This is a genomic window from Aneurinibacillus thermoaerophilus, from assembly GCF_900099925.1.
GTDB classification, from domain to species: Bacteria; Bacillota; Bacilli; order Aneurinibacillales; family Aneurinibacillaceae; genus Aneurinibacillus; species Aneurinibacillus thermoaerophilus.
In genome coordinates this window covers 1-56,636 of the sequence record NZ_FNDE01000002.1, presented here as the reverse complement: position 1 = coordinate 56,636, position 56,636 = coordinate 1, and the positions used below count along the sequence as shown (strand labels likewise).

Below are 56,636 nucleotides of genomic sequence, written 5' to 3'. Positions count from 1 at the left end.
AATAACGTATCCGTAATTCCCATTTTCTTTCGATCCGCTTCCGGAATACTGGCATGCGACATCCGAGCCGGATACGTCAAAATACTTTCGACAGCGCCGAGACTTACGGCAAGAGCCGGAAGAGTGACATTCCGCAAAAATCGCTCTACCTGTTCTACATTATGCAACATAAAAGAGAGCACGCCGCCAAAGCCCGCTGCCTGTTTAGCGGCCAGCTCATGCCCCGGATGTTCGGGAAGACCGGGATAATATACCCGCTTTACCGCGGGATGGTTTTGCAGCCAAACCGCTATTTTATGCGCGCTTTTCTGATGTTGGTCAAGCCGCACTTTCAACGTCTTCAATCCCCGTAGCAACAACCAGGAATCTTGCGGGCCAAGAATGGCACCGAACGCGTTCTGAATAAATCCGATTTCTTCAGCGATTTCTTTTTTGCCCGCTACCACCACCCCCCTACAACATCGCTATGTCCTCCGATATATTTGGTGGCGCTATGAATCACAATGTCGGCTCCCAGCCGCAAAGGCCGCTGTAAATAAGGCGTCATAAACGTATTATCGACAATGGTTAGCAACCCGTATTGTTTGGCCAGCCGGCATACGGCTTCAATATCTGTAATATTCATCTGCGGATTGGACGGACTCTCCAAAAATATCGCACGTGTCGCCGGCGTAATCGCGCTTTCAATCGCACCGATATCCGTTGTATTTACGAACTTTGACTGTATGCCGAAACGAGGGAACAGTTTTGTAATCGCCCGGTACGTGCCGCCGTAAATGTCATCAGAAAGCAAAATCTCATCCCCGCTCTTTAACAAACAAAAAACAGAGGAAATGGCGGCCATCCCGGAAGCAAAAGCGAAGCCCTTCGCTCCTTTTTCCAACACGGCTATCGCTTCTTCCAGCGCTGTCCGGGTTGGATTGGCTGTGCGGGAATAATCATATCCGGTACTGACACCCAGCTCTGGATGCTGGAAAGTCGCGCTCTGGTAAATCGGTGTACTGATTGCACCAGTCGCGCGGTCTCTTTCTAACCCAGAACGAACAAGAAGTGTTTCAATGTTCATGTTCTTCCTCCGTTTCATTTCGTTTCATAAACATCAAAGATAAAAAATAAAACACTCTTCGATGGAGAGTGTTTATATACAGCAAACTTTCCCCTCTCATCGTTTAGAACAGTCGTTCCACAGGCATTAGCACCGTTCAAACATTGCGTTTGATGGTTGCCGGGTTTCATCGGGCCAGTCCCTCCACCTCTCTTGATAAGAGCGATATATTCAGTTTGTGTGCATCGTACGAACCAAATTGCAGGGCAAAATAAAAACCCCTTTATCCTGAGTAAGGTATAAAGGAGCTGATTGCTCATCCTTTTCCTTATCTCTCAGGATATGTGTATCCTGCTGGAATTGGCACCTTCCTTCCCTCGAATAGGGTCATTGGGGTTGCCGGGCTTCACTGGGCCAGTCCCTCCGCCTCTCTTGATAAGAAAATCAATATATAAATTATTTATTCTATAATAATTACGTTTATGAAAACTGTCAATAAATTTAAAAAATCTCTAAACAAAAACCGTGCAACCACTTCCTGAATAGGCTAAAACATAGGAAAAAATCGAAAGGGATTGGTATGCTATGGATTCATATAACTTCCCCGTTTATATACAAACAATGTCCATTCTTGCCCCAAATGTCACCATTTATTATCCTCGGGTAGAAGGACTGAAAAATAAGGCTGTACAAGAAAAAATAAACGTTATCATTTTGCATCAAGTTTATGCCTTAATCCAAGAACAAGGGTATTATCAAAATCCAACAACGATCGAAATGCTCGGCCATTATGAGATCAAATCCAATGAAAGAGATATCCTTAGCCTAACCCTAGAGAATTATGCCTATATCTTGCACCACGCACATGGACTCACCATTTTAAAATCATTAACTATAAATATTCAAACAGGTAAACTCTATCAATTGAAGGATTTATTTCAACAAGGAAGTGATTACATAAAAAGACTGTCCAATATTATTCAATTCCAGATTAAAAAACGAAACATCCCATTGTTAGGCGAATTTAAAGGGATTCGGCCAGATCAAGATTTTTATATAGCAGATAAAGCATTGGTTATTTATTTTCAACTGTATGAAATTACCCCTTACTATGTCGGCTTTCCCATGTTTCCCATATCTGTATACGACTTGGAAGATATCATCAATGAAAATGGGCCTTTAGGAAAAATGGCTCAAGCATAACATTACATCTGTTGCCGTATAAAACGCAAGATTATATCCGAAAACGTCATAAAACTGGATACATGCTGTTCAAACACCGCTTTGAAATATGAAAGACCCTTCAATTATCGAAAGGTCTTTCATATTTCAAATGCGTGACGCGAATATTCAAATACTTTGCCAATCGTTGTATACTGAATACCTACCAATCGGCTGCTCGTCTGCAGAGGAAGGATGCTTCCAATTAGCAATTTGTAGTTAAATGACTATAAATTGCGACACCCTTACACTGATTATTCAAACTTCCAACAACATAGACTCAAGCTTCCATGCTGATATTCCCGATGCAGCAAATCCGCTTTTCTTCCGTCATCCGCCGCCCCCATGGCGAGCAACAGCGGAATAAAGTGCTCGTTGCGTGGCACAGCTTCCCTGCCATACGGCGCTTCCGTCTCATACCTAAACAGCGAATCCGTATCCCACATCTCTATTTTTGCTTGCAGCCAATCGTCAAACGTGGCCGCCCACTTTTCTTTTTCTAAACTGTTCCAATTCAACCTATGCAAATTATGTACCGTTCCGCCGCTTCCAATAATCATCACACCTTCTTTCCGCAACGGTGCCAGCGCCCGCCCTATGTAATATTGCTCCGCAGGGGAAAGCGCAGGATTCACCGATAGCACAACAACCGGGACACGAGCATCCGGGTACATCAACCGAAGTACCACCCAAGCTCCGTGATCAATCCCCCTCTCCGCGTCCACTTTGGAATCGGTTCCACTTTCCTCCAACAACTTTACGATCTTCTGTGCAAGATCCTTGTTTCCTTTGGCCGGATATACAATTTTATACATTTCTTCCGGAAAACCGTAAAAATCATATATCATCTCATATTCTTCTACAGCACTCACCATCTGTACAGGCGCTTCCCAATGCGCCGAAAACAACACAATAGCACGAGGTTCCGGCAGACGATCAGCCAATCCTTTTAGCATCTTCGTATATTGATTTTCTTCTAATACCAATGTCGGCGCGCCGTGTGCAACAAACAAAGCAGGTACCATCACTGCATCCCTCCGTTTTCTGTTCCCTATAATAATCGTTTATCTTTATGAAGCAGAAAACTTCCTTTCCATCAGTATATCCCCTTTTTGGTTTATAATCACGACTCGACTCTGTTCATACATATCCGGCAAGCGGCTTTTCACAAACCCTTGTACCGCGTTTAACATATATACTAAATCCCCGCTCGTTTCAAGCAAATGAGTCTGAACTTGAATCATAACACCTTCGTTTTCAAAAAAATATCGTAATCTTTAATATATTGAATCCATGAAACTTTTAACGACTGGTAGCCAAAGTTGGATGTCATGTATTTCTTTAGTTCTTCTACAAGCCTTTCCTTTGTTATATTCTTCGCTTGCACAACATCCGTGGAGGCAATTGCTTGCAGCGCATTTTCCGTCGGTTTTGGCTGTACCCATAAATAATTATCCTGCATTTTCAATCCAAGCACAAAGCCAATAAATACGGAAATCAAAATTCCGCCCGTGTCGATTCGCGCCATCGCCAAATCCCCCTTTTTCTTCCTTTTCTCCTTTGGTTAAATAGTTAGTTAGACAAAAAAGAAAAAATTTCTTTACCTTGTATGAATAATATGGGAAAGAAAAAGACCGCTTTTCCTGTAGCGGTCTTCGGTAATTAAAGAAATCTCCGGTGACACTTCTTACCGTCATAAGTAAACAGCACGCGACGTTCCTCGATTTTTGTCTCCAAGTGCACCGTTCTGCCCCAAAGCTTATAGATATATGGCAACGTTCTTTCCAGGTGCTTTATATCCAATTCCATTCCCTCATACTGGTGAAACAAATACAGCTCGCCATTGCGCAAGTAATCGCCATCCTGTACTAAAATGTATGGAAATCCGCCATTGACGCGACTCGTCACCAGTTGATCGCGCACTATCTCCCACGATTTGTCTGTAATCGTCCAATCGTTGCCTTGACGTGCGAATACGTACATATCCATTTTTTCAACAAGTTCTTTTGTTAAATAGTTACGGATAAAAGAAATATCACTGTCCAGTTCGCGTACTTCAAAGATCTTCTCACGCCCCATGCCTGGCTTTCGACCAAAACGTTCCTGTTCTTCTTTAGTCGGGTTATTCCAGCGCTCTTCAATATCTTCGAACATTTTCAGGCCTAAATAATACGGGTTAATGCTTATGGTAGACGGCTGCACAACACCAGCATTCAGCTTCGCGTATTCAATGGTCTCCTCTTCAGTTAAATCCATTTCCCGCAGAATACGCTGGTGCCAGTAAGACGCCCAGCCTTCATTCATAATTTTCGTCTCAATTTGCGGCCAGAAATACAGCATTTCTTCCCGCATAATCGTAAGTACGTCGCGTTGCCAATTCTCCAAGCGCGGACTAAACTCTTCAATGAACAAAAGCAAGTCTTTTTCCGGATCTGGAGGGAAGCGATCCCACCTCTTCTTCACTTCTTCTTCCGCAATTTTCCGTCGTTTCTGCTCCTCTTCGTCTAAAAACCATATATCCCCATAAGGGTTGTTTTTTTTTAGTTCGACGGTGTTCCGTTTTTTTTCTATCTCTTCCGCCCAGCTAAAATGGCGGCGGTTCAAACTTGGATCGACATGCTCCTGAATCGCAAGCACCGCGTCAAGAAACTCTTCTACGGTTTGCTTGCCATATTCAATCTCATACTGGCGCAGCCGCTCTGCTGTCGCCGCCATGCTCTCGACCATATTTCGGTTTGTCTTGCTGAAACGAACGTTATTTTTGAAGAAATCGCAATGTGCCAGCACGTGGGCTACAATCAGTTTATTTTGAATTAACGAATTGCCCTCCAGAAGAAACGCATAGCACGGATTCGAATTGATGACTAGTTCGTAGATTTTGCTTAAACCTAAATCGTACTGCAGTTTCATTTTATAGAAAGCTTTACCAAAACTCCAATGAGAAAAGCGTGTTGGCATACCATATGCGCCAAACGTATAAATAATGTCCGCCGGACAAATTTCATAGCGCATCGGATAAAAATCAAGCCCGAACCCTTTGGCAATTTCAGTAATCTCATCAACCGCCCGCTCTAATTGTCTAACCTCATCCGATGTCACTCTTTCTCCTCCTTCCCAAAGAAAGTGGTTAACGCTTTATAAACCTCACCTTTTTCACGAACGATACAGTATTTGAATTTTGGATCTTTAATATGTTTATAGGCAGACATTAATGTTGAATGTCTATTATATTGGTTAACCTCACCATATCCGAACATATTGCACCTTGCCATTAGCTCTTTTACCAGCTTCACGCAACGATCATTGTCTGATGTCAAATTATCGCCGTCTGAAAAATGAAATGGATAAATATTATACAGAGATGGTGGGTAACGGCTATCGATAATCTCAAGCGCTTTACGATAGGCGGACGAGCAAATCGTGCCCCCGCTCTCACCTTTGGAAAAGAACGCTTCTTCCGTTACTTCTTTCGCTTCGGTATGGTGTGCAATAAATACAATTTCCACCTTCTCATACTTCGTGCGCAAAAATCGGGTCATCCAGAAAAAAAAGCTACGCGCTACGTACTTTTCCAACGCCCCCATCGAACCTGAAGTGTCCATCATTGCGATGATAACCGCGTTGGAGTGTGGTCTGACGATTTCTTCCCATGTTTTGAAACGCAAATCTTCATCAATAATGTTTTTAATTCCTTTGTATCCTTCTCGCGCATTGCGACGCAGCGCCTCCAAAATCGTACGCTTTTTGTCAATATTTCCTATCAGTCCTTTTTTCCTTACATCATTAAAGCGAATATCGGTAACGATCACTTGATCCTCTTGTTTTTGTTGAAGATTCGGCAATTCCATTTCGGCGAATAGCATCTCTTCCAGCTCTTCTACTGAAATCTCCGCCTCATAGTAATCTATGCCAGGCTGATCGCCTGCGCCCGGCCCCTGACCCGCTCCGCTTTCTCGTGCAATCACGTCGCCAACTTTAGAATCGCCATCACCTTGGCCGACATGTTTACTTTTGTTGTAATTATATCTAATACGATATTCATCAAGAGAACGGATCGGGATTTTTACAACATCCCGTCCGTTCGACATAACAATGCTTTCTTCATTTATTAAATCAGGAAGATTTTGTTTGATTGCTTCCTTCACCTTTTCCTGGTGGCGTTGCTGATCCTGATGACCTTTACGGTGCAGCGACCAATCTTCACGTGAAATGATAAACGGTGGTTCTTGTTTCATAAAATTTCCCCCTTTTTCACCGCTTATCGATTCAAAAGACTGCCCACATAACGCAAGAGTTCGTTTGCACAAATCGGGCAGTATCCATGCTCGTCAATCAAGCGCGCGGTTACTTCATTTACTTTCTTCAACTGCACTTCGTCCGGCGTTTTGGTTGAGGTCGTGATTTTGACAACATCTTTCAAATCAGCAAATAACTTCTTCTCGATCGCTTCGCGCAGTCGTTCATGACTGTTATAGTCGAATCGCTTGCCTTTACGCGCATAAGCAGAAATCCGGATGAGTATCTCTTCACGGAATGCTTTTTTCGCATTCTCCGAGATGCCAATCTGTTCCTCAATCGACCGCATAAGTTTTTCATCCGCGTCCATTTCTTCACCGGTAATAGGGTCACATACCTTCGTTTTGTTGCAATAGGACTCTACGTTATCAAGATAGTTATCCAAAAGGGTTTTCGCAGATTCTTCATACGAGTAAACAAACGCTTTTTGTACTTCTTTTTTGGCTAACTCGTCATACTCCTTGCGCGCAATGTTAATGAATGTAAGGTAGCGTTCTTTATCTTCCTTTGTAATGGTAGGTGACTGATCCAAGCCATCCTTGAGCGCCCGCAAAATATCAAGGGCATTGATGCATTCGGTATCGCGGCGAATAAGAGCACTAGAAATACGATTAATAACATAACGCGGGTCAATGCCAGACATGCCCTCATCCGGAAATTCGCTTTGCAGTTCCTTAATGTCTGAGTCTTTGAATCCTTCCACAGCGTCCCCGTTATACAACCGCATTTTCTTCAACAAATCAACGCCCTGCTTCTTCGATTCCTTCAAGCGTGTCAAAGTGGAGAAAATCGCTGCAGCACGCAGGGAATGCGGCGCGATATGGACGTGTCCAAGGTCGCTTTGTCTAATTAGCTTCCCATAAATTTTCTCCTCATCCGATACGCGCAAGTTATACGGAATGCGCATCACGATCATCCGGGATTGGAGGGCTTCATTTTTCTTATTACTGATAAATGCTTTGTACTCTGATTCGTTTGTATGGGCAACGATAAGCTCATCGGTGATGGTATGATATCTACTAAAATATAAAATTATGTATCTATTTCCCTAATAAATGGAAAAAAGACTAACCGTTGTTGGCTAGTCTTTTTTGTTTCATTAGCAGAACCCTTGCGATTAAAGAATGAATATCCTCGTCCGTTTTTGAAACTTCCCTTTGAGATTTAAATACTTTGATTGTTCCATACTTCCCCTCGATCTCTGTGATTTTGTGGGAAGGATGAGAAGGTTGAGTGACTGTTTCCATCCCCTTCACCCCTGCACGATGATGCCGTTTGTACATCATATGCAGGTGAAGGGATTGATTTTCGTGTAATATTCTTTCTTTAACTAACATATACATACCCCCTACTGTGCTAGCAGGAGTGGTATGTATTTTAAGCGGTGTTTTAAAGTTGTAGTTTTAACTGTGTTTTTTACATTATTATTAATATATGTAGTTTAAACTATGTTTTAAGTAGTTCTTCAAATAATTATTTTTAGTTGTGTTGCAATGGCAACCACTTGCTTGCTATTTTGATGTTATAATTAAATATGGAATAATTATACTATATAGTGATTTTTTTGAGAAGGACCAAAAATAAAAAAGCAGGGATTTTTTATTTTACCCTGCGTACGTTGCCTCTATAATACGATATTTATATATCAATTAATTGTAAAAATTCCTAGATAAATAAAATACTAGTTCTCTTATTGTATACTTTTTTGAAGTTTTTAATTTTTGACTAGCAAAAATAACTTCTATATTGTTCTTCTCCGCTTGATTAATAAATTCCTCGAAAGTATTAATATCCTGTAAATCATGGATATCGTTCAGAATTAATGCTTCTGCCCCAATGTTCTTCATTTCCATCTTTATTTCTTCCAGATTTGGATAATTGAAATATTCGTTAGGTCTATAAGTTTGTTCTTTTACTATTTCCGCATTGTTATCTTTTACATACTGTTTAATAAAATAATTATTATCATTTAACACAAGTGAGTATAATTTCATATTTGGCTTTACTCCTTATTTAAATAATTTTTTCATATGTTAATATACTACCATTTTTAAATTATGTTGTGGATTGATTAATAGTATAAAATTAATTATTTTAAATTATTTTACACCAGACTATGGAACCATTTTGAAGAATCTTGTATTCTAATAAATGGAATCTAATAGTTGGGGGTAAAATAATGGATTTGAACACTTTTTTAACAAAAATGGAACAAATAAAGAAAATGGGTTGGGTAAAGACTCATCGTGGAGCGGATACTGGAGTAGGTAAAACACTAGAAGATTTACTAGGTATTACAGAAAATAACATTGATTTACCCGATCTTGGTGAAACAGGCGAACTAAAAGCAGTTCGTAGAAATTCTTCTTCTCTATTAACACTTTTTACACTTGAGCCAGTTCGTGATATGAGTTGGGAAGAAATGCTAACTAAATATGGTTATGTTGATAAAAAGGGCAGATATGCTTTAAAATCAACTTTTTCGTCAAGTGTTTATAATGCACAAAATATCCGAGCAGTTGTTAAAAACGATAGAATAAATATTGTTAAACGGTTAGATGACGGTAATGAGGTTATTTTAGGGTATTATGACAAAGAGTTACTTGCTCAAAAATTTCTTGAAAAAATAAGTAAAAGTCTTATATATGTTCCAGCACATCATAGAGGTAGAGGTGCAAACGAAGAATTCTTATACGATGAAGTTTATTTGTGTAAAAACTTTACTGGCGACAAATTCCTAGAGGTTATGGAAAATGGCGATATATACATAGATTTTCGTGTTCATTTGAAGCCAAGTGGAGCGGGACGTTCAAGAGGAACTGCTTTTCGTATTCGTAAAAATAAAATCGATGAATTTTATGAAACAAAAGAACGTATTTTATAAAAATATAGACGGAGAAGATCTTCTCCGTCTATTGCTTACGAATAATTACTATATGTTCGTTTGTCATAGTGGCTACTTTTTGTCCGGTCTTATTTGTTGGACTGTTTAGTAAAGGCATTACTTTATTTGAAATATTTCTTACAAGTGTAGTTACATAAGCATTTCCATGATGTTCAGCAAGTTCAATTAAAATTTGATGAGTTGGTAACTGAATCTCCTTTACTGTTCTATTCCCAACGACCCAGCACTGATACCCATTCTTTTTCATTTTACTTGTGATTGCTCTTATGGACTCGTTCAAATCTCTGTAAAAAGCATAAACTTCCAATGCACGTTTTTCGTCTTTTTGTTTTATTTGTTCGTATGCTTCTCTTAAAGTTGGTGAAGGAAGATTAAACTCCATATTTTTATCTATTTTTCCACCAAGTAAGTTGCTATCAATTGCTCTTATTTTTCTTTCGTCTAGTTCTTCTTCTGTAGAATCTGTTTCGTGCATATCCAACCACTCTAAAGCAGTTCGTGAAAATTGTCCGTACGCAACAGTTGTGCGAGAATCACCATAAGGTGGAGAAGTGATAACAATATCAATCTCTTCGTCTGGAATATTTTCTAGTGTCATAGCATTATTATTGTATATATGAACTTGTGTGTTTTTTTGTTTTTGTGAATATGCATCATAAAACTCTAACATCTTCTGTTCGTTCTTTTGTACCGTATTCATGAATATTTCTAAAACGTTCGGATTGAATGTTTTTAATTTTTCTTTATCCATACGGTACATTTTAAATTCACCGTTACGACGATTACTTGTTAAACGAACTACTTCACTAAAACAAACCCATAAGAAATTGCGAACATCTTTGTTTTCTATTAATTTTATACAGTTTTTTATAATTTGTAATTCTAGAACAACTCTTGGTAAAAACCAATAGCCGAGATTACTGATCTCAGGCAAATAAAGGTCAATATTATGCATTGCTAGATACTCTTTTGTAATCTCTACTGCATTAGAACCCCAACCATCTTTTGCAGTAACATCTAATTTCTTTTCTTTTCTTACATAATCATCAAATTTATCAATAATTTTTCTTAATTCTGTAAAATTGTAATCTAGATTATAAAACAAATGGCTTATCTGTTCGTTAAGAATGTCTGGTTCTATTGCTTTTGTTTTTACCCTACTTATTAATCTTGCTAATGGATTTAAGTCTGTTCCATAAACAGAATCCAAATCAGCCAAAATCCCTTCAACTAGGCAAGTTCCTGACCCCATGTATGGGTCAAGTAATGTTTTTATAGGTTGATATTTTTTGAAAATAGATAATAGTTTGCGACTTATTGGATATACCATAACAGCAGGATAGTTATGGATCCCATGTGTTCCAAAACGAACATCTTCGTCCTTAAAATCCCAAATGTCTATCGGAAGTGACTGAAATTCACTTATTAATTCTTTGTCAACATTTTTTAACATTTCTTTGATCACCGTTGCCATATGTTTTCCCTCCACGAATAATTAATTATATCAAATTAAAGAACATTTTAAAATACACTATTTAAGACAATGATTTTTCCATGAAACAGCAGCCTTTTGCGAGTATTCAAATTTTCTTTCGTCTGTAACCTCCCTTTCTTTTAACTAATTTAATTTCTATTTGTATACTTGTTTCTTGAAAGATAAATCCCTTGTTTTTTAAACGAATAATTTAAATAAAAAAAGAGAAGAGATTATTTTACTCTTCTCACGTTTCTATAATTTTGTTGACATTCTTTGCACAAGATTTTGTTTTTATAAGTATGTGCATATTTTTTACTAAATTGCACTTCGGCCTCGCTTATTATTAAGCCACAATCCATACAAGCATTTGGTTGAGCATTGTTAGTTTGAGATGTAGGCATTTGTGGATAATTATGTGTATTTTGTTTGTTATCTTGTATTTTTGTATGGAACACACATGGAATTCCGAACAGACTAGCGGCTTTTGTAAGAGCAAGGGCAGAAGCCGTTTTAAAACTGTCCCCTACGCTTTTCTTATCATCAATTGGGGCTGAACCGTAGGCTTCTTTAGTGTTCCCCATGATTGTTAAACTTCCCAACACAACAACTTCTTCGTTTATTTGTTTACTTTCCTTTATTGTGAAGTGCCAATTAAATGTTCCGATCTCATTTAAGCGTTCAACTACATGCTGGGAAGGAACATAATAATAAGACATATTTTTTCTTCCTTGTCTTATTTTTATTTGGTCTTTACCGAACGGTCTGGTTAGTTGCTTATAGTCCATACTTTTTCCTCCTAATTGCGCTTTAATATTTTATCAACACCTTTTTAGAAAAAACTTATAAAATAGTAGACTGTAATAATGTATGTTATTGTAATAGCAATACTATCTGTTATTGCATAACAATATTCTTTGTATCTTTCAGGCACACTTTTATTAATATTATCGTATGCGATGTAAGTCAGAAATCCCATCGATAGCCATGCAAACATAACTTTCAACGTAACATAAAACATTTTGTCAACCCAAGCCAGTATTTCTTTTTGCTGCATTAATTTCTGTCCTAAGAACTGTAAAAATTCTATCATGAGAATACCTCCTTTTTATCTTTAAGTTTTGATATTTCTACTGTCATCTTATTTTTTGAATAAATAAATCCTGCTTTTTTATCTACGGATTCTAAAATATTTTTATATGTAGATAAAAATAGCGATCCGAAAATTAGGAATAATCACTGTTTCTTATTTTTCTAAGAAATTCTGCAAAAATAAGAAGAATAAAATAAAATAAATAAATGTCGTTAAAAACCTCATTTATTCGTTTTTAATCATTTTTTACAAAGTCATGACTGACAAGGAATGACTTTGTATGAGTATTTATTTTATTTTTTTCGTGTATTTATTTCAGTTTTTTCGTTAGTAAAAATTTACAATAAAAATAGAAAAATAGCCTCCCAAAGCGGGAGGCAATGTATTACTTTAATATTTCTTTTCCTTTTTTATAACCTTTTTCAATGCTTTTTATATTGTCTTTGTTTATTTTGTCATTAGATTTCTTTACTAAAACAGTAATTATCTTGTCTTTATTGTCTTTTATGTATTGAATAACTGCTATAAATACTGTTTTAAGTATATTAGCAGTATTTTTACCTAGTTTTTTCACAAGAAAAGAATAGAATTTATTTAAATATCCCCTTACCATAGGGGTAAAAAGTGTTACAAGAACAGCAAGTGCAAAACCAATTAGTAAATATAAATCATTCTCAAACATTATTAATCAACTCCTTTCATTATAAATGTTTATAAATAAAAATAATCATTATAATAGTTATAATGATTATTAAATATTCCTAAAGATTAATTACTTCAACATATTTAGGGTTAGCGGTAATGTAGAGACCACTCTTGAGTCGGTACATATATCCTCCTCCAACTTTAATTTTGTCAGAGATGATGGTAAATACTTCTCCTTTATGTACTATTACTGCTTTATCATCCCAATTTGCAGAGTTATAAGTCCAAAGAGAAGAGCAAATTACCTTTACTCCTTTCTTACTTTCTTTTTTAGTAGCAGGAGCAGAAGCAGGTTTTGAAATTGTTTTAGCACCTTTAAATTCTGCAATCTGCTTCTCTACTAAAGGATAGAAATACTTCTGTGCGTCTGACTTTGTATTTCCCCCAAAGAAATTAGTTCCGGGACAAGTTTTATTTGCAAACCAAGCATGATAAACACAAGTATTAGTATTTACAGGTAGGTTAAATTTAAAATGTAAAGCAGCGGTAACAAAAATAATGGTTTTCTTATGCTCTTCTGTCATTACATCTTGCCCTTTATCAAAGAAACCTAGATTTTCTATGCAAATACCGCCAGCATTGTGTCCTTTAATACCAGCGGGATCATCGTCAAAACTTCTTTCGCCGATAACTATTTTTCCATCTGGAAAGGTTGTAATATGTTGGCCAATGCAACTCCAACCCAATTTTTTGTGGTATTTAGATATATTTTCAACTAACTCAAGATTGGAGTGCTTTTTACAATCACCATAATTTGGTCTATATGTATGATGCTCTTGTATATGTGTAATTTTTCTACTTACTTTTAAATCCATTAGCCATTTAAAAAATTCTTCTCTGCTCATTTCAATAAATTTTCCTTGTTTTTTCATATTGATCCTCTCCTTTCATAAAAAAATAGAGCCTAAAAAATAGGCTCTATAATCCGAGTTATAAAGTTCCTTGTATGTTTATATGTGTTATTTCTTATATCTTGTGAAGATCGTAGAGAATTGCTCAACAATCTCAATTAATTTAGCCATACCGGGAATACCAAGTTTCTTTCCAAAAGTAAGTATTTGCACTAAATAAGCACTTACAATTAATCCCGTATATGACCAAGTGATGAAATATAGGAATGTTGAGGTGTAATTATCTATCCCAATTGACAGGATAGCCCCTATACTAAAGAATAGAAAAATTGCCAATGTACAAAATGATTTTATTACTGGCAATGCTAAATCTTTAATTCCTAACTTTCTTTCAGTTAGAAGGGTAGTGTATTCAATCGTTAAAACAGCAATTGTAAATAAACTGAGAAGAAGAAACATACTAGCAAACTTATCTACTGTTCCATTGCTTACTGCAATACCGAATAGACCTGCAACTAGAGCAACAAATAAATTGTATAAATCTCTAAAGAAATCCATTTATCCCAACCCCTTTCTTTATCTTTACACCTCCCTTTTAAAATAAAAATAGCAGGGAGATTATCCCTGCACTTGAACGGTTCTTAAAGCGAAAATTCCTTTATGTGTAATAATTCTAAACGGACTTTCTGAACCGTCCAACTCGTCAATTTTTATTATATCTAAGCAACCTATTTGTCCGTCTGATGTAATTATTCTAAAAAAGTTGTATTTTAAATTAGGATCGTTCGGTGAAGCAATACAAATTTCCCATATTCCATTTTTATCAATTAGTTTTAATATATTAATTGGAGAAGGACCAGTAGGAGTAGTTCCTCCACCTCCGTCTCCACCTCCACCTCCATCTCCATTATTTGGTTCTTCTAAAATGTTATCTGTTCTTAACGCAACCAGATCAGGATAAGAATCAGATTTGAGGTTCCATATATTTACAAAATCCCAGTTCTGATAAGTACTTTGTTGTTTCATTTCTGCTGTTGTTTTACCAATCGCCGGTAAATTTAAAATTCCTCCTGATAAATCTTTGTCATAATAGCATTGTACTATATAAACATTACTATAAATTGTATGAACAAAAGGGGATACAGAACCAATACTAGCGGAATAACAATTTTGGATAGTTGTTCCCTGTAGGTCACATATGAATCCACCTTTTTTTGCAGAAGTACTTTGTTGCATATTTATTTTTGCATAACAGTTCTTAATTGATGAATTATATGCTCCACCTACTAATCCCCCAACATTTCCATTGGTCGAATTTATTACCCCTTCAACAGCACAATTTTCAATCTGGCCACGATATAGAAAACCTACAAGTCCTCCTGCACGGTTGATGGTTTTTGTTACATTTATTGTTATGTTTTTTATAAATACGTTTTTTATAACTCCACCAGCAATTCCAAATACAGCAGGTTCTTTATATGTAACATTGTTATCATTTATTGTTATATTCTTTAATGAATATCCATTTCCATCGTAAGTCCCAGAAAATCTTCTATCTACAATAGAAGCACCTGCAATTTGAGTAAAATTAATGCCACTAAAATCAATATCGTTAGTTTGTATATAACTTGCACTTAAATTATTGTTAATATTAAAAAAATCTTGTGGTGTAGAAACTGGATATGGAGAGGATTGTGTTCCACCTGCACCAGAAAAGCCTTCCATAACAATGTAAGTTTTCCCGTCCTTCTTATAATAATAAGGTGGCCAATCTCCCTCCTGCCCTTCTGCTATTATAATTAGTTCGGGATTTTCCTTTGTTCCTTTAACTACATAAACGGTATCATAATCGTCGTACGGTAGAACAATTACACCGTTGGCTTCCTCTGCACCGTCAATCCACACGAACTCACGTTCATATTTTAACCCCATTTCTATTTCTTTTTCTTTTATTGCTTGGTTTCTATATGATGCTGTAACATTCGCATTAGGATCGTAAATTTCAACCTGTCCCTCAAATTTTGGAATGGTAAAATTTTTAATCAAATCCGAATATTCAAGTGCTTTAGGATTATCGGATATATCAGCACCACTTAAAACCAAATCTTTTACATCGGCATAATATTCATCTATATTTATTAGCCCGTCCCTTCCTTCAATAAACCTTGGAAGAGGGGATAGTTCAATTATTTGTTTATCTTCTAGTTTTATAACTTCGTAATTATACACGAATTCCATATTTGCTATCCCCTCCTCTCTTATAAGTCAGTGCGTAAATAAATCATCCCGATATTATCTGGGTTGTTTGGATCTGGATCGTCTGTTCTTAATTGGACTCTTAAAGGTTGTAGTTCTGCTGTTCGTGTAAAATAACTAGCATTACCATAACTATAATTTATGTTTCCATTTTTATCTGTTGGGTTTCCTATTTGTCGCCAAATCACTGGATGTCTTGTATCGTCTACTTCTAATGTATCCCAAGCGGTTGCCAACACATGAAGCCAATGTGTGCGTTCAATAAGTAAATCAAACATACCTTCTAAATTATTCAAACGTTGAGGTGTAATTGCTGTCTGCTCATCCCAATTTGTTTTATTGTATTGAATAGATTTATAATCACCTAAGACAATTCCATCTTCAATTTGACCGGTTTCCTCTGGATAAGGATTTAATGGATTTGTTTCTTCATAAGGATACTCTTTCACTCTAACCATTTATTACCACCCCTTCCTATCGATCTTCTCAATCTGGAAAACTTCTAGTCTCGTTTTATTTAAGGTTACATTTTGTATATCTAAGTAAATACCTGTACCTACCTGTTCGCTAGCAGTTGCTCCACCCACCCATGCGAGTTTAGTTATTAATCCTTCAATATCCAAACCTAATAGACAAAGAGAATAGACTATATCCCCTTCTTCTGTTTGTTTAATAATTGGAACCCTTCCTGTTTCAATGTCGTTAATAAAATAAGCCAGAAATTTGACTTTCTGACCTGTTTTGAGTGCAGGATATAGAGAAGGACCGGGAAAAGTATTTTTACCCGGATAGACGGCAGAAGAGAATAGATTAGGAAACTCTGTTTGTTGCCAAGTCTTCTCAAAGGAATAGACAGGTTGTATTAATTCACTTCCCTCGATTAAATTAAAATCATTGTCCTTTTCTTTTTTAGAGAAGAAAGCAACCCAATCCTCGTCAAATGGACCATTTACAACACGAACAGAATATCTTAACTCCTGATCTACATCACGGATACGAACATGAGTAATTAATCCTTCTGTGTCTACTAAATTATGTTCTGGCAGATGAATAGGTTGGAGCATTCCCGGTTCAAGGCCGTCTTTATCGGTTTCATACTCGATAATAAAACCTTCTTGTGTGCCATATTTGTTTAGTATTAGTAGGTTTTCCTGTATTGCATTGTCTAAGCCAATTATATCTTTGTTAATAACTTGTCCCACAATTCCTGTTCCTTTGTCTAATTGTTTTCGTTTTTCGATTTCGTATGGTAGTTTATTTACGATTACTACATCGTATAGACCTTTATATTCGAATTTAACAATATCATTATCTGTTAAAACAGGAGCATCCTTATCCTGAACAATTACATTGTCATTCATAGAAAAATAAAAGAAATAACCGGTATTAGTTATTTCTTTAAAACCTACTAACTTCTCTTCAAATGGCCCGCCATTTATGCTTACATATGCTTTTGGTCGTTCTGCTAATGGAAAGCCAAGAGTAAAAGTCTTATTTTTACCGTCACCTTTGAATTCAGCGATTAGGGTATCTGTTTTTGCTTTACTTCCCACTAAATATTGTGTATTTCTATAAGCGGGATTTCCTTTTTCTACTCTTACAGAATTGGAAATAACATTGTTCCAGTTCAAAGCGAATGGAGCAATATTGCTTTTTTTACTTCTAAAATGGATTTTTTTATTTTCATCAATACGAAGATAAAAATTATTCTTTTCTGCTAGCCGTTTAAGAGCAGTCCATGCACTAACATAGCCAAATTTAATGTCGTTAAGTCTTATCCCTCTTTCAGAGTAAGCAATTGTTATACCTTCTTGATAAAGAAAATCATTGACAATGTAAGCAACTATATCGCCACTCCATTCAAACTGATAAGCCTTAGCAATTGGGATCTTATCAGCAAGATATTCATAGCCTTTCACTTGAATTTGATGGAGTAAATAATTATGTAATGCCCCTACTTCACGAACCTTATGTATATATCCTCCGAAACGTTTAACTCCCTGAAAAAACAATTCAACCTCAAGGCCTTCTTTAAACCATTTCTTGTTTTCAAATGTAATTACATTGAAAGTAAGAGTGTCGTAGTCTGTGATATTTTTCTGAATATTTAGAGAGCCACCTTGAATTAGAACAGACTCACCATTGATTTTAATGTCAATCATAGACTACCACCCTCCTCTCAATATAATTTCATCTTGTGTATGTTTTCCTACAACTTCAGCCAGTACTCTTCCGTCCAGTTCAATTCGAATAATTTGAGGACGTTCATTATTAGATTGATTATTGATTTCTTTTCTTGAAACCATAGGATCTAAGACCATTTCACCATCTTTTAATAAAGCAAGTCCTTCACGTTGACCAATTGGAGCATTAAAAATACCTCCTGTATGGAGGCGAGGAATATTAGGAATATTGAAGCCAAATTGTTTTCCACCTAAGCCCGGAACCCAGTCAGGTACTTTAATCTGGATATTATTTACTGCTCCTATCATTTTATTCACTGTATCGATAAAGAAATTGAACGGTGCTTTTAACCCTGCAATAATGCCGTCCCACAAGCCTTTAAAGAAATTACCTATTCCACTCCATATATTTTTAACAGATTGAAAGGCAATAGAAGCACCTTCTTTGATTTTATCCCATGCTTGAGGGAAAACATCCATAATAAATTTAATCCCTTCTTTGAAGCCATTGTATAGCAATATCCATTGCCAAAATATTACTTTAAATGCTATTTCTGCCCCTTGTTTTAATAACTCCCATGCTGTTTGAGCGGCTGAAACAATACCTTCCCAAACCATAATTCCAAATTCTTTTACACTTTCCCAATTTTTTATTAGCAGATAGCCAACTCCAATTAATGCAGTAATAGCAAGGATGACTAAACCTACAGGACCGGTTAAGAAGGTAATAGCAGTACCGAAAGCAGTTGTAGCACCTGTTGCAGCAGTAGTAATAGTTGTATAAATTGCTTGTGCATTACTTGCTAAAAGAATAACAGGTGTTAAACCACTCATGATTGTTCCAAATGTCCCCATTGTTTGGATTGCACCCTGATGTTGTGCATTGAAATCTGCAACTTTTGCCATGATTTTATCGAATAAAGTAGCATTTTTATCCTGAATATTAGCCAACTCTTCCATTACATGAGAGGAGCCTGCTACTTGACTAGCATATCGATTTAATTCTTCCGTTGTTGCTCCAATCATTTCCATAAATGCTTCCATCGTAAATCCTGCTTGTCCAGTTTGCTCTTCTACAAGTGCAGCGGCCTCTCCCACCTTTGTTTGAAAGACTGAAATCGCTTCTGGACCAGTAACACCGTATTTTTCTTCTACAAGTTTTAAAGCAGCAGCCATTTCATTTAATCTAATTTCTGCATCCCCAATGTCTATCATTGCTCCAGCAATCGCATCCATAAATTCAGGAATGCTGGAAGTTGTATTTTGCATTACCCAACCGAATGCATCCATTGCATCAGTGTTTTCAGCAAAACCTGCATTTGCACGTTCAAGAATTGGGCTAAACTCAAGTAATTCGTCTAATCCTAAACCAGTTGCTTTTTGTACAGTCTTCCAACTTTCTGCATATTTACGTAATTGTTCTTCACTCTTTAAACCTTCTTTTCTTCCTCTTTCTAGAACTTCTAATGTTTCTTCTAATCCAAAGTTAGCATCAGAAATAGATTGCACTAATTCAGATACGGCACTATCTTGCATTCCAGTAAGATAAGCCAACTTATCCATTCTTGCATTAACATCTTTTTGGACTTGGGCGAAAGTAGTTAAAGCGGCACTTGCTATTCCAATTTGTTCTGTTACACTTTGTAATGCTTCTTTCTGTTCTTCAGCGGCTTCTTTCATATCTTTTGTTGCTTCTTCTGCTGTTTCTGCTAACTTTTCAATAGAATCTTCTGCCTCTTGTGCAGCACGTTCAACTTCTTCCATAGCATCATCTACACGATCACCCATCTGTCTTGCCTCTTCGCTAACTTCGCTTAAACTGTCGGTGAGACGTTCCCCCGCCTCAACTCCAGTGTTTCTTAATCGTTCAAATACTTCACTAGCATAATCTTGCGCACGAATAATAATTTCAATAGCATTTGCCACTATAACTCACCCCTTTCTTTCCATCTTTCTTTAACTTTTTGTTTTAAATAATGTTGAACAGAAGAATTTCTTTTACTTAAACTACTGCTATTACTAGTTGATTGATTGATTTGTTCTAATTGAACTTTTGTTCTGTAATTCATCCCATAAATTAAAAACAGACTCTGCAAAGGAGTTAAGTCCTTTTGAGAGTCTGCTAATTTATAACCTAAATCGTGTAGTATTATCATATTTTGCCCTTCAATCGATTCAGCAAATTCTTTTAATTCTGCTTCCATTAATTCTTTTTTTTATCATCCTTTGAATCAATAATTCCTGAAATCTCCAATATTTTTGTAGCCACTTTATCCACCAGACCGGCAGGAAGTTTATTAACCTCTTCTTCTGTCCAAACTTCGTCTGCAACCCCTTTAATAAAAATTTCAACATTAGCCTTAAATCCACGTTCGGTCATATCTGCTAAATCTATGTACTGAGTTTTAGCAATCTTAGTATCTAAATACTTTTTCTGACCTTTATTTATTTTTACTTGAATATTTTTGTATTCCGCGTTAGATAGTGGTTTCAAAACAAATGTAATTATTTTATTATCAAATTCAATATCAACTTCCTTACGGAAACTAGTTCCATTTAATAATTGTGCTTTTAAACTCATATTAATATTCCCCCTCTCTGTTATTGAGTTTTACATAGATATTTGTTTCTACTGTTTCACCGTCATCTAAAGTAACAGTACCTACAAGTGTTTTAACAGTAGCGGATTGTGTAATCATATCCCTTCCACTTACTGTTGTAGGAACACTATCATAGTAAGCACGTGGTAGATGGATATTCATATTGCTACCGTCTACTTGGTTAAAATCAATATCTAATGTAAATTCTTCGTCATTCTCATAGCGAGCAAGTTCTGTTTCGTCCTCAAAATAAAGCGTATAAGAAATATCCACAGTTCGTTCTCCAGTTATAATTCGTGCAGGATGAAGTTGTCCAATAACTTTACCTGCATCAGCGCTTGCATTGTTAGAAATTGAGATGGTTAAATTTTGAACTTTAGTAGAAATATTTTCAGTTCCATTGATACGAGCCGTTACTTCGTGCATTGCAAGCGGGTAAGCATCAGGAATATTTAACTGGCTTTCTAATTTAATTGTTCTTCGCTGTGCCTTTGCACCTACAATGTTAACAGTTGCAGTAACAACACTGTCAGAAACATTTATTTCCATGCTTTCAACTACACAACCAGTGAACAGGTGCTCAAATCTATCTTTTCCAACAGTTGTTATAAATGATCTAGGAATTGCATTTTTATCACCATAGAATTCATGCTGATTTAAAGTACCACTAGTAAATTTATAGCCTCCCAAAGTCATTTTTAAAAAGAAACCAATTGTATTTAAATCAACTGCATATTCAACAGCACCAGTTGGATAGTTATATGTATTTACTTTTCTTTTTGCACCTTTTCCTAGTCCACCGGGAACCGTAACGTTTTTGCTTGCTGGTATATCTAAACTGGCACTAGCAATATCCACATGAAATCTTTCGGCAGGAATAGTAGAACCATTAAACTCGGTTTCTTCTGCAAATCCTGCATATCGCAAAATATCTGCCATATATAATTCCTCCTTTCGTTAAATAGTAAAAAATTTTACTTTAATAAAAGCCACTGCTCCATATTCAATCCCATTGCTGTTGGAATTGTTGGAGGGGCTAAACGATAAATCAGTCACATCTTGTACATAGGAAAGTCCAAGTCGCTTAGACTGTATTAATATATCCCTCGCTTCTCCTGCCAATAATGTAGCCTGTTTTGCTCCTTCGACAGGATCATTACTTTTTACTAAACTTGCAATACTAAATATTTGTTCCCAGTATCGTTTATTCGCTAATGCTACAGTTGTTGGAGTGGGGTCTTGTGGAATTATCCAAATGGCGGGGTGAGAAGGTTTTCCTTTATGATAAACCCAACTAATGATGTCCTTTACTCCTTCTAGCCTTCCACCTTCTCTATTTTCATTCTTTAAAATCTCCTCAACTTTTTCTTGTATTTGTACAACAGCCTTACCTAACCCAATCATAAAGCCCCTCCTTTCTTTGAACCGATTTAGAAAAAAACATGAACCGACTTTGAACCAAGTCATGAACCGAAAAAACATTGATATGATAGGCTCTGAGCCGAGTGAACCGAGTTTCTGTAAAACTTTTTCCCTAAACAATATAAAGACATTGGTATGCTATTTTAAAACTAGTATTGCTGTTTGAAAACTTTTAGAAAAAGTCGGTTCATTTGGTTCATTCGTTGGGGCTGTAGGACAAAATTGGTTCATAAGTCGGTTCAAAGTCGGTTCATAAAAATAAAAATCGGTTCATGACCCCATAACCCGGTCTATTGCAGTTTGGACAAATTCAGGAATACGTGCCTCTGTTTCTTGTTTGCTTTTATCAATAAAATCATGTGGCTTAATACCTTTTGGCCAAGAAAGAACAGGTTCCATTCCTTCTTCTTTTGCCCATTTTATAAAACTAGCCTTTTGCCATTTTTCCGTTAAATCTCCTTTGAAGATGAAAGTTTTTCCTTTCCAAAGGAATTTTAATGCACCTGCTGTTTTTGGCATAATCGGTCTTCCAGTTGGTCCATACTCTCCCGTTCCTTCGATTAGATACTTTATGTATGAAGCAGTGTTATAAATCATATGTTCTAATGGGTTTACAACTTGCATTTGCCAACTGTTCGCAGCACGTCCATGATCAACAGGAGTTTTTATTCGTAAATTCCTCCACATTTCCAATTTCGTCATTTCTACTGCTTGTTCAATAGCCTGTCTAACATTTGCAGGTAAATTTTCTAATACCTGATCATTTACTTGTGTATTCATGATAATTCACTTCCGTTTCGCACTCTGCGAATAAAAAAACTAAAATCGTTACTTTCTATCTTTTTGTTTTTATATTGTTCTAATTCTTCTCGGATATCTTGGGTAATAATGGAGGATTGAAGTAATTGTGGAAGGTTACTGTCTTTTTCTATTGTGCTTGTTTGTTTTCTTATCTGTGCTTGGAGAACCATATTGGCTGTAATACGGAGAGCAATATTGTGAAGACCAGCATCTATTTCGTTAATTTTCCCATCTTCTAGTTCTTTGTGAAAATCTCTTTCTGTTATTCTGTCCATTAGGGATTTAACCTGTATAAGCCAAGTTTCAATTGTTGAATGTAATTCTTCTTCTGTATCAAGTTTTAAATCAACAGGTTCTATGCCTGTATAGACGATTACATCTTCAATGGTTGAATAGTATTTACCCATTAGGCATCACCTTGCTTCTTCTCTGGATGTTTTTCTTCAATATGTTTATCTAAGCCTTCTTCTGTCTTGTAATCTTTATCGCAGTAAGGACATTGTAATCGACCGTTACCATTAATTCTGTATTTACTTGTTTCATTTTTTCTTTCCCCATGTTGTTTATCGCTTGAAGAAACTTCTTTTACCTTTAAATCCTTATGAGCCGAAAATTCTTTTATTTTATATTCACTAACTCTGACTTTTACAGTAGTTCTAGGGGGAAAGATATATCCCCCTTTTGCTACTGTATCAGTGCTAGTGTTTTTAACCTCATATAGTTTCACAACACTAATCACTGTAATTCCTCCTTTCTAAAAAGAAGAGAAGACAAAACTTTAAGCACTAGGCTTTGCTTTGTCTAAGTAAGCAACTACTGCTGCTTCCTCGTTATCGTAATTTGCATCTCCTTCAAAAGTTAATACAAAATCTGTTTTACGTTCCTTCGGAACTCGGTCTGCTTCAATCGTTACACGATGGAATACACCATAAACTAAGTTCTTAGGATTTGTGAAAAGAACAGCACGACCAGTATCATCAGGATATGCATCCATTGCAGGATCATACACAACCGGGAAGCCTTTATATGTAAGTGTTCCGTTTGTAGTAAGTGCGAGGTCTCCTAAATCAGTACCACGATTCGCATATGCATCACGAAGAGCATCTTCAATTTCAAACCCTACATGAAAAACAACTTCTGAACGATTACGAATAGCACGTTTAGGCATAGCCTGAATCATTGAATTAAAAATACTGAAAATATCCGTAGGATTGAAGTCTGCTTCAGTTCCTTGTCCATATAATTTGTTAGCAGCAAGTTCAATCCAACCGTTTGTTTTCTTTAAGAATGGATCAGATGAAGCAGTATTAGCCCACAAACAGTATTCTGCTAAATCGAAGGCAACTTGCTTACTGAAAAGAGTAATTAGGTAGTTCTCTAAATTTTTCTTCATTATATTGCGACGAGCGGCATCATCATAAAGACCAGTTACTGCTACTAATTCGTGAGCAACTAATTCATTAGTTTTGAATGTTGGTTTAGCAGCACCCGGAATATTTTGAGTGCCGTCTGCATTTTTACCTTGTTCTAAGACACGGCCATCAAATTGCATACGGTCAATTTTTGCTACTTGACTATACATTTCTTGTAGACGAGCCATACTTAAAATTTTACTTTCGTCTTGCAATCCATCCACAAACTTTTGGAACTGCTCTGGACTTAAAACACTATCATTTAAATCTTGCACCGTAATACTTTTTAGTGCTTTTTCAATTCCTCCTTTAATATCAATGTTATACATATTTTCATCTCCCCTTTCTTTTATAGTCCTAAATTAATTCGATTACCGAACGCATCACGTTCGTACTTGGACTTATATACTTCTTTCTTTTCTTCATTAGTAGTTTGGAAATCGGAACCTCTCAATTTACGGCTTTTAGCAACAGTATTAGAACCTTTACCTTTAAGTTCCTCAATCTGTTTTTGTAAATCTGCAATTATCGCCTTTAAATCTTCTTCGCTTGAAACCTCATCTGCTTGTTCCTGAGAAGAAGTTTCAGTTTCTTCTCCCTTTTCAGCACTATCTTGAACTTCTTCCTGATTTACTTCTTGAGAATCTTCTGGTTCTCCATTTATTTGTTCTTCTAGTGCTGCTACTTTTTGTTGCAAAGCCTGAATAGTCTCCAAAAGAGCCTTTAATTCTTCCTCTGTCATACCTGTCACCTCCTTTCGAGCAGTGCCACTGTCATCCAAGAGTGCTTTATTTACTTTTTCTTTTAATTTATCTATTAAACTCTGCTTCTTGGATTTAATAGTGAAAAACTTCGCATCTGGAACAGCGGGTTCATCTACGATGGAAACAAATATAACCTCTAGATCATCACCTAGATCCTTCAAGGTAGTTTTACTTTTCACGGCAACCAAGTCGCTTTCAGAAAGGCTAAATTCTCTTGATTTAGCAACTATTTCATTAAGCACGGTTTTCTTGACTGCCATAATACTAAAACCTGTCAGTTCTCCATTTTTAATTCTGTTCCAAGTGTCTTCGTGAATAACCTTAACAGCCATTATCCAAGTTCCAACAGGCAATACTTTTTCACCTTCAGGTGTTTCCACTTTATAAGGTTGTTTAGCAATGTAGGATTCTACTGGAACACCAATGTTGTTCATTGTATGTTGTAAATCGATATTTCGATATGAAGCCATAAAACGGTGAGCAAATTCTTGAATCTGTTCGGCTGTAACTATATCCCCATCATGATCAGGTTTATCAGGCACTAGCACTGGAGCATATACAATTCTCTTTTCCATCTACTCACCTCCTTTCAAAAGAAAAGAGACTACATAATGTAGCCTCTTCAATAACCTCTGTATCGTTTTCTATCTTCAAGATAGTCTTCATACCTATAATGTGTAAAAACGACTTTAAATCTATTTTTTTCTTGACTCTTGTAGAATTCCTCATATTTTAAAAAATTTTCGAACCTCTTTTGTTCTTTACTTTTAAAAAATCCAAACACATTACCACCTCCTAATGACTTATCTTTATTAAATCTTTTTCATAAAACCAGTCTCTACCCGGTGGTGGGGCATATCCCTTTGGAATAAAATACGGTACTTCTCTGCAACGGCAATTAATCCATTCTTCTGTCGGACCTCTACGGTCTCCGGGATGCTCTAAACCATTACTATATTTACCATTTCTTTTTGTTATTTGTCCATTTAGTTCCTTATGACTTCTTCTAGTTCTGCTGTCATCTGCTGAAATCCATTGTGTGTATTCGATATTAAGTTCATTCATTGTTTCGTGTGCGCCCTTTTGTAAATTTCCATTAATTTCTGTACGGGCTATTCGTTTTAGTTGATGTTCTTTCATATTTTCAAAAACTTCTTCTAATCGTTTAGCCGCATCATCTATACCTAATCCTTGACGATAACTATCTGCAATATTATCCATTACGTCGCCTTTAATATTTGCTAATGTGTTTTTACTTGCTTCAAAGGTTTGTTCTTTAATTAACTCTAATACACGGTCAGTAATAGGTGCATGAGTTAAAGAGAAGCCCATAACCTGCAAATGATGAATTATTCTATTCTGTCCTAGTTGAGCGGCTTCTACATTGAACTCTGTCATGATTTCAGCAAACTCTTCTTCGTAATGAGCCATTACTAAATCTAAAGCAACTGAAAACATATCAGGAGAATAGTAAGTTCCTCTATCGCTTTTTAAAAGTTCAATACTTTCCTTACCTACTTTCTTTATTACTTCCGCAAGTTTATCGACCATTTGCCCCATGATAGCAATTGATTTTTTATCTGTTGACTTTTCTACTGCCATATGCTGTTGTATTCTACGAGCCTTCATATAAAGTTCTAATTCTTTACTCATTCTTTATCACGGACTTGAACATGACAGATTTGATTTTATTCAACAAACTTTCTGCTTGTTCTAAATCCATTTCTTGGTCCTTCTCTTTTTCCATTTTTTCGATTATGTATTCTAAATCAATAGGAGTTCCATTTATGTAGTGGCTATTTAAATATGGATTGTCAGGGTCAGGTTCAATCCCAAATTTCTTACCAAAGTTACGAATTAACTCGTTAGGTGTGATAGCACCTTTTTGGAAAAGTGCATCTGCAAACTCTAAATCCTTTGCCATATCTTCTAAATCTATATCGTTAAAGCGAAATTCCCAATCGGTTATTCCAAAACCTTCTCTGATAATTCGGTTAATCATTGCTTCTACAAGTTGTTGTAAAGGTTCTATAATACTTCTCTTGTATATTTCTGTACTTTCTTCTGCTGTGCTACCCCCTAAACTTCCTGTTTCGGCTATACCGAGCCGATAAGGAGGAACACCGTGAGCGGCTAATATTTCATCACGATTGTCTTTACGATACATTTGGAAAGAAGAATCTTTTTGTTCAGTGCCAATAGGTGTTACTTCTACTTTAACCTCTCCACCACCTGCGCTTGGTATTGTTAATAACATAGTGCTGTGAGGGTTTTCTTGGAATTGTCTAAATTGATCTTCTAGATAATCCACTATGGTATGACCTTCTAAGTCAATCGGTTGTGCAGGATTGAAATTTCCAGCAACTGAAACGATAGCAGCAGGCATTCCATAATTTTTAAAGAACGAAAGGTTATATTCGTTTCTTGCAATATCCCCATACATTGTTCGAATCACGGAAATATATTGTGGAATTCCATAAAAATCGTCAGAAGGATGGTATTCTTTTAAGGATAAATATTCTGTTGCACGTTCCTCGTTCGTTTTTGGTTCCGTGTTATGTACAGATAAATCAAAAGGAGCATTAAATAATTTAAACCATATTTTTTGGTCTCCACGTATCTGACATATCTTTTCACCGCTAACATGTTCCCTTACAGTGTGGGAAGGAATATGGTCAAGGCCAACGGGCTTACCGTTAAGTGCATATCCCTCACGAATTATTTCTAAATATCCGTTCCCTGTTGTTTTATAATCAACCAACATTCTGCGAACAATCTCATTTACACTAGGCTTTATCTTATCAAAAAATGCTATTAACTCTTTTTTATTTTCTTCGTTTGGTTCATCAACTGTTGGTTTGAGAACATATCCTGTTCCTGCGACATCTCCTGCTACGGTGACAACAGCCCTGAAATGGTAAGGATTAAACGACAATGTATTTGCCAGTTCCAAAAGATTGTATGGAGGGACAACAAGACCATCTGTATACTTCCCTGCAAAGGGGTCTTTTATCTGCTTACTTTTTTCGTCTATTTTTCTTTCTTTTAATAGGTATTTATTCATAATCTCGTTATCTACAAACTTCCCTCTACTCGTCAAAATTCCAATTTGTTTCAAATCTATCACCTCCTATCTACGGCTGAATACTTTACCGCCTAATTGAATGTTGTTTTCTTCAAAAATCGTCTCCGCTAAACCTGTAGCGGCATCCACTGCATCGTCGTGCTTGTTCTTACCAAGTTTCACGTAACTAGTAAGTTCGTTCATAAATTTATCGTAATCACTACCAATCTCATAATCTTCTCTAAATACGAAATGCTGTTTAATCTGCCCCGATTTCATCAAAATTCTTGTTTCTTTGTTTTGTGTATTCTGTTTCGTATTGATAAAAGTAAATGTCTTACCGCTGACTAATCTCTGCACATTAAGAGCAAAACTACGACCACCATTGTTACTTTCGATCGTGTGAGTGTTAGGTTTATGTGTAATTATCTGTTGTGCGACCAGCGGTTCTGTTACTTCAACCGGGTCTTGTGTAAATATCACATCTGCTATATACACTTTATCCTCAAACTTATAGCCGATAAGAGAGCAAAGACTATCTGCCCCCGTATCGGCTACGTCTGTGTAACCAACAATTACATCTGGTTTTTTATTTCTAAGTAATTTATTTAATTCTTGCATTGTAAAGTAATTAAGTTCGTTTTTCTTAAAGAGAACCCCGTCAACGTTTGCAGGTTTCTGCATATACAATGCATCCCAAATAAAACTATCCATAGATTTTTTTAATTTTAAAAAGTCCTCTGTTGATTTAATCTCCTCACAGTAACTTTTACCGTTCTCGTCTAATGCAGGAATAATGATTTTTTTCCATTCATTTTCATTTTTATCTAATTCCATTATTTTTCCCGTTGGATCTTCCGTGTGCCAGCGGGTAGCAATAACAATTTCTATACAGTTGCCTTCCAAGCGGGTCTTGTGCGTGGAAGTATACCATTCCCAAGTTTTCTTTCTGATGACAGGGGACATAGCATCTTCCATATTCTTAATCGGATCATCAAGGACGGCTAAGATAGTTGCACCCTTGCCAGTAATACTTCCTCCGACACCCGCGCAGAAATATGTTGTTCGTGGCGCACCTTCGATAGACCAACCATCGATTTTTGATTTATCTTGTTTTAGTTTTATATGTGGAAATATTTTTAAATACTTCTCTGTCTGAATTAACTCTCTAATGTAGTATGAAAAATCCTCTGCAAGAGAAGCGGAGTATGTATTCCTCATAATAGACTCTTTAGGTTCTTTACCAATAAGCCAAGCGCAAAATAAAGAAATAATAAAACTCTTCCCTGCACGTGGAGGAAGAGCAATAATAATTTTAGGCTGTAAGCCTCTCTTGTAGTCTTCATATGATTGTTGTAGTGTTTCGGCAATTTTTTTAGCATGAGGCTTATTCGGAGTAAAGAACTCTGGATACATATAAACACAAAAATCATGAAAGTTTCTTCTTGCCAATTCTGTTTGAGCCAATTCTCTTAATACCTGAATTTCCTTATGACTTAATACTGTCATTCTCCATCACCTTCCTTCTCCTGAAGACCAAGCAGGAGAAGACGAAGTTCTTCATCTGAAAGATTTTGAACAGGATTATTAATTCCTTTATATTCCACTTCATGTTTCTGTGTAGGTTCTTCTATAACATTAAGCAATCCCAGTATTTTATAATTCTTTTCTAATGCCTCAGATAAGAATTTTAAATCACGTATATCAATGACCTTAACGTTTGGATTCAATGATGCCTCTAGGAACTTCTGAAGAAGGTTAGAAATGATTTGCATAATTATCTTTGTATGTTCAGTCTCTGCTGTAACTTTTATTTTATCTTTTATTTTTTCTTTTATTTCTTCTCTGGTCTTCGCCCATTCGTCCTTTGCTGCCCAATCTTTAGCCGTTCCTTCTGGTATATCTAAAAGTTCAGCAACCTCTTGAACAGACATATCAAAATTTTGTAAATATAAAGCCATAGCGGGAAAACGTCTTTGTCTTCGTGGCAAAGCCAGTATCTGCTCCACAGTCTTATTTAGATGATTTTTATAACTATCTTTTTTTCTTGCCATTTCTAACCCTCCTTTCTTTCATGGATTTATCATGTATTTTTAATGAAATATGGCCTCCATAATGCTTCTATTTTCGTTTTTAAGTAAGTTCAAAGGGGTAAATATGCCGAACTAATTAAAAACAAAAATAGAGGCATTATAGCCTCTTTACGAACTTATTTTTATATTTAGGCAAGATATACATTCTAATAAAGATTGCCAAGAGAATAAGAATAATGAATTGTGAAATCTCATATAGAGTAAAGATGTTTTCCTTAAACAGCAATACATCGAACATAACAGCAAGACACCCTGCTAATCCAGAGATTAGCGATAAGTAAAAACAGAATAACCAAAATATCCTCATATATCCTCTTCTCCTTAGTTTTTATTATTACCGTTTCCTTATTGATGGACTTTTAAACAATGGTAAGGAGCGGGACTTGCACCCACTTATAGCACTATGCCCTCACATAATTAAAAAAGCAGAGAAGCCAACACGAACAGCCTCTCTGCTTAATCCGTACCATATGAAAGGAAAAGGAGGTGATATACATGAAAAAAACTTTTTTAGTACGGCTTTCACTATATATACGATTTCACACCTCCTTTTGTCCGAAAAAAGTTATATTTCCATACATTTTTTTACTATTTTATCTATTGCTTGTTTCTTCAAGTCCCCAATAGTTGTTCTAGGAATACCCAATATATTTTCAACTTGTCTGTATGTATATCCCTCTAGGCAAGTAAGAATAATGATTTTTCGTTCCAAGTCATCTAAACTATTGATGGCCATATCGAGATCGACTTTAGGAATTATATCCTCTGGAAAACTAATAAGTTGATAAAACAAGTTATAATGCTCGATTAATCTTTTAATTATTATCCTTTGCTCTCTTTCTTTTTCTTCAGGGGTAAGGGTGTTTAACATGCTAACACCCCACTTTCTTTAAGTCTATTTAAGTCCATTGAGTTATTCTTTTGTTTTTTTATACTGTCAACCACAGCAGAACGAACCTGAGAAGAAATATTCTCTATTCCGTGTTTTTGTATCCTTTTATGTAGTTCAATCAATGCTTCCTGAAAAACATCTTCTTTATTGTAAATATTGTAATTCCATATTTTAGCCCAAATTAAATTTTGATATTCTAAAACATAATCCCAAGCCTCCTCACGTGTTAATTTCATGATATCTACCTCCTTTTCTGCTATAACCTCCCATTCAGATATTCTTTAATATTGTTAATTGGTAATTTATCTTCTTTGTTAGAACACAAAAACATAAAATAATGATAATGTGTAGTAAGCATTATTACAGCAATTTCTATTGTAAAAACATCGACTTTCTGAAAATCTAGATTTCTTCTTTCCACAATATCATGTTTTAATAGTTTAACTTCTAAATCGCTCAATTCATGAAAACTACTTTTAATAACCATATCTAAAAATTTGTACTCCTGAAGATTATGTTCAACAATAAATTTCTTTAAGGAACTATCTAAAAATGAATAATAATCATTTAATTCTTCACTCATTCTAGCGGGTTGAGATGGAAGTTTCTTTTTATAATTTTCCATCAATTCCTTCATGGTTAATTTCTTCGCTGGGACACCATCTGTTAGTTTTTTAACAAAGCCATCATCAAACGAATTAGAAAAAAAGTTATTATTTTTATTAAACTCTTCTTTTAAATTAGACAGAAGTTTATCATATATTTTCATGCGACATCGCCTCCTTTTCCTTACCTATCTACCTGTCATTTAAACAGCAACAAGGCTTTTCCTTGTTTTTTGTTTACAAAAATTAACAATATTTTTAATTATAAATAAAAAGAGTAGTCCAAAACAGCACATTAACTGTGATGGACTACTCTAAACCCGTTCATATATATTTTAAAAGGTGTTTAAAAATATTAAAGCGTTGTTAATCGTTGATCGTTGCACTTATTTAATTAAACATTAATTATCAATTCCCTGCTTTTTTTTATATTTTTTTACTACAATTTTAGGTAAATATCCTTTTTCCCATAGTTCTGTATCGATTGCATACATCTGCCCGTGGCACAGGTTCCAATTAAAACCGCCCACAAAGAAAAAGATAGAATACACAACAGCCAAACTAAGAGAATGAAACACATTGTAAAGAACATAACAGGAAACCAAAGAAATAAATAACTGCACATGAAAAATTGCGATAATCCAACCAACTGAAATACCATCTTTTTCTGTTCCGGTTGTTAATATATAATACGTTCCATAATACATCCTTTTGAAGATGATTGCACCAGCCGTTGCTATAAGCATGAATGAGAATAAATAAATCCAGAAACTGCTGTTTGCATTTACATGCATAACATAAAGTGGGTAAAAAGCCAAGGCGGTTAATAAAGTATATACAATAAAGTATACTGTGACAATTTTCTTTTGCCTTTTATCTGTCAAAATTCCATATGTCATTTTATTACCTCCTTTTATTTACATATTTACCGTTTTTTTCTTTTGGTATAACTATTATAACACACATACCAAAAGTAAACAGGACCAAAAAAAATAAATAAAAAAGAGCGGATATTAACTATCCAACTCTTCTTTCGCTTTAAACTCTATAAGTACTACTACATTATCAATATCAGTCTTCTTGCTTCTTGGCTTTCTTTTCTTCCCGTTTCAGTCTTTCATTTTCCTCGTATAGAAGCCAACCTCCTCGCTTGGCTACATAGACAATCCAGAGAAGCGGGATTTTATATTTATACTCAAACAGTTTCTTTTTCAATTTTGCTTCCGGTGTAGGTTTCCCCTTTATATCTATAACCTCTTGTGTTCCGTCTTTATATGTAACAAGAAAATCAGCGATATAATATATTGGTCTTATCTTCTTTCCTTCTGAATTTATGTATTCTCCTTGTAGAAGATATTGAGGCTGAAGTTGAAATTCTAGAACTTCGCCCTTCTCTTTCAGTTCTTTTAAATAAAGATAATATTGTGCTTCTATTTTAGAATCGAAAGTAATCCCATCTACGACTACTTTTCTAGCATTATATTTATTTTTAGCCATTAGAGATCACCTCTTTACATGAGATGAACTCTTTACCTATTTCTTTTACCTCTCCATTCTCAAATATGAAAGGCTTAATTTTGGCATTTTTTAGTTTACTTTCTGAATAAGGAAGTATTTGTGTTTCTTTATTAAGCAAATTCTTGTAAAATAACTGTCTATTCTGTTCTTTTTGTACCGTAAGGTAATAATCGGCCATACTACGGATATAATCTTTAACACTTTCAAAACTAGAGAACTTAACGGAGTATTTTTTATTAAGTAAAGTCTTTGCTTTATATCCCCCACCACCGACCTTTGTCGGATCTCCTTCCCAGTCCATTACATAATAGCCAATACAGGCTTTAAGAATATCTTCCTGATGAAAAATATGATGGACAGTCTTCTCATTTCGCTCCTCTATATGTATAATCCCACCAAAATTACTTATTTTTAATACATTGCTAAAATCTACGATCAGCCAATTGTCTTTATCATAAAACGGTATATTAAAGGCTTGAATAAAGCGTTTAGGCATAACACTGTATTGATTACCCATACCTACCCGTTTAACTTCTATATTAAGAATAAAATTATAATCCCATTTCCATTCTTTTAATTTTCCTGTAAATTCCCCTAGTTTAAAGGAAGGAATATTCTCGTAAACTTGAGTATCCCAATCTTTAAAGTGAAAAACAAAATCAAATTTAGAATCCCTTGCATCCTTATGTTGCTTATATCCATTATTGGAATCCTGAGAGGTTCCTTTAATATAACTAAAACCTTCTTGCTCTTGTTTAAGTTCTTCTGCGAATAATCTCCATAATCTTTCGGTTTCGTTTTCGTCTGAACGAAACTGAATATTACCAAACATATCTGCCATACAATCACCTCCATTTTCCGAAAGCCGATAAACGGCTACATGGCCTTGCAGTCGCAAGTGCTGTCATTCGTATGGAGGCAATCTGTCTTTGGTAAATGAAAAGCAACCATTAAGCAGGATTTTTTTCCTGCCCGTATGGTTGCTGTGAAGTAAATACTGTAATTAATTATTAAAGTAAATGTCCAATTAAATAATTCTTCTCTTCCTCTGTACAATCTACGTGTAATAAGAAGTTTCCATCATGATCAAAGAAAGTAAACATAAACAATCCATTAATTCTATTAAAACGATAATAAAACGGATAATGTTGCTCTAATAATGTCGCTGCTTGTGGAAGATCGTCTATATAAAAATCATTTTTTAAATTGGCATATTGTAAATTAGTTAAATAATATTCTTTTGTAGTATTATTTTTTAATACCTGTTGAACAATAACACCTATTTTTTCGTTTTCTTCGTTATAACAAAAACATTTAATATGTAATTCCCCTTTTTTATCCAAAAAGGTTAAATCAGCGAGTTCATTAAAGTCTAATTTATTGTAAATGTAAGACATTAAACTCGCCCCCTTTCCAATATGTCACGGAGGCAAGCCTCAAAACCAAATGTATAATACATTTTTCTATAAGTCTCTTTATGAGCACAGAATAAAGAATATGCACGATTAAGTTGTTCTTTTGTATAACCTTCTTTTAATAAATTTTCAAAAGAAAGCCACTTCTCGGTAGTAGGAATTAAATAATTTACATTGTTTTCTTTTAAGTATCCCATATATATCACTCCTTTCCCCACATATGGATACGGCATTTATAAATGCCTGTGCTGTCTTTCGTAATAAACCGTATCTGTCAGGGAAATGGAGAAGTTATTACTACAGTTATATATTAATTAACCAATTCCTGCTTTTTTCTTTATGGAAAATTAAGTTTTTTTTAAAAAATAAAAACAGCAAGGAATAAATCCCTGCTGTTTTTTATAATTAGTCTCGTAATACTTGCTGTTCTCCATATTGTTCCCGTAGTTTTTCGCATAGCAAAAAAACCTCTAAAATTTTATTCGCATCAAGTAGATATTCGGAAATAACGGCATAAAGCGATTTCATCAAGCAACTGTAAGAAGAATAAATTTGTTGAAAGCACAGAATGTTGTATCTTGCTACCGCTGCTGTCTTTTCATCGATGAACCGGTTTTGAGTTCGAGTAATATACAAGAAATATACATAATTACTTTCCGTATGCGACATCCAATGGAATCTTGGATGTCGGGCAATAACGATAGTATAATCGTCATTTAGGTATTTAACAAAGTCTAATCTCTTTTGTTTTTTCTTCTCTAACATAAGCACAACATTCCTTTCTTTTGTAAAGTATTTACAACTATATTTTTAAACACAGAACATACATTCCCTTGTTTTTTACAAAAAGAAAATTAACATGAACCGAGTTTTAAAAACACATGAACCGACTCTGAACCGAGTTGTGAACCAAAAAAACCTTGATTTGACGGGCTTTGAACCGAGTGAACCGATTTTCTGTAAAACTTTTTCCCTAAACAATAAAAAGACATTGGTATACTCTATAAAAACTAGTATTGCTGTTTAAAAACTTTTAGAAAAAGTCGGTTCAGTCGGCTCATCCCTTGTGGCTCTAGGATAAAATCGGTTCATAAGTCGGTTCAAACTCGGTTCATGGAGAATAAAAGTCGGTTCATATTGTTGTTTAGGAAAAATAAAAAAAGCGGGACAAGTTTCCCGCTTTAATGATTAGAATTCCGTAAAATCTAGGCAACGAATTCCGTACCAAGCCTTTGTTCTTCTCGCGTCGTTTAGTTGTTTTCTTGTGATTTGTGGATATGCTTTTTCTAGTTCTTTATTGAACTTAATCGCACTAAGTTTTTTATAGTTGTTTTGTTCGCAGAAATTTTCGTAGTGAGTATATAAAGTAGCACGTGGAATAGTATAATCACCTAGTTCGCAGCATTCATTTACGAAGCGCATAACAGGGTTGTTTTCTTGCTTATATTCTTGCAGTAGTTGCTCTGTTGTTTCTGTTTCTGTAAATTTAAAGCCGTTTTTAATTAGACGTAGTAATCCTTCCAAAGCCCACATGAAGATGAAGTCTTTTTCGTTTGCTAATTTTTCTTTTAATGTTACATCCTTTTGCTTAGGTACTTGGTTGAACGGAATGATGATTAGACGGTTGTAGAATGCGTCAGACGTATCCTTGCTGTAATTCGCAGGTAGTCCATTTGTAGAAAACACAAACTTAGCCTTGTTGTAAAAACTAAATGGATGTCCGTAAATTCGACGTGCTGTAATTTTATCGCCACCTGTAGCGGCTTTTATGTATCCTATATCCTGAATTCCCTTTGCAGGAAGGTCGGCATAAATGTTTACTACTTTTTCGAACAGTTCTGCTTGCTTGTATTCGTTGTCGCTTAATTCTTGTAATTCTACGTGGGATTTAGCATTGTCGGTTAATAAATTCTCCAATGTTGCTGTGATGAAAGTCGATTTACCCGTATCACTTGGACCGTCTAAAATAAATATCATCTTTTTAGAATCTGTAAGAGTAGTAAGACTATATCCAACAATCTCTTGCAGCAACATTTGAATTTTTTTATCAGGTACAGAACTATCTAAGAATTTCTTGAAGTGTTCTCCCTTTGCATTTTTGTTGTAATTTGCTTTAATTTGTATTGTGGAATAGTAGTTTGGGGTATGTTCTTCTAGTTCCATTGTTTTTAAGTTTAGTATTCCGTTTAGTAGATTTAATTTGTATGGATCTGGATTTAGTTGGTGTGGGAACTTATTAACACGTTCGTCAATTATCCATTGTTGTGCTACATCGTTAATGAGCGCCATGTTTGAGAACTGAGGAGTTATCAATTTTTTAATAATTCCTTTTTCCTCATTTTCTTTTGCAGGACGATATACTCCATCTTCGTAGATGTAAAGTTGTCCAGTTGCATATATGGCAGGAACATTTTCGATTAGGTACTCTGCGAGTAATCCTCTATGTACATATTCATCTCCATTTTTGTTTTTAATAATAAATGGAGCGATATATTTACTTACTTTTTCCTCTTTTATATTATTAGTATTAGCCTTTTCAGGCTTATTATTATTATTATTATTATTATTATTATTTGTTTTAGTTTCTTGAATGGCTTTTTCTTCTTCCTCGTCCCAAATATTTTGTTGCTCTTTTCTTTTCGCTGCAATAAGAGCATCTATGTATTCACGTGAAGTATAATTTACATTATTAGAAGTAACTTTTAAAAATACCATTTCATATCGACCTCCTTTTCCTTAAACAACAAGGATCAGGAGTGTAATCGGTATTGTAGTTATGTATTTTTATCTGTGTTTTATTCCTCCTTGTTTTCATAACAATTTAATTATTTAAATATTCCATTAAGTATTTATAAGCGCGCGGGCTGTATTTTTTAATTTGTTCCTCTGGCCAGCCTTCCGCTTTCATTAAGTCATAGAGAATAGCAAATAAATAGATATAATGGTTAATCATACGTTCTTTAAATTGAATGTACTCTTGATATTTCTTCTGAGATGGTTTATTTCTGCTTTTATTAATCCATTCCTTGTGTAAAATTTGAAAAACAAAAATACTTAAAAAGTCGTCAATATCGTAGAAAACTGGATATTTAATATTATCACGGATAACAATAGTTGTTACTTCAAGTTGTTCTTTATCTACGAAAGAAATAACTTGAAATAGTGAATTGCAAAAAGGAATTCCTTGATTATCTTCTCCACAATCAACGATCGTAATATATTCTGGCTTTAACATTTTTAAACACCCTCCTTTCTGTGCTTTTCAGCACGCTCTGTCTTTCGTTACCTGTCTGTCGGAGTGTGTTTATCTTTTGTGTTTTATTTTGCTTCTCTAAGTTTTGGTTCTGGCTCTTTGATGATTTCCCAGCCTGTTAAAAGAAGTAACTGTAGTTTATTTTTTGTTCCGAAACGGCTAACTTTTGTAAATTGATATTCTCCATTTTCTTCTTTTCGTAAGATGTAGTAATCTTGTCCATTGTAGCAATTAGGCTTAAAGAAATCTGTTATATAACCCTCTTCTCTTAATTTGGTTTTGTTTTTTGCCCATACTTTAGAGGCTTCTAGTAATTCCCCCGTGAATCGGTTAGGATAATATTTTGGCATTTTAAATCCCCTCCTTTTAATCTTTCCGTTTTGTGAGTCTGTAGTTAAACATTTATTATTCGTTTCCTGCTTTTTCTTAATAAAAAATATAGAATTTTTTTATTAATTGGAGCGGATATGAACCGCTCCGTAAGCAGGATGGAGACCCGCTCCTGCAATTAGATTAAAGTTTCTAACAATTTTTCCATTTGCTCATGTGAAGGATGTTCTTCTGGATTTTCTTCATTTTCTTCCATATATTCTTGTAAGTAATAGTACTTAATATTATCTAAAGCATTATGTAAATCTTTAATGTTGTTAAATTTGTATTCATTGATCATATAAGCATGTTCAGTTGTAAGGTAATAAGTATCTTCTTCGTACTTAATGTGAATTTGTACTTTATTTAAATATGTAAAATTAGCAAGTACCATTTTATCACCTCCTTATTAGATTTAGAGAACTTTCGTTCCCGTTTTGTATGTTTACAGTTAAACATTAATTATGTATTTCCTGCTTTTTCTTAATGAAAAAATAAGAAATTTTTTCTTGGTTGAAAACCAAGTGCTGTCTTTTGTTAAGTATGCTATCTGTCTTATGTACTGAACACATATTAGATATTAAACTCGAAACAATATTCTTTTGTTTCTGGATTCCACGTAAATGCGACAAGATAATAATTTCTTTTTTTGATTTTTTTGTTCATTTTTAATTTATCTTTTAATGGATTAATTACTGTGTAATCGTGTTTAAGACATGGAGCAATTTCAAAGACACGGTTTAGTATTCCTTTTAGACTTCTTGATTTAATTACTTCGTAAATAAACATAATATCAACCTCCTTTCGTCAAAAGAACATTTGTTCTCGTTTGTAAGTCTATAGTTAAACATTAGTTAGTAGTTTCCTGCTTTTTCTTAATAAAAAATGTAGAAAATTTTTTTATAATTAGGAGCGGCTTTCCCGCTCCAAGATTGTTATTGTTTGTTGTTTTCTATGTTTCGAATAAAGTCTTCTGCATGTAGTGTATAAAAATCAACTTCTTCTCTGGTTTTAGCGGTATGAATGGAAATCATAGAGCCTTTTAAGAGTTCAAGCGCTGTGCCTTGAATATTTAAGTTTTCAATGGCATTGTTTATGTATTGTAAAACAAAAGTTTTGTAAATTACTAATTCTTTTTGTTGTTTAAGTTCTTCCATCATACGGTTAAACATTTCGTTTTTAACTTGTACCATTTGTCATCTCCTCCTTTCCCTTTACGAGAATTTATGTTCTCGCTTTTGTGACTCTACAGTTAGACACGTACTTGAAGATCCCTTCTTTTTCCTTAATAAAAAATTAAGTTTTTTTTAAAAGAATTTTTTGTTGATGACATTATATTTCAACCAAAAACACAAATAAAGCATGGTAAGATATAAGTAAAAACAGCAACAGGAGGAACTAAAATGCCTTTTATCAAACTTAGTGACAGTATTGAAAATGATGGTACATATCTGGAAGTGAAAAAAATAGTTGAAGATAATAATAGTTATTATAATGTTCGGTTTCGAACTATAAATGGAGAAGATTGCAAATTGAATGTTCTAAACAGAACTACATTATGCGTGTTACTAGAAGATATAAAACAACAATTAGAAATGGTGAAAAATAACACAGTGGACGAATTTAGACGATTACACATCGGCAATATGATACAAGTACTTGACCAATACATAAGAATTCCGTAAGGAGCGGGACACACCTGCTTCTTCTTTTTTTTGTCGAATATTTAGTATGTCATAACAGGTATTTTTTTTAGTAGTATTATATTAAAAGATAACTACTAAAAAGGGGGAATATACTTTGCAAGGACAACTACCAAATACGGTGAAATACATATACGGTTATATTCGTAAAAGTAGACAGGATATAGAGAGGGAAAAAAGAGTTGATCAGGATACATTAGCAGAGCAACGTACGCTTATTGAAGATTTATTAGAAACTAATTTTAGACATATAGATTGGGATATCTACGAGGAAATTGGGAGCGGTGGAGATTTGATTGAAAGCCGACCAGTCTTCTCCTCTATTATAGAAGAAATAAAAGCAAAAGAGCCGAGAACAGTTGCTATTGCAATTAAAGAAATCTCCCGTTTGGGTCGTGGGGATTATTCTCAAATGGGTATTGTTTGGGATTTATTAATGGAAAAACATCTTTATCTTATTACACCGGGCAAGATTTACGACCCTTATAACTCATATGACCAAAAAGTTATTAAATTTAATATGTTCATGGCTAACATGGAATACGATATGATTAAAGAAAGAATGGTGGAAGCCCGTGCCCACTATGCACGTATGGGAAGATGGATGACGGGAGGTGCAGGTATTCCTTACGGCTACAAGTTTAATAGTTATACACAAAAACTAGAGCCAGATCCTGATACTGCATGGGTAGTTCAAAAAATTTTTCATTTATATGTAAATGAAGGTATTGGATATAATGCTATTAGTACTCGATTGAGCCGCGAGGGCATCCCCACGGCAACCGGAAAAGATTACTGGAAGCCGATGGTAATTCGTCGTATACTTGTTAACCCGGTTTATGTCGGCACCGTTCAGTTTCGAACAACACGGACACACAAAGGAACAAAGATAAAGCAAGATAAAAAAGATTGGATTGTGGTTGAAAATGCCCATGAACCAATCATTGATAAAGAAACATTTGAAAAAGCAGGACAAAAAATGAAAGAGAATAGGAGTAGTCCTAAAGTGAAATTGGAATTTGAACCAACACCGTTGGCTTCTCTTATAGTTTGTTCCAAATGCGGAAATAAAATGCAACGCCAATATAGCACACAATATTACACTAAAAAAGATGGCACAAAGTCTTGCTATAGAAAAGAGTTTATGATTTGTCTAGGTTGCAGTGTTTACATGAAATACAATAGCGTGGAAGAAGAAGTACTAAGAATATTAGAAGAAGATTTTATAAATGTAAATCCTGAAACACTTAAAGAGAAGTTAAAGGAAATAATTGATATTGAAAAGATGCAACAGAATAAAAAAATTGATCCTCTTAATCGTATTTCTGTTTTAGAGAAGCAATTGCAAGATCTAGATGGTGAATTAACGGCTTTGAGAAGAATGCTGCGTAAAGGGCAAATAAGCGATGAAGAATACGAGCAGGATAGAGCGGAGATTTTACGTCAAAAAGAGGATAAAGAAAGACAATTAAACTTCTTACGGAAAGAAACACAAGCAGAGCAAGTGGAAGAATTAGATGTTGAAACTTTACAAGCAGGATTTAAAGATATTCTCCATCTGTATCGATACGGTGAATTAAGCAAAGGTGAGAAGAACGAACTTTTAAGGGGTATCTTTGACTATATAGTACTTGAAAAGACAGGAAAAGGAAAATTTAACTTACATGCTTATTTAAACCCAATGCTTATAATAAATTCAACCTCCTCACTTAATTAAGTGGGAGGTTTTTTATAAATCAGTCATATTTGCTTTCACCTGCTTATATACTTTTAGTAGATATCATTTAACAACCAATTCGTCAGCGGAAATAAGGGCGAAACGGCCAGCTTTAAAGTTTCCTTCTTGGGTAAGCGAAAGCAAATTCCAGAGGAATTTCTCATCGCACTTCAGCATCTCCTGAAATTCCATCAGACCACGATTCGCTTTGTTCAATTCCCCGTCAAAACGATACGCGCGCGGGTCAGATTCGGAGCCATACTTTATAATCGTTGAAAAGTCGATGCTTCCCGTAAGATCGGCAATATCCTGCGATTTCGGATCAGACGGACTAAATGTTCCAATGCCGCACCGTTTTGCTTCCGAGAAAACGATGCGTTCGACTGGCATATCTTCGATGTGACCGCCATATTCTGTTTCAAGACGCATCTGGTTATATGGAGACAGATTACCTTCAATCTTAATGCCAAGCTCCCTTTCGAATTCCGGGCGCAATTCATGCGGTATCAAATGTAGCGGATCTTCCTGCATCGGGCAATCTTTAATCGCGTATACCGCTCCTTCATCGGTGCGTGTATACTGTTCAAGGCCGCGCTTAAGCATCGTAACAATGGTTGATTTTCCTCCGCTGACCGGTCCCATCAACAACAAAATCCTCTTACGAACATCAAGACGCATAGCGGCTGAATGGAAATACTCCTCCACCAACTTCTCAATCGCACGGTCTAGGCCAAAAATTTCATCGCTAAAAAATTTATATCGTTTCGTGCCATCTTCATTATATTCAATCCCGGCGTGCTTAATCATGTTATACACCCGGGCGTGTGCGGTCTGGGCCACGTGCGGATTCTTTCTTACGATCTCTAAGTACTCAGCGAATGTTCCTTCCCATTTTATCTTTTCTTCACGTGCACGGTGTTCTGCAATCCGCTTCAGGATATCCATCGGGCACTCCTCTCCTTTTCTTCTACGGAATGGTCATTCTTAGGGCGCTTTTTACTATCTTATTCTGAAAATGCAGATGACATGCTAGCAGGTTTTTCACCATAAAGATTTTTATCCGGCTTACATACTTGCAAAAACCCTTGCTATTCCAGCTATAACATATGACCATTTGTATAAAGTTAAGCCAGTAGTTCTTATTAGTATTTATATATATATGACGGAACGACCCGAATGTAGAATCACTGCTTAAGCAAAAATTGCAGGCAGGGTATTAAAAAACACCAGCCCCGCTATAGGTCTGGTGTTTCAACTTATATCCCGATTCAATTTATTTGTCGTATGTAGCACCATGCAACACTTCGTAAATTTCCAGTTGCGATCCGGTAGCCGGATTATTGTTGGAAGCGTGCGCATGAGCCTGACGAAATCCTTCGCTTTCGGTCCACGCTCGGAACGATTCTTCACTATCCCATTTCGTATACACGATCTGCTTGTCCGCACCTTTTGCGCTTAAAAACTGGAATTCCAGACAACCGGGTACCTGTTTCATCCGCTCCACGCTTTTAGCAAACATCTCTGCCATCCGCTCCTTGCCTTCAGCGGGGACTTGCAACACATTCATCACAACATACATTTGTAAAGCTCACCTCCGTAAAGTATCGCTCCTTTTCAATATAGCAAATCACTCCGTTAATTTCCAATGTAAGCGCATTATCTTTAACAAGATTGTCTTTTCTGCGATATTCCAAAGTATGACACAATCCATTATAATAAAGATGAAATAGGCTTGGGAAAGGAGACAAAGAAATGGTTATCATCTTGCTTGTCTCAGTCATGTTACTTGGTGCGATCTTCACAGCTGGTTATAACGAAGACAAAACTTGGGGACTATGAAATATAAGAACTCCGCATCTTTTATAAAGAGCGGAGTTCTTGCGTTAGGCAAAAAGGGCAAGCCGGTTGTCTCGCTTCTTAGAATACCGGAATAACTGCACCTTTATATTTTTCTTCGATAAACTTCTTCACATCGTCTGATTTCAGTACTTGAATCAGCTTCTTAATCTCCTCGCGGTTTTCATCGCCTTCTCTAACAGCGATAATGTTAGCAAACGTTTTGGCGGCCTCGGAATCTTTGTTTTCTACCGCAAGCGCCTGGTCGAACGTCAGACCGCCTTCCATCGCGTAGTTTCCATTAATGACTGCGTAATCCACTTCATTGATCGCCCGCGGCAGCATGGAAGCTTGCATTTCCGTAATTTTGATCTTTTTCGGATTCTGGATAATATCCTGTTTCGTCAAGCTGTTTAGCTCTTTGCCGGGCGTCAGTTTAATCCAGCCTTTCGATTCCAGCAATTTCAATGCGCGTGCACCGTTGGATACATCGTCTGGAATCGCTACAACTGCACCTTGTTTCGGTTCAGGCGCCTTTTCTTTGCCTGGGTACAGTCCCATCGGTTCCAAGTGAATGCCATCCAATGCTTTGATATGAGTGCCATGTTTTTTATTGAAATCTTCAAGATAAGGAATGGTTTGGAAATAGTTCGCATCAAGCTGTTTTTCTTCAAGCGCCGTGTTCGGCAGCACATAGTCTGTAAATTCTTTTACTTCCATCTCCACGCCTTGCTCTTTTAATTTATCCTGTACAAACTTAAGAATTTCCGCATGCGGAACAGAGCTTGCACCGACCACAATTTTCTTCCCATTACCTTCCCCGCCGCATGCCGCGAGCAAACCGACGGTGAGCAACAAAACGACAGATACAATCCATTTTTTCATCGTCTTTTACCCCTCTTTACTCTCAATTCATTTCTAATTTTCTATGTCTGGCAAAGGTGTCGGTTCGTATCGCGCACATGGGCCCGATATGCGTGATACAAAAACCCCTCTCCGGCAGAGCGAAGAGGGGTTATATCTTAACCTCGAACTCTTATCTGCCAGGATAGAAAAATCCTGCTGGAATTGGCACAGCATTTTCCGCTCAAGGAAAATCCGCTGCCGGGCTTCATTGGGCCAGTCCCTCCGCCTCTCTCGATAAGCGAGAAGTATTTAATTATTATGCTGAGAACTATATTACGTGTCTTATGCACTCTTGTCAATTATTTTTCTAATAAAATGTTTTTGTTAATTATTCGGAAAAAATTCCGTTGCGTGAAATAAGTTGATCGTACAGCTCTTGCAGCGTACCGGAAGCATCCACCCGGTATTGTGGCACACCGCGATCAATCTTGTAATCTTCGACAAGAAATGTCTTCAAACCAACTTCCGCCGCTACCATATCCTGTTGCATATCATTGCCGACCATGATAGCATACTTCGGCTTTATGCCAATCCGTTCACAAATTTCCAGGAAATATTTCGGGTTCGGCTTACAATAATGGGATGACTCAAAAACGGTTACATGAATAAAATCATTTTCCTTGAGACCAGCCCACTTCATCCGCTCGCGAATAGCAACGTCGGGAAATATCGGATTGGTAGCCACAACAAGCTTGTAGCCCTGCTTTTTCGCTTCCTCTACGACTTGAAGCGCGTACGGGTGCGGTTCAATATCTTCCTTCAACCGCGGAAACTCTTCCGCATAAAACTTATCAAACACAGGCCAGATGGCTTCCTGTTCTAAGCCGCATAACGAAAGGAAATGGTCACGGAAAATCTCTTCGTTCGTCCGTTCTGCCCTGTCATCTGTCATCATGTACTTGGTCGCCTGCCACACAGACTTGACCAACAATTCCGGATCGACAATATGAGCGGTATATTCCCCCAGCCTCTTCATATACCTGTGAACAAAAGCTTCTGTGTCCAATGCCAACAACGTTCCGTCCAGATCAAATAGCATCGCTCTTTCCGCCATTCCCGGATCCTCCTTTTACTGTTTCCACTGCTGAGCGATATGCTCTTTCTATTCTTGTACAAATCCCGATAATTGCAGCCTGTCTGTTTCGCACGGTCGATAATAATGAACATGCGGAATTTATTCCTTCGATAATATATACCTCCAAACTTCTGTATCCCGTTTTACTTCATGCCAGGGTAACCTATTTGTCTAAGACCTTCATACAATACAATCGCCGCTGTATTAGACAGATTAAGTGAACGAGTCGCATCGCCCATCGGGATGCGTATCGTTTGTCCGGGATATTGCGAAAGAATCTCTTGCGGAATACCGGTTGTTTCCTTACCGAAAACAAAAAAATCACCATCCCTGTATTCTACCTCGGAATGGTATCTCGCTCCACTCGTCTCGACAAAAAAGAGCCGTCCTTCCCTGTGCTGCGCTGCGAAATCGGCGAACGATTTATAGTATGTAATATCGACCGCATGCCAATAATCAAGCCCTGCCCGCTTTAAATATCTATCGTCCGTGGAAAAACCGAGCGGCTCGATTAAATGAAGCTTTGTCCCGGTCGCCGCACACGTGCGGGCGATATTGCCCGTATTGGCCGGTATAAGCGGCTCATGCAACACGATGTTAAACGCCATTCACCTGTTCACCTCATCTTTATCATAGCACATTCTTTGTAAAACAGAAATGAACGTACTTTCGTCTGTTGCTTTTCATCATAATATGTAAAAAAGAGCCGCTGCGCAAAATTGCGGCCCTTCTCTTCGCATTCCTTTATTTCGTCTTCACTATATATGTGCTGGCTATCTTGTCATGCCAAGCCTGTTTTTGCTTGTCGAATCCGGCCCATATAAACCCGAGGAAAAATACAATGGCGGATAGGATTTTGCCGATTGTCTCTCTTAAGACAACCGCGCCCCAACCTGCCGCGCTGCCATCCGTCCGCACTACTTTGACCCCAATAATCATTTTGCCAAGCGTCTGCCCATACAAACCAGTAAGGATAATGTAGTAGGCAAGCCCGATAAGATTCTCTATATTCCACTCTACGGAAAATGTCTCGGACGAAGTTAACCCTAAAATATACATAACTGCCATCAGCACAATAGCGTCAATCAAGGCTGCCAAAAAACGAATCCAAAATCCGGCGTACCGCATGCTTTCATGTTCCATAAGCACTCCTCCTTTTGCCCGGTTGCCACCAATGTATGAACTACGGACGATAAATATACTCGAGGCTTGGTGTCCGTCTTTCTTCTTTCAGAACATCGGGTAAAGACTGCAAATTCAATGAAAAAAGTTTAGCCGAAAAAGACGAGAATATTTTAGAAAAGCCGAACGGCTCTTCGTAGCGAACAACCGTTGCTTCCTGCAAACCGGCCATTTTTCGTGCCGCCTCAGTCGCATCTTCCAATGTGCCAAATTCGTCAACCAAACCGTTCGCTTTCGCCTGCTTTCCTGTATATACCCTGCCATCGGCAAGTTGAAGAACCTTTTCCCGTGGCATCTTTCGGCCTTCCGCAATTACTGAAACAAACTGCTGATAACTTTCATTAATCATATTTTGCAATAATGCCTGTTCATCTTGCGTCATTTCGCGCATCGGATTTCCAATATCCTTGAACTTACCACTCTTAATTACAACTTCTTTAACCCCGTATTTTTCTGCAAGCTCACCGTAGTTCAAATACGAAGCGATCACGCCGAGACTACCAGTCAGCGTGGACGGATTGGCAAAGATTTTATCTCCAGCTGTTGCAATATAATAGCCGCCAGAGGCCGCATATGAACCCATGCTAATAACAATCGGCTTTTTCGTTTCCGCTTTAATCTGTTTGAGTTTACGATACAATTCATCCGTCGGAACAACTGCTCCGCCCGGCGAGTTAATCCGAATAACGAACGCTTTAACCTTCGGGTCATCCTTCCCCTGGTTCAACTGGGAAATAAGCGCTTCGTAATCAAATGAACTATTCCAGCTTGTTTCTTCCGAGATCACGCCTTCTACATATAGTTGCAATATCTTGTCGGAGCCGCTTCCTGATACGATTTCCTCTTGCCACAATTTCGGGGCAGAAGCAGATATCGTATCGCCCCGCAATATTTGAAGGAACAGCGCCGCTCCTACTATGACTACAACGATTGCAAGCGCAATCCACCTCCGTTTGTTCATATTGCTCATAACAATCATTCACTTCCTCCTTATCTGCATATCATCCTTCCTCTTTTCTTTACGAATCATCCGTTCAAAAGATTCAATTCGTTTATAAAATATGAAAAAAACGATACTGAATGCGCGGTGTATAAGCGGTTGAATCATGATAGTCCCAATAGCGATGGCGACTGTTCGTCGTATGGGCGTTCACAAGTGGCATACCCTGGCTGTCTTTGGCCACAACAATAGTGGAATGCTGCCACCGCCCGTCGCCGTCAAAATCATAGCAAATCACATCTCCTAGCGATAGTTCACCAGCGCTCGTTTTCACTTCGGTTTTAATATGGCCTCCCTTTTCGAGATACCAGCGAAAACTGTGCGCAACCGCCCAACTATGACTCCACTGTGCCGATGGGCTGTTTCCTCCTCTATACCACCAACCTGTCGCCTTGTTGCCTGTATAGCGCATGGGGATTCCCCCCGCATACAAACATTGCGATATAAAGTTCGTACAATCCACGTCAAAGTGACGAAACTGTGGGTTGTAGCCGTCCCACCACGCTTCGGCATAACGCACCGCCTGAAGCCGATCGTACGTATAACGTAATCCGTGCTCACTTCCGTCCTCTACCTCATATTTGTCATTACCACCCAAACAAAGAACTTCTAATGCTTCTGATTCCCAAGCATTAAGGTGGGCGACAATCGGTTCCTCCTGCTCAACGACCCAGTTTTCCTCGCATTTTCGCAATACAATGCGTGTGCGTACTTCTTTTTCCTGCTCATACCATTGATTCTCCAGTTGATAAGCATACCATTCGTTCGCTTCAACCCGAACGATAATTTCTGTGGTACCTTCTTTTTCAATTTGGATACCACTAAGCTGCAACCGACTTTTCAGCGGACGCGCATTTCTCGCAGAAAGCTGCTGCCTGCGCCGCGCATTACAGGCCTGAATCATTTCCGCTTTTGTGCCTTCGCCCAGATAAGAATCCAGTTCTTCCGTCCCTACAATCATTCCTTTTGTCCGACATTGAAAATAGTGTTCTAGCGCCTCTCTCCATGTGGTCATTTCCTTTCTCCTTTCCAAAGCGGTCTATCTTAAAAAATATCGTTTCAAAATATGTATATGCTCCACGAAGACCAGAATAATAGCGCAAACCAAAAAAGGTGGTGTATGACGCTTTGTATGCAAGCGTCATACACCACCTTTTCCACTTCTTATTTCTTGTATTATTTATCATTTATACAAAACCGATTTCCGAACGCTCCAGTACGCCCTCCAACCGCAGCAAATATTCTTTGATATGCAACCCGCCGCCGTACCCGACAAGCGCGCCATTTGAGCCAATAACCCGATGGCACGGAATGAAAATAGACAACGGGTTTTTGTTATTAGCTCCGCCAATAGCGCGCACCGCTTTCGCAGCGTTTATTGCCAATGCAATGTCTTTGTACGATCTCGTTTCGCCATATGGAATCCTTCGTAACTGCTCCCAGACCATTTTTTGAAACGCCGTACCGTGTATGTCAAGCGGAAGGGTAAACTCACGGCGTTTGCCCGCAAAATACTCGTCTAACTGTTTTGTCGCTTCTAAGAAAAATTTCGGAGCATAGGTAATTTTCTCCGTATGAAGCCATTTCTTCGTCCAACGCACCAAAGAAAGCTTAGCTGTCTCGCTTTCGCCAAACTCTACCCAGCACATTCCAGCGTCAGCAGCGGCCAATGTAATAGGCCCGAGGGGACTTTGATACACGGTATAGTAAACTTCCGACTTCACCTAATCCCTACCTTTATACATTTTCTTTTCATCTTACCTCGGATAAAAAACGAAAATCCAGTACAATCATTCGACATTTTCTGTAAGGGACAGCGCTTTTTCTATCTCTCTAAGAACTGTTTTAACTTTTTCGCGTGTTTTCGCTTTTTTTAGAGCGGTAATTGCTGCATCGCCGCCGATTCTGCCGAGCGCCCAAGCAGCCGTTCCCCGCATCACAGGACGTTCATCATTTGTCATGATCTCAATTAAATCCGGAACCGCGCTCTTATCCTTAAAATGTGCCAAGGCTAAAATCGCATTGCGCTGAATGGGCTTCTTTCCTCTCCAAGCTCCGGATGTACGGCCAAACTTCGCAGCAAATTCTTTTTTGCTAATGGTTAAAAGCGGTTTTAACAATGGCTTGGCCATCTCCGGATCAGGAACGAATTCCGGATGATGGGTAAAATTGATTTTGCGGTTTTTGGGACAAACCTGCTGGCATGTGTCGCAGCCATATAAACGGTTGCCAACCGCCGGACGAAATGCTTCCGGAATCATATCTTTAACCTGTGTCAAAAATGCGATACAACGTTGTGAATTTAGCTGTCCCCTTTGAACGATGGCGCCCGTCGGGCAAGCATCGATGCAAATCGTGCAATCCCCACATTCGTCCTCTATCGGTTTATCCGGCGGAAACGGCGCGCTCGTCAACATTTCTCCAAGGTATACCCATGAGCCGAATTCAGGAGTGATCAGCGATGTGTTTTTGCCTACCCAGCCTAATCCGGCGCGTTCCGCCACCGCCCTGTCTGATAATGCACCCGTATCCACCATAATCTCGGTCCTAATATCAGGGACTTTTTCGTGCAGGAATTGTTCCAGCTTTTTCAGACGATCGCGCAGTACACGATGGTAGTCTTCCCCCCACGACACGCGGGCCATAATCCCCCGATAATTTCCAGGCGTCGATTTTGGCGGCGCTTCCATGCGGGAGGGGTAGGCGAGTGCAATAGCGATAATCGATTTGGCTTCCGGCATAATTTGCTCTGGATGCGTCCGTTTTTCAATATCTTTTTCTTCAAAACCGGACTCGTAACCCAGCTCACGATGTTTATACAATCTTTCTTTTAATGTTAGAAACGGGGCCGACGAGGCAAACCCGATTTTATCAATTCCAATTTTATGCGCATATGCAATGATTTCCTGCTTCAGGTGGCTCCAATCCGTCTCCGCTTGTTTGTGCTGCTTTTGTTCCATCCTGCCACCCCTTCGTTTTTCTTCCTTCTACCGGCGCACAATGGCCCCAGTCGCCAGTTCGTCGCATCGGTTGTTTAATTCGTCGTCTGCATGTCCTTTTACTTTTACATACTGTACATTGTGAATTTCCATCAGCGCCAGTAGTTCTTTCCATAAATCTTGGTTTTCCACTGGTTGCTTTTTGCTATTTTTCCAGCCGTTTTTGATCCAGCCTTTATACCAGCCCTGCTGGAAACAGTTGACAAGGTAAGCACTGTCGCTATGCAAACGTACATTGCACGGCTCTTTTAATGCTTTAAGTGCCTCTACGGCAGCTTTCAGCTCCATGCGATTGTTCGTCGTGTTATCTTCGCTACCGCACATTTCTTTGCGATGCTTCCCATATAATAACACGGCTCCCCAACCGCCGGGCCCCGGATTGCCGGAACAGGCGCCGTCCGTATAAATGATCACATCTTTCATCTTGTCCCTCTTTTTCTTTAGATTTATTTATTTAGTATATCAATTTCTCCTGTCTTTTTGGCAAATATGATAAAATACCATCAAAAAGGAGGTTGACCTGTGCAAACATATACAATGGATTCCTCCATTCGCGATAAAGTGCCCGGACTTAGGCTCGGTATTTTACATTATGATAATGTATCGCTGTCAGCCACACCCAAAATGCTGAAAGGACGCATTAATCTGTTTTTGGAAAATATACGTCATGATTATCTGGATAAACCGATAACAGAAGTCCCTGGCATTACAGAATGGCGCCGTATATTCAAAGTCTTAGGTATAGATCCTTCACGCTATCGTCCTTCCTCGGAGGCGCTTGTGCGACGCGTGCTACAAAACAAACCGTTTCACTGGATCCATACAGGCGTGGATATAAATAACTTCTTATCTTTGCAATTCGGTCTTCCGGCCGGATTGTATGACCGTGATAAAATCGAAGGAAATGTCTGCCTGCGCCTTGGAAAGAAAAGTGAAACATATAAAGGATTAAACGGGCGGGAAATTTCCTGTGCAGGAAAACTTGTGCTTGCTGACGAGCAAGGACCGTTTGGCAGCCCTTTTGTCGACTCCATACGTACAAGCGTCACGGAAGAGGCAAAACGATTAGCACATGTTTTCTACATCTATCCAGAATTTAACCGCTGGACAGACGAACAGTTGTTGAAATCGGCCGGAGAAATGTTCACTCATGTAAATGGCGGAGCATGCACGAAAGTAGACGGAAAGCCATATCTTGTTATTACATAGCGCAGCAAAAAACTCGCGAAAACTTCGCGAGTTTTTTGCTTGAAAGTTATGATTTTTGACGCATGACAACCTGTTCCATAAAAATAACCAACAGAACTCCCATAACAAGACCATTGCCAAATAGATTGCTGAAGATAGGCGGCAAGCTCCGCAACGCTTCAGGCGGAACAAACATCAGTCCGATTCCCCCCAACAATCCAAACCCGACAATTAAAATCTTTCTTTCATCCAGAATAACACGCCCGAAATCCCGCAGACCAAAACCAAGTAACTGCGTAAATGTAACGAACATGACCGCATACCCGACAGGAGACGGCAAGCCAGCAAGAATACGACTTACCGGCGGCAAGATGCCGAGTAACATCATCATGACCGAACCAACTATAAAGGGGAGACGCGAAGCGATGCGCGACACCTGAATAACACCTGCAGCGATGGAAAGGGGAACGAGACCGACGATGCCTCCGACTCCTGACAAGATATGCGCTACCCCCGTCATTATTCCCCCTCGCCGATAATTTTCTTCCTGCGGCCGCACACCTACCACTTGGCTTACAACAGCAATGCTGGCAATAAGGTTCGTCAACAAAATTAAAGCTGTAATCAGAGAAGTTAAAATCGTGCCGACATGCAATACAGGTGGCCCCCAGAAAAATAGTTTGGGTAAAGAAAATAACGCCCCTGCCTCCTGCAGCGGCTTTATCCACCCCGTCGCTAAATATATGAGCCATCCGACGACCATACTGATAAGAATAGCGAAACTGCGGATGTACTTAAACCGTGAACGAATCATGACAAACGTAAAGAAAACAAGCCCTAAAGAAACAGCGGCCAGAGCAGGCTGAACCCCACTTCCCGGCGAAAAATAATCAATACCGAGCATCCCTTTCACAACCGGGCCGCTTAGCGAGGCGGCAAGCAAAACTAAATAACTTCCACTGACAAGCGGCGTAAATATTTTCTCGATTTTCTCAATAAATCCAGTCGCTCCGAGAATAATCAGCATAATTCCTGCAACAATAAGCCCTAGTTCCAAAGATTGCGCGATTTCACGCGGCGCCTGTCCAGCAGCCATGCCGAGGTTGGCTAAAATCACGAAAATGCCCCACCACATACCAGCCGGTCCTTCTGTAATCGGCAATCGGTGACCAAATAAGATTTGCAAAAGCGATACAAGTCCTATAAAAAAAAACGTCTGCTGTACAAACTGACTCAGCTGCGATGCATGCAATCCATACATTTCCCCGATCGCCAACGGCACGACAAGAGAACTTGAAAGTGTAACAAAAAACCACTGCGATGCAGCGGTTACCGTTACTGAGAGAGGCGGCGTTTCGTTTAATCCATACAAGTTTCTACCTGATTCTAGCTGTGATCCCACTCTTCTCTCCTCTCCTCCCGTTTTCTAATTTCCCTTGGCACATTCGATAGCAACCTTCAAATCTGCCCATACTTCCCGCTTTGTTTTGGCAAGGGCATCGCCCCGCTGCCGTACTACGTATGCTGGATGCCATGTGGGTACAACTTTAATTCCCTGATAGTCATACACATTGCCCCTGAACTGTGACATAGTTTTCATATCCGGAAAGAAAAATTGCAGCGCCACTTTGCCGAGTGCAAGTACCACCCGAGGCTTGATAAGTTCCAGCTCTCGCCGTAAATATTTGCTACACTCCAATGTTTCCTCCCGCATCGGGGTCCGGTTTTTCCCTTTTTCATCCGTGACCCGGCACTTCACCACATTAGTCATATATACTTGCTCGCGCCGGATTCCGGCTTTACCAAGAATAAGCGTCAGCAAAGAACCGCTGATGCCGACAAGCGGTAGGCCCCAGTTCTCTTCATCTTCTCCTGGCCCTTCGCCTACAATCATGAGCGGAGTGCCCGTGTTGCCGGTGCCTGGCACGCGATTTTTCGCGTTCTCGCATAGTTGGCAATCCATACAGTTTAGTATATGTCGACGAAGCTGTTCCATATGTACAATGCGCTCTACCTGATACAGCGCCGGTTTTACATCGTCTGGCTTGTATCCATCTTTTGTCAGACGACGGTAAAAATCCTGCATGCCTTCCGCGACATGTTTCATCCGCTTTCTCTCCCATCATGATTACATCCTTTTCTACAATACCACATTTTTTTCATATGTTAAAATAGCAGACAAAAAAACGGAGCATAGCCTTTTGCCCCAGCTCCATTTTTCATCTTTTTTGTGCCTTGCACCTGCTCTTATTTTTTGTTTGTTCACTCATCTGTACCGTTCAGGCTTCGAGCAGCTGCTCTTTCGTCTTTAGACCAGACTGCGGAATAGCATGGTTGACTACATAAAAACTTCCAGTACGGTAGTGCTTACTAAGTTGACGTTGATAATGAACCTTTCTTACACATAAAATATTCCGCTACCTTATTTCAGGCAGCGGAATATTTGCTAAGCATACTCTTCAAGAGTTGCTCCATTTTCCACGCACTTTCTGTTCTCTTTTCACGCATTGGTAACAAAAGAATACATAGCTTCAAAGCGATACAAAAAGTTATTGGATACGACCAGAAAGCTGCTGTTCAGCCATCTGCACAAGGCGCTTCGTAATTTCTCCACCTACAGAACCATTCTGGCGTGAAGTAGTATCCGGGCCAAGTGTCACACCAAACTCTGCTGCAATTTCATACTTCATCTGATCCAGCGCAGCCCGGGCTTGCGGGGCAACCAAGTTGTTCGTGTTACGTGTTTGACGTTGATTCATCATGAAAAACCTCCTAATAGTGAATATTGGTGAATGCTAGTCTTAAAATTCCTCATAGAATAAATTTTATACATAAATTACATTGGTGATTTTTACAAAAAAAGAAAATGCTATAGATGACCACTTTTATAGTCAAATACAAGCAGAATACTCTTCATCATCCTTTAAGCGTTAACATAGGGGGGAGAAGTGCAAGGATAAAAACTTTATTGTGAAAAAACATAAACATATCCTTTATAAAAGTACGCTATTTAATTTCAACTCTTCCACCGTTTTCCGTAGTTTATGCAAGTCCTGCTCAAACACTTCCTGAAGCTCCCTGCGATAGATAATCGCTGCGGGATGATACAGTGGAAACACATGATATTCTTTTTCTGACAATGTAAATTCACGGCTATCTTCTTTTTCGCCAGCATGCTGTATTGGCACAGTCAACAAAGTACCATGCACTTCGGAAATGCTATAATCAGGAACTAAACGCTTTAAAGGAGTGGAACCGAGGGTAACAATCAATTTTGGATTAACCAAGTCGATTTCCATATCAAGCCATGTTGCACAAGATCGAATCGCATGCTGAGAAGGAGGCTTATTGGACTTGGTAATTTTTTTGGTACCATCCTTTAGTATACGTACTGTTTCTTTGTAGGGACGGCAGCGGGTGGTGTTCGCAACATACATTTTGCTCCGGTCTAAGCCCGCAGAAGCCAAAAACCTATTTAAATTTTCTCCAGCTTTTCCCTGAAAGGGGCGGCCGCTTTTCATTTCTTCTGCTCCCGGGCTTTCCCCGATAAGCATAACTTCTGCATTTGGAATTCCTTCACCCGGAATAGGAGTTTGTCCTTCTTCCCGTTTCACCCCATCTTCACAACGCACACAAATTAAAAATTTCTCAGGCAATAACATGGATTCCTCCCCTTTCCCTTTTATCTTTTCCTTAAATTGCGAGATATAATCGGAAACATTTGCAGACTCCACTGATCGTTCTCCATAAATAAAAAACGCGACCCTTCGTCCTTTTAGGAACGAAAAACCGCGTTGTTCGTATGTATATGCATCTAAAATAAATGGAGCGGGTGATGGGAATCGAACCCACGTATTCAGCTTGGAAGGCTGATGTTCTACCATTGAACTACACCCGCATTATGTATGGTGCCGATGGTCGGAGTCGAACCGACACTCCCGAAGGAACACGATTTTGAGTCGTGCGCGTCTGCCAATTCCACCACATCGGCACGAGATAAAGCTAAAACACTAATAAATGGTGCCGAGGACCGGAATCGAACCGGTACGGTAGTCACCTACCGCAGGATTTTAAGTCCTGTGCGTCTGCCAGTTCCGCCACCCCGGCATAAAAGAAAAATGGAGGAGGCACCCGGATTCGAACCGGGGATAAAGGTTTTGCAGACCTGTGCCTTACCACTTGGCTATGCCTCCATTGTATGGAGCGGACAACGGGACTCGAACCCGCGGCCCCAACCTTGGCAAGGTTGTGCTCTACCAGCTGAGCTATGTCCGCATCTTTTATTTATTATAAATTCTTTTGTTAAAGGTTTCAACTACTTGCGTAAAGGAAGTGGCTGGGGTACCTGGATTCGAACCAGGGAATGACGGAGTCAAAGTCCGTTGCCTTACCGCTTGGCGATACCCCAGCAATGGGGCGATCGATGGGAATCGAACCCACGAATGTCGGAGCCACAATCCGATGCGTTAACCACTTCGCCACGACCGCCATAAATAAATATGGCAGGGGCAGTAGGAATCGAACCCACACTGGAGGTTTTGGAGACCTCTGTTCTACCATTAAACTATGCCCCTATACATTAGGCTACTTGAAAAATGGTGGAGGGGGACGGATTCGAACCGCCGAACCCAGAGGGAGCGGATTTACAGTCCGCCGCGTTTAGCCACTTCGCTACCCCTCCATATTATTGGACAATCCAAAGAGTAGATATTCAGAGTAATGAAATACTGTGATGGTGCCGGCGAAAGGAATCGAACCCTCAACCCCCTGATTACAAGTCAGGTGCTCTGCCA

General features: G+C 37.8%; 63 protein-coding genes, 9 tRNA genes, 3 pseudogenes and 3 riboswitches (1 of these 78 running past the window's edge). Of the genes and pseudogenes, 5 read left to right on the top strand and 70 right to left on the bottom strand.

Annotation, left to right across the window (positions count from 1 at the left end):
• A pseudogene (locus BLR88_RS01560) lies at positions 1-1,066 on the bottom strand (trans-sulfuration enzyme family protein) (it extends 97 nt beyond the left edge of the window).
• Positions 1,067-1,159: 93 nt separating this feature from the next.
• Positions 1,160-1,268, bottom strand: a riboswitch (SAM riboswitch).
• A 102-nt stretch (positions 1,269-1,370) separates the two neighbouring features.
• A riboswitch (SAM riboswitch) is annotated at positions 1,371-1,487 on the bottom strand.
• 143 nt (positions 1,488-1,630) lie between these two features.
• Here BLR88_RS01560 and BLR88_RS01555 point away from each other — a divergent pair.
• Complete coding sequence (locus BLR88_RS01555) at positions 1,631-2,248, top strand: DUF3298 and DUF4163 domain-containing protein (RefSeq protein WP_057899728.1); 618 nt, start codon at positions 1,631-1,633, stop codon at positions 2,246-2,248.
• A 272-nt stretch (positions 2,249-2,520) separates the two neighbouring features.
• Here BLR88_RS01555 and BLR88_RS01550 read toward each other — a convergent pair whose 3' ends face one another.
• From BLR88_RS01550 to BLR88_RS01520, 8 genes and pseudogenes are all read right to left on the bottom strand, one after another.
• Positions 2,521-3,291: a DODA-type extradiol aromatic ring-opening family dioxygenase gene (locus BLR88_RS01550; RefSeq protein ID WP_057899729.1), complete on the bottom strand. Its 771-nt coding sequence runs from the start codon at positions 3,289-3,291 to the stop codon at positions 2,521-2,523.
• A 45-nt stretch (positions 3,292-3,336) separates the two neighbouring features.
• Entirely contained in the window at positions 3,337-3,510 is a 174-nt protein-coding gene (locus tag BLR88_RS19260; RefSeq protein WP_156424094.1) for a hypothetical protein, read from the bottom strand.
• Positions 3,507-3,794 carry a hypothetical protein gene (locus BLR88_RS01545; RefSeq protein ID WP_057899730.1) on the bottom strand — a complete coding sequence of 96 codons (288 nt, stop codon included), beginning with the start codon at positions 3,792-3,794 and terminating at the stop codon, positions 3,507-3,509. The genes BLR88_RS19260 and BLR88_RS01545 overlap by 4 nt, the downstream gene beginning before the upstream one ends.
• Before the next feature lie 134 nt (positions 3,795-3,928).
• Positions 3,929-5,365, bottom strand: coding sequence for a SpoVR family protein (locus BLR88_RS01540; RefSeq protein WP_057899731.1), 1,437 nt, complete (start codon positions 5,363-5,365; stop codon positions 3,929-3,931).
• Complete coding sequence (gene yhbH / locus BLR88_RS01535; RefSeq protein ID WP_091259753.1) at positions 5,362-6,501, bottom strand: sporulation protein YhbH; 1,140 nt, start codon at positions 6,499-6,501, stop codon at positions 5,362-5,364. Before yhbH ends, BLR88_RS01540 begins: the two co-directional genes overlap by 4 nt.
• Before the next feature lie 23 nt (positions 6,502-6,524).
• Positions 6,525-7,562, bottom strand: a pseudogene (locus tag BLR88_RS01530) (protein prkA); the annotation flags it as partial.
• A gap of 67 nt (positions 7,563-7,629) precedes the next feature.
• A complete protein-coding gene (locus BLR88_RS01525) occupies positions 7,630-7,899 on the bottom strand; it encodes a hypothetical protein (protein ID WP_091259751.1) in 270 nt (89 codons plus the stop codon).
• A 312-nt stretch (positions 7,900-8,211) separates the two neighbouring features.
• Positions 8,212-8,556: a hypothetical protein gene (locus tag BLR88_RS01520; protein ID WP_091259749.1), complete on the bottom strand. Its 345-nt coding sequence runs from the start codon at positions 8,554-8,556 to the stop codon at positions 8,212-8,214.
• A gap of 185 nt (positions 8,557-8,741) precedes the next feature.
• On the opposite strand from BLR88_RS01520, the gene BLR88_RS01515 reads away from it, so the two are divergent.
• Positions 8,742-9,446 carry an MvaI/BcnI family restriction endonuclease gene (locus BLR88_RS01515; protein ID WP_091259747.1) on the top strand — a complete coding sequence of 235 codons (705 nt, stop codon included), beginning with the start codon at positions 8,742-8,744 and terminating at the stop codon, positions 9,444-9,446.
• 28 nt (positions 9,447-9,474) lie between these two features.
• Here the strand turns inward: BLR88_RS01515 and BLR88_RS01510 are convergent, their stop codons facing one another.
• From BLR88_RS01510 to BLR88_RS01315, 37 genes are all read right to left on the bottom strand, one after another.
• Positions 9,475-10,941 carry a TRM11 family methyltransferase gene (locus BLR88_RS01510; RefSeq protein ID WP_091259745.1) on the bottom strand — a complete coding sequence of 489 codons (1,467 nt, stop codon included), beginning with the start codon at positions 10,939-10,941 and terminating at the stop codon, positions 9,475-9,477.
• 233 nt (positions 10,942-11,174) lie between these two features.
• On the bottom strand, positions 11,175-11,729 hold the full coding sequence (locus BLR88_RS01505) for a Rad52/Rad22 family DNA repair protein (protein WP_091259743.1): 555 nt from the start codon (positions 11,727-11,729) through the stop codon (positions 11,175-11,177).
• 44 nt (positions 11,730-11,773) lie between these two features.
• Positions 11,774-12,034, bottom strand: a complete 261-nt coding sequence (locus BLR88_RS01500) for a hypothetical protein (RefSeq protein ID WP_091259741.1) — start codon at positions 12,032-12,034, stop codon at positions 11,774-11,776.
• A gap of 385 nt (positions 12,035-12,419) precedes the next feature.
• Positions 12,420-12,716: a hypothetical protein gene (locus tag BLR88_RS01495; protein WP_091259739.1), complete on the bottom strand. Its 297-nt coding sequence runs from the start codon at positions 12,714-12,716 to the stop codon at positions 12,420-12,422.
• A gap of 79 nt (positions 12,717-12,795) precedes the next feature.
• Complete coding sequence (locus BLR88_RS01485; RefSeq protein WP_217639370.1) at positions 12,796-13,611, bottom strand: DUF5776 domain-containing protein; 816 nt, start codon at positions 13,609-13,611, stop codon at positions 12,796-12,798.
• Positions 13,612-13,698: 87 nt separating this feature from the next.
• On the bottom strand, positions 13,699-14,148 hold the full coding sequence (locus BLR88_RS01480; protein WP_091259737.1) for a hypothetical protein: 450 nt from the start codon (positions 14,146-14,148) through the stop codon (positions 13,699-13,701).
• 60 nt (positions 14,149-14,208) lie between these two features.
• Entirely contained in the window at positions 14,209-15,828 is a 1,620-nt protein-coding gene (locus BLR88_RS01475) for a GLUG motif-containing protein (protein ID WP_091259735.1), read from the bottom strand.
• A 20-nt stretch (positions 15,829-15,848) separates the two neighbouring features.
• Complete coding sequence (locus BLR88_RS01470; RefSeq protein WP_091259734.1) at positions 15,849-16,304, bottom strand: hypothetical protein; 456 nt, start codon at positions 16,302-16,304, stop codon at positions 15,849-15,851.
• Positions 16,305-16,307: 3 nt separating this feature from the next.
• The gene (locus BLR88_RS01465; protein ID WP_091259732.1) at positions 16,308-18,008 is read right to left on the bottom strand and encodes a hypothetical protein; all 1,701 of its coding nucleotides are present in this window, start codon (positions 18,006-18,008) and stop codon (positions 16,308-16,310) included.
• A 3-nt stretch (positions 18,009-18,011) separates the two neighbouring features.
• The gene (locus tag BLR88_RS01460; RefSeq protein ID WP_091259730.1) at positions 18,012-19,955 is read right to left on the bottom strand and encodes a hypothetical protein; all 1,944 of its coding nucleotides are present in this window, start codon (positions 19,953-19,955) and stop codon (positions 18,012-18,014) included.
• Positions 19,955-20,233 carry a hypothetical protein gene (locus tag BLR88_RS01455; protein WP_091259728.1) on the bottom strand — a complete coding sequence of 93 codons (279 nt, stop codon included), beginning with the start codon at positions 20,231-20,233 and terminating at the stop codon, positions 19,955-19,957. The genes BLR88_RS01460 and BLR88_RS01455 overlap by 1 nt, the downstream gene beginning before the upstream one ends.
• Positions 20,233-20,610: a hypothetical protein gene (locus tag BLR88_RS01450; RefSeq protein WP_091259726.1), complete on the bottom strand. Its 378-nt coding sequence runs from the start codon at positions 20,608-20,610 to the stop codon at positions 20,233-20,235. Before BLR88_RS01450 ends, BLR88_RS01455 begins: the two co-directional genes overlap by 1 nt.
• Position 20,611: 1 nt before the next feature.
• Complete coding sequence (locus tag BLR88_RS01445) at positions 20,612-21,568, bottom strand: phage tail tube protein (protein WP_091259725.1); 957 nt, start codon at positions 21,566-21,568, stop codon at positions 20,612-20,614.
• A gap of 18 nt (positions 21,569-21,586) precedes the next feature.
• On the bottom strand, positions 21,587-22,033 hold the full coding sequence (locus BLR88_RS01440) for a hypothetical protein (protein WP_091259723.1): 447 nt from the start codon (positions 22,031-22,033) through the stop codon (positions 21,587-21,589).
• A 288-nt stretch (positions 22,034-22,321) separates the two neighbouring features.
• Positions 22,322-22,831, bottom strand: a complete 510-nt coding sequence (locus BLR88_RS01435; RefSeq protein ID WP_091259721.1) for a hypothetical protein — start codon at positions 22,829-22,831, stop codon at positions 22,322-22,324.
• Complete coding sequence (locus BLR88_RS01430) at positions 22,828-23,259, bottom strand: hypothetical protein (RefSeq protein ID WP_091259719.1); 432 nt, start codon at positions 23,257-23,259, stop codon at positions 22,828-22,830. The genes BLR88_RS01435 and BLR88_RS01430 overlap by 4 nt, the downstream gene beginning before the upstream one ends.
• Positions 23,259-23,591, bottom strand: a complete 333-nt coding sequence (locus BLR88_RS01425; RefSeq protein ID WP_091259717.1) for a hypothetical protein — start codon at positions 23,589-23,591, stop codon at positions 23,259-23,261. Before BLR88_RS01425 ends, BLR88_RS01430 begins: the two co-directional genes overlap by 1 nt.
• 39 nt (positions 23,592-23,630) lie before the next feature.
• Positions 23,631-24,593: a phage major capsid protein gene (locus BLR88_RS01420; RefSeq protein WP_091259715.1), complete on the bottom strand. Its 963-nt coding sequence runs from the start codon at positions 24,591-24,593 to the stop codon at positions 23,631-23,633.
• Positions 24,594-24,613: 20 nt separating this feature from the next.
• Positions 24,614-25,603, bottom strand: coding sequence for an XkdF-like putative serine protease domain-containing protein (locus BLR88_RS01415; protein WP_091259713.1), 990 nt, complete (start codon positions 25,601-25,603; stop codon positions 24,614-24,616).
• 220 nt (positions 25,604-25,823) lie between these two features.
• Positions 25,824-26,630, bottom strand: coding sequence for a phage minor head protein (locus BLR88_RS01410; RefSeq protein WP_217639369.1), 807 nt, complete (start codon positions 26,628-26,630; stop codon positions 25,824-25,826).
• 43 nt (positions 26,631-26,673) lie between these two features.
• On the bottom strand, positions 26,674-28,146 hold the full coding sequence (locus BLR88_RS01405) for a phage portal protein (protein ID WP_091259709.1): 1,473 nt from the start codon (positions 28,144-28,146) through the stop codon (positions 26,674-26,676).
• A 12-nt stretch (positions 28,147-28,158) separates the two neighbouring features.
• Entirely contained in the window at positions 28,159-29,601 is a 1,443-nt protein-coding gene (gene terL, locus BLR88_RS01400) for a phage terminase large subunit (RefSeq protein ID WP_091259707.1), read from the bottom strand.
• A complete protein-coding gene (locus BLR88_RS01395) occupies positions 29,598-30,146 on the bottom strand; it encodes a terminase gpP N-terminus-related DNA-binding protein (protein ID WP_091259705.1) in 549 nt (182 codons plus the stop codon). Before BLR88_RS01395 ends, terL begins: the two co-directional genes overlap by 4 nt.
• A 604-nt stretch (positions 30,147-30,750) precedes the next feature.
• A complete protein-coding gene (locus tag BLR88_RS01385) occupies positions 30,751-31,056 on the bottom strand; it encodes a sigma factor-like helix-turn-helix DNA-binding protein (RefSeq protein ID WP_091259700.1) in 306 nt (101 codons plus the stop codon).
• Positions 31,050-31,313 carry a hypothetical protein gene (locus BLR88_RS01380; RefSeq protein ID WP_091259698.1) on the bottom strand — a complete coding sequence of 88 codons (264 nt, stop codon included), beginning with the start codon at positions 31,311-31,313 and terminating at the stop codon, positions 31,050-31,052. Before BLR88_RS01380 ends, BLR88_RS01385 begins: the two co-directional genes overlap by 7 nt.
• 20 nt (positions 31,314-31,333) lie before the next feature.
• Positions 31,334-31,846 (bottom strand): hypothetical protein, encoded by a 513-nt coding sequence (locus tag BLR88_RS01375; protein WP_091259696.1) that lies wholly within the window; start codon positions 31,844-31,846, stop codon positions 31,334-31,336.
• A 237-nt stretch (positions 31,847-32,083) separates the two neighbouring features.
• On the bottom strand, positions 32,084-32,581 hold the full coding sequence (locus tag BLR88_RS01370) for a hypothetical protein (protein ID WP_091259694.1): 498 nt from the start codon (positions 32,579-32,581) through the stop codon (positions 32,084-32,086).
• Positions 32,582-32,753: 172 nt separating this feature from the next.
• Positions 32,754-33,179: a DUF1064 domain-containing protein gene (locus tag BLR88_RS01365; RefSeq protein WP_091259692.1), complete on the bottom strand. Its 426-nt coding sequence runs from the start codon at positions 33,177-33,179 to the stop codon at positions 32,754-32,756.
• Complete coding sequence (locus tag BLR88_RS01360; protein WP_091259690.1) at positions 33,172-34,041, bottom strand: hypothetical protein; 870 nt, start codon at positions 34,039-34,041, stop codon at positions 33,172-33,174. The genes BLR88_RS01365 and BLR88_RS01360 overlap by 8 nt, the downstream gene beginning before the upstream one ends.
• Positions 34,042-34,210: 169 nt before the next feature.
• A complete protein-coding gene (locus tag BLR88_RS01355) occupies positions 34,211-34,597 on the bottom strand; it encodes a hypothetical protein (protein ID WP_091259688.1) in 387 nt (128 codons plus the stop codon).
• A complete protein-coding gene (locus BLR88_RS01350) occupies positions 34,597-34,812 on the bottom strand; it encodes a hypothetical protein (RefSeq protein ID WP_091259686.1) in 216 nt (71 codons plus the stop codon). The genes BLR88_RS01355 and BLR88_RS01350 overlap by 1 nt, the downstream gene beginning before the upstream one ends.
• Positions 34,813-35,803: 991 nt before the next feature.
• Positions 35,804-37,330, bottom strand: coding sequence for a DNA primase family protein (locus BLR88_RS01340; RefSeq protein ID WP_091259682.1), 1,527 nt, complete (start codon positions 37,328-37,330; stop codon positions 35,804-35,806).
• A gap of 106 nt (positions 37,331-37,436) precedes the next feature.
• Positions 37,437-37,850: a hypothetical protein gene (locus BLR88_RS01335; protein ID WP_091259680.1), complete on the bottom strand. Its 414-nt coding sequence runs from the start codon at positions 37,848-37,850 to the stop codon at positions 37,437-37,439.
• Positions 37,851-37,933: 83 nt separating this feature from the next.
• The gene (locus BLR88_RS01330; protein ID WP_091259678.1) at positions 37,934-38,218 is read right to left on the bottom strand and encodes a hypothetical protein; all 285 of its coding nucleotides are present in this window, start codon (positions 38,216-38,218) and stop codon (positions 37,934-37,936) included.
• 158 nt (positions 38,219-38,376) lie between these two features.
• Positions 38,377-38,631 carry a hypothetical protein gene (locus BLR88_RS01325; RefSeq protein ID WP_091259676.1) on the bottom strand — a complete coding sequence of 85 codons (255 nt, stop codon included), beginning with the start codon at positions 38,629-38,631 and terminating at the stop codon, positions 38,377-38,379.
• A 179-nt stretch (positions 38,632-38,810) separates the two neighbouring features.
• Positions 38,811-39,026 (bottom strand): hypothetical protein, encoded by a 216-nt coding sequence (locus tag BLR88_RS01320; RefSeq protein ID WP_091259674.1) that lies wholly within the window; start codon positions 39,024-39,026, stop codon positions 38,811-38,813.
• A gap of 146 nt (positions 39,027-39,172) precedes the next feature.
• Complete coding sequence (locus BLR88_RS01315) at positions 39,173-39,430, bottom strand: hypothetical protein (protein WP_091259672.1); 258 nt, start codon at positions 39,428-39,430, stop codon at positions 39,173-39,175.
• 210 nt (positions 39,431-39,640) lie between these two features.
• On the opposite strand from BLR88_RS01315, the gene BLR88_RS01310 reads away from it, so the two are divergent.
• Together BLR88_RS01310 and BLR88_RS01305 are read left to right on the top strand one after the other, a co-directional pair.
• Positions 39,641-39,922: a hypothetical protein gene (locus tag BLR88_RS01310; RefSeq protein ID WP_091259670.1), complete on the top strand. Its 282-nt coding sequence runs from the start codon at positions 39,641-39,643 to the stop codon at positions 39,920-39,922.
• A gap of 115 nt (positions 39,923-40,037) precedes the next feature.
• Entirely contained in the window at positions 40,038-41,657 is a 1,620-nt protein-coding gene (locus BLR88_RS01305; RefSeq protein ID WP_091259668.1) for a recombinase family protein, read from the top strand.
• A gap of 69 nt (positions 41,658-41,726) precedes the next feature.
• Here BLR88_RS01305 and BLR88_RS01300 read toward each other — a convergent pair.
• From BLR88_RS01300 to rnhA, 11 genes and pseudogenes are all read right to left on the bottom strand, one after another.
• Positions 41,727-42,602: pseudogene (locus tag BLR88_RS01300) on the bottom strand (protein prkA); the annotation flags it as partial.
• Positions 42,603-42,930: 328 nt separating this feature from the next.
• Positions 42,931-43,224, bottom strand: coding sequence for an antibiotic biosynthesis monooxygenase family protein (locus BLR88_RS01295; RefSeq protein WP_236781903.1), 294 nt, complete (start codon positions 43,222-43,224; stop codon positions 42,931-42,933).
• A gap of 350 nt (positions 43,225-43,574) precedes the next feature.
• Complete coding sequence (locus BLR88_RS01290) at positions 43,575-44,378, bottom strand: MetQ/NlpA family ABC transporter substrate-binding protein (protein ID WP_057899770.1); 804 nt, start codon at positions 44,376-44,378, stop codon at positions 43,575-43,577.
• Between the two features lie 148 nt (positions 44,379-44,526).
• Positions 44,527-44,640: riboswitch (SAM riboswitch) on the bottom strand.
• Between the two features lie 87 nt (positions 44,641-44,727).
• Positions 44,728-45,453 (bottom strand): HAD family hydrolase, encoded by a 726-nt coding sequence (locus BLR88_RS01285; RefSeq protein WP_057899771.1) that lies wholly within the window; start codon positions 45,451-45,453, stop codon positions 44,728-44,730.
• A gap of 164 nt (positions 45,454-45,617) precedes the next feature.
• On the bottom strand, positions 45,618-46,082 hold the full coding sequence (trmL, locus tag BLR88_RS01280) for a tRNA (uridine(34)/cytosine(34)/5-carboxymethylaminomethyluridine(34)-2'-O)-methyltransferase TrmL (protein ID WP_057899772.1): 465 nt from the start codon (positions 46,080-46,082) through the stop codon (positions 45,618-45,620).
• Positions 46,083-46,218: 136 nt separating this feature from the next.
• A complete protein-coding gene (locus tag BLR88_RS01275) occupies positions 46,219-46,617 on the bottom strand; it encodes an RDD family protein (protein WP_091259666.1) in 399 nt (132 codons plus the stop codon).
• 40 nt (positions 46,618-46,657) lie between these two features.
• Positions 46,658-47,635 (bottom strand): signal peptide peptidase SppA, encoded by a 978-nt coding sequence (sppA, locus tag BLR88_RS01270; RefSeq protein WP_057899773.1) that lies wholly within the window; start codon positions 47,633-47,635, stop codon positions 46,658-46,660.
• 73 nt (positions 47,636-47,708) lie between these two features.
• Positions 47,709-48,671: an amidase domain-containing protein gene (locus BLR88_RS01265; protein ID WP_057899774.1), complete on the bottom strand. Its 963-nt coding sequence runs from the start codon at positions 48,669-48,671 to the stop codon at positions 47,709-47,711.
• 172 nt (positions 48,672-48,843) lie between these two features.
• Positions 48,844-49,380 carry a methylated-DNA--[protein]-cysteine S-methyltransferase gene (locus tag BLR88_RS01260; protein ID WP_057899775.1) on the bottom strand — a complete coding sequence of 179 codons (537 nt, stop codon included), beginning with the start codon at positions 49,378-49,380 and terminating at the stop codon, positions 48,844-48,846.
• A 66-nt stretch (positions 49,381-49,446) separates the two neighbouring features.
• Entirely contained in the window at positions 49,447-50,616 is a 1,170-nt protein-coding gene (gene queG, locus BLR88_RS01255; RefSeq protein WP_057899776.1) for a tRNA epoxyqueuosine(34) reductase QueG, read from the bottom strand.
• A gap of 27 nt (positions 50,617-50,643) precedes the next feature.
• Positions 50,644-51,078, bottom strand: a complete 435-nt coding sequence (rnhA, locus tag BLR88_RS01250; protein WP_057899777.1) for a ribonuclease HI — start codon at positions 51,076-51,078, stop codon at positions 50,644-50,646.
• Between the two features lie 99 nt (positions 51,079-51,177).
• Here rnhA and BLR88_RS01245 point away from each other — a divergent pair, with 99 nt between their 5' ends.
• A complete protein-coding gene (locus tag BLR88_RS01245) occupies positions 51,178-51,864 on the top strand; it encodes a B3/B4 domain-containing protein (protein ID WP_254778195.1) in 687 nt (228 codons plus the stop codon).
• 46 nt (positions 51,865-51,910) lie between these two features.
• Here the strand turns inward: BLR88_RS01245 and BLR88_RS01240 are convergent, their stop codons facing one another.
• From BLR88_RS01240 to BLR88_RS01180, 13 genes are all read right to left on the bottom strand, one after another.
• Positions 51,911-53,245 carry a purine/pyrimidine permease gene (locus BLR88_RS01240; RefSeq protein WP_236781905.1) on the bottom strand — a complete coding sequence of 445 codons (1,335 nt, stop codon included), beginning with the start codon at positions 53,243-53,245 and terminating at the stop codon, positions 51,911-51,913.
• 24 nt (positions 53,246-53,269) lie between these two features.
• Positions 53,270-53,950 (bottom strand): uracil-DNA glycosylase, encoded by a 681-nt coding sequence (locus BLR88_RS01235; protein WP_057899778.1) that lies wholly within the window; start codon positions 53,948-53,950, stop codon positions 53,270-53,272.
• Between the two features lie 442 nt (positions 53,951-54,392).
• Positions 54,393-54,602, bottom strand: coding sequence for an alpha/beta-type small acid-soluble spore protein (locus BLR88_RS01230; RefSeq protein WP_091259837.1), 210 nt, complete (start codon positions 54,600-54,602; stop codon positions 54,393-54,395).
• Between the two features lie 234 nt (positions 54,603-54,836).
• Positions 54,837-55,505, bottom strand: a complete 669-nt coding sequence (locus BLR88_RS01225; RefSeq protein ID WP_139184885.1) for a uracil-DNA glycosylase — start codon at positions 55,503-55,505, stop codon at positions 54,837-54,839.
• A gap of 162 nt (positions 55,506-55,667) precedes the next feature.
• Positions 55,668-55,741: transfer RNA gene (locus BLR88_RS01220), tRNA-Gly, on the bottom strand.
• 8 nt (positions 55,742-55,749) lie between these two features.
• Positions 55,750-55,834, bottom strand: a tRNA-Leu gene (locus BLR88_RS01215).
• 27 nt (positions 55,835-55,861) lie between these two features.
• Positions 55,862-55,950: transfer RNA gene (locus BLR88_RS01210), tRNA-Leu, on the bottom strand.
• A gap of 12 nt (positions 55,951-55,962) precedes the next feature.
• Positions 55,963-56,036 (bottom strand) — tRNA-Cys (locus tag BLR88_RS01205).
• A 6-nt stretch (positions 56,037-56,042) separates the two neighbouring features.
• Positions 56,043-56,118 (bottom strand) — tRNA-Gly (locus BLR88_RS01200).
• Positions 56,119-56,176: 58 nt separating this feature from the next.
• Positions 56,177-56,251: transfer RNA gene (locus BLR88_RS01195), tRNA-Gln, on the bottom strand.
• A gap of 4 nt (positions 56,252-56,255) precedes the next feature.
• Positions 56,256-56,331 (bottom strand) — tRNA-His (locus tag BLR88_RS01190).
• Positions 56,332-56,343: 12 nt separating this feature from the next.
• Positions 56,344-56,417, bottom strand: a tRNA-Trp gene (locus BLR88_RS01185).
• 22 nt (positions 56,418-56,439) lie between these two features.
• A tRNA-Tyr gene (locus BLR88_RS01180) sits at positions 56,440-56,524 on the bottom strand.
• Positions 56,525-56,636 lie beyond the last annotated feature (112 nt).

Excerpts from the sequence above, each read along its gene's own strand:
- BLR88_RS01380 (WP_091259698.1), bottom strand. The coding sequence starts at position 31,313 with ATGAAATTAACACGTGAGGAGGCTTGGGATTATGTTTTAGAATATCAA.
- BLR88_RS01370 (WP_091259694.1), bottom strand. The coding sequence starts at position 32,581 with ATGACATATGGAATTTTGACAGATAAAAGGCAAAAGAAAATTGTCACA.
- BLR88_RS01325 (WP_091259676.1), bottom strand. The coding sequence starts at position 38,631 with ATGGTACTTGCTAATTTTACATATTTAAATAAAGTACAAATTCACATT.
- BLR88_RS01230 (WP_091259837.1), bottom strand. The coding sequence starts at position 54,602 with ATGAATCAACGTCAAACACGTAACACGAACAACTTGGTTGCCCCGCAA.
- BLR88_RS01265 (WP_057899774.1), bottom strand. The coding sequence starts at position 48,671 with ATGACCACATGGAGAGAGGCGCTAGAACACTATTTTCAATGTCGGACA.
- BLR88_RS01520 (WP_091259749.1), bottom strand. The coding sequence starts at position 8,556 with ATGAAATTATACTCACTTGTGTTAAATGATAATAATTATTTTATTAAA.
- BLR88_RS01320 (WP_091259674.1), bottom strand. The coding sequence starts at position 39,026 with ATGTTTATTTACGAAGTAATTAAATCAAGAAGTCTAAAAGGAATACTA.
- BLR88_RS01335 (WP_091259680.1), bottom strand. The coding sequence starts at position 37,850 with ATGTTAAAGCCAGAATATATTACGATCGTTGATTGTGGAGAAGATAAT.
- BLR88_RS01500 (WP_091259741.1), bottom strand. The coding sequence starts at position 12,034 with ATGATAGAATTTTTACAGTTCTTAGGACAGAAATTAATGCAGCAAAAA.
- BLR88_RS01340 (WP_091259682.1), bottom strand. The coding sequence starts at position 37,330 with ATGGTATTTTTAAAAGTTACTTCTAATAATGTAAATTATACTTCACGT.
- BLR88_RS01375 (WP_091259696.1), bottom strand. The coding sequence starts at position 31,846 with ATGAAAATATATGATAAACTTCTGTCTAATTTAAAAGAAGAGTTTAAT.
- rnhA (WP_057899777.1), bottom strand. The coding sequence starts at position 51,078 with ATGAAAGATGTGATCATTTATACGGACGGCGCCTGTTCCGGCAATCCG.
- BLR88_RS01360 (WP_091259690.1), bottom strand. The coding sequence starts at position 34,041 with ATGGCAGATATGTTTGGTAATATTCAGTTTCGTTCAGACGAAAACGAA.
- BLR88_RS01410 (WP_217639369.1), bottom strand. The coding sequence starts at position 26,630 with ATGGCAGTAGAAAAGTCAACAGATAAAAAATCAATTGCTATCATGGGG.
- BLR88_RS01285 (WP_057899771.1), bottom strand. The coding sequence starts at position 45,453 with ATGGCGGAAAGAGCGATGCTATTTGATCTGGACGGAACGTTGTTGGCA.
- BLR88_RS01510 (WP_091259745.1), bottom strand. The coding sequence starts at position 10,941 with ATGGCAACGGTGATCAAAGAAATGTTAAAAAATGTTGACAAAGAATTA.
- BLR88_RS01365 (WP_091259692.1), bottom strand. The coding sequence starts at position 33,179 with ATGGCTAAAAATAAATATAATGCTAGAAAAGTAGTCGTAGATGGGATT.
- BLR88_RS01420 (WP_091259715.1), bottom strand. The coding sequence starts at position 24,593 with ATGTATAACATTGATATTAAAGGAGGAATTGAAAAAGCACTAAAAAGT.
- terL (WP_091259707.1), bottom strand. The coding sequence starts at position 29,601 with ATGACAGTATTAAGTCATAAGGAAATTCAGGTATTAAGAGAATTGGCT.
- BLR88_RS01330 (WP_091259678.1), bottom strand. The coding sequence starts at position 38,218 with ATGCCAAAATATTATCCTAACCGATTCACGGGGGAATTACTAGAAGCC.
- BLR88_RS01470 (WP_091259734.1), bottom strand. The coding sequence starts at position 16,304 with ATGGTTAGAGTGAAAGAGTATCCTTATGAAGAAACAAATCCATTAAAT.
- BLR88_RS01475 (WP_091259735.1), bottom strand. The coding sequence starts at position 15,828 with ATGGAATTCGTGTATAATTACGAAGTTATAAAACTAGAAGATAAACAA.
- BLR88_RS01450 (WP_091259726.1), bottom strand. The coding sequence starts at position 20,610 with ATGAGTTTAAAAGCACAATTATTAAATGGAACTAGTTTCCGTAAGGAA.
- BLR88_RS01465 (WP_091259732.1), bottom strand. The coding sequence starts at position 18,008 with ATGATTGACATTAAAATCAATGGTGAGTCTGTTCTAATTCAAGGTGGC.
- BLR88_RS01295 (WP_236781903.1), bottom strand. The coding sequence starts at position 43,224 with ATGAATGTGTTGCAAGTCCCCGCTGAAGGCAAGGAGCGGATGGCAGAG.
- yhbH (WP_091259753.1), bottom strand. The coding sequence starts at position 6,501 with ATGAAACAAGAACCACCGTTTATCATTTCACGTGAAGATTGGTCGCTG.
- BLR88_RS01440 (WP_091259723.1), bottom strand. The coding sequence starts at position 22,033 with ATGATTGGGTTAGGTAAGGCTGTTGTACAAATACAAGAAAAAGTTGAG.
- trmL (WP_057899772.1), bottom strand. The coding sequence starts at position 46,082 with ATGGCGTTTAACATCGTGTTGCATGAGCCGCTTATACCGGCCAATACG.
- BLR88_RS01415 (WP_091259713.1), bottom strand. The coding sequence starts at position 25,603 with ATGGAAAAGAGAATTGTATATGCTCCAGTGCTAGTGCCTGATAAACCT.
- BLR88_RS01355 (WP_091259688.1), bottom strand. The coding sequence starts at position 34,597 with ATGTCTTACATTTACAATAAATTAGACTTTAATGAACTCGCTGATTTA.
- BLR88_RS01350 (WP_091259686.1), bottom strand. The coding sequence starts at position 34,812 with ATGGGATACTTAAAAGAAAACAATGTAAATTATTTAATTCCTACTACC.
- BLR88_RS01315 (WP_091259672.1), bottom strand. The coding sequence starts at position 39,430 with ATGGTACAAGTTAAAAACGAAATGTTTAACCGTATGATGGAAGAACTT.
- BLR88_RS01430 (WP_091259719.1), bottom strand. The coding sequence starts at position 23,259 with ATGGGTAAATACTATTCAACCATTGAAGATGTAATCGTCTATACAGGC.
- BLR88_RS01275 (WP_091259666.1), bottom strand. The coding sequence starts at position 46,617 with ATGGAACATGAAAGCATGCGGTACGCCGGATTTTGGATTCGTTTTTTG.
- BLR88_RS01485 (WP_217639370.1), bottom strand. The coding sequence starts at position 13,611 with ATGAAAAAACAAGGAAAATTTATTGAAATGAGCAGAGAAGAATTTTTT.
- BLR88_RS01550 (WP_057899729.1), bottom strand. The coding sequence starts at position 3,291 with ATGGTACCTGCTTTGTTTGTTGCACACGGCGCGCCGACATTGGTATTA.
- BLR88_RS01515 (WP_091259747.1), top strand. The coding sequence starts at position 8,742 with ATGGATTTGAACACTTTTTTAACAAAAATGGAACAAATAAAGAAAATG.
- BLR88_RS01505 (WP_091259743.1), bottom strand. The coding sequence starts at position 11,729 with ATGGACTATAAGCAACTAACCAGACCGTTCGGTAAAGACCAAATAAAA.
- BLR88_RS01310 (WP_091259670.1), top strand. The coding sequence starts at position 39,641 with ATGCCTTTTATCAAACTTAGTGACAGTATTGAAAATGATGGTACATAT.
- BLR88_RS01290 (WP_057899770.1), bottom strand. The coding sequence starts at position 44,378 with ATGAAAAAATGGATTGTATCTGTCGTTTTGTTGCTCACCGTCGGTTTG.
- sppA (WP_057899773.1), bottom strand. The coding sequence starts at position 47,635 with ATGATTGTTATGAGCAATATGAACAAACGGAGGTGGATTGCGCTTGCA.
- BLR88_RS01545 (WP_057899730.1), bottom strand. The coding sequence starts at position 3,794 with ATGGCGCGAATCGACACGGGCGGAATTTTGATTTCCGTATTTATTGGC.
- BLR88_RS01435 (WP_091259721.1), bottom strand. The coding sequence starts at position 22,831 with ATGAATACACAAGTAAATGATCAGGTATTAGAAAATTTACCTGCAAAT.
- BLR88_RS01445 (WP_091259725.1), bottom strand. The coding sequence starts at position 21,568 with ATGGCAGATATTTTGCGATATGCAGGATTTGCAGAAGAAACCGAGTTT.
- BLR88_RS01455 (WP_091259728.1), bottom strand. The coding sequence starts at position 20,233 with ATGGAAGCAGAATTAAAAGAATTTGCTGAATCGATTGAAGGGCAAAAT.
- BLR88_RS01385 (WP_091259700.1), bottom strand. The coding sequence starts at position 31,056 with ATGTTAAACACCCTTACCCCTGAAGAAAAAGAAAGAGAGCAAAGGATA.
- BLR88_RS01525 (WP_091259751.1), bottom strand. The coding sequence starts at position 7,899 with ATGTTAGTTAAAGAAAGAATATTACACGAAAATCAATCCCTTCACCTG.
- BLR88_RS01555 (WP_057899728.1), top strand. The coding sequence starts at position 1,631 with ATGGATTCATATAACTTCCCCGTTTATATACAAACAATGTCCATTCTT.
- BLR88_RS01480 (WP_091259737.1), bottom strand. The coding sequence starts at position 14,148 with ATGGATTTCTTTAGAGATTTATACAATTTATTTGTTGCTCTAGTTGCA.
- BLR88_RS01235 (WP_057899778.1), bottom strand. The coding sequence starts at position 53,950 with ATGAAACATGTCGCGGAAGGCATGCAGGATTTTTACCGTCGTCTGACA.
- BLR88_RS19260 (WP_156424094.1), bottom strand. The coding sequence starts at position 3,510 with ATGATTCAAGTTCAGACTCATTTGCTTGAAACGAGCGGGGATTTAGTA.
- queG (WP_057899776.1), bottom strand. The coding sequence starts at position 50,616 with ATGGAACAAAAGCAGCACAAACAAGCGGAGACGGATTGGAGCCACCTG.
- BLR88_RS01495 (WP_091259739.1), bottom strand. The coding sequence starts at position 12,716 with ATGTTTGAGAATGATTTATATTTACTAATTGGTTTTGCACTTGCTGTT.
- BLR88_RS01395 (WP_091259705.1), bottom strand. The coding sequence starts at position 30,146 with ATGGCAAGAAAAAAAGATAGTTATAAAAATCATCTAAATAAGACTGTG.
- BLR88_RS01225 (WP_139184885.1), bottom strand. The coding sequence starts at position 55,505 with ATGTTATTGCCTGAGAAATTTTTAATTTGTGTGCGTTGTGAAGATGGG.